Origin of the sequence: Alteromonas sp. IB21 (genome assembly GCF_016405965.1) — a bacterium.
Taxonomy (GTDB): domain Bacteria; phylum Pseudomonadota; class Gammaproteobacteria; order Enterobacterales; family Alteromonadaceae; genus Alteromonas.
In genome coordinates this window covers 1-52,109 of record NZ_JAEFCD010000034.1, presented here as the reverse complement: position 1 = coordinate 52,109, position 52,109 = coordinate 1, and the positions used below count along the sequence as shown (strand labels likewise).

Here is a 52,109-nt window from a genome sequence, read left to right as displayed (position 1 = left end):
GGACACTGCCAGGTCCCATTAAAAGAAACCCGCCTAACGGCGGGTTTTTTGCTTTCTGCAGCAAAGAAATGTACTCTGACTTCAAAAGCTAATACTTAGCGCTTCAATAATAATCAGGAAATTGTTTACCATTTCTCGCACTCGTTAGGGTTATACTTGAAGATATCCAACTAAAAGGAACTGATGATGTCTGATAGAGTAATATTTGAAGCCACCTTTAATCCTGCGGTAAAAACCTACTGGCTTTCAAGTTTACTATTGGTGTCGTCTATCACTATAGTAGGTATACCTTTCATGATTATATCCATTCCCTTGTTTCTCCTGATCAGTGGAAAAATACTGGCCGCTATGTCAGCCGTTGTGACTGAGCGAAAGCTGGTCGTAAAACGAGGCGTGTTTAATAAAGAAGAGAAGTCTATTCCTTTAGAGAAGATAACAGATGTTGCTATGGTCCAAGGGCCGTTAATGCGTGTCTTCAATTTATACCGGTTGTCATTCGAAACTGCAGGGCAATCGGCGCAAGGCGCCTTAGTTTCACTTATTGGTATCAATGACGCCGATGCATTCAGAGAGACAATCTTGTCGCAAAAAGACAAGTTACTAACAAATAATAGCGCGTTGCCTAAAGAAAAAGCCGATGGAAACCATGATTTGAAGATACTTATTGAAAGCGTTCAACGAATAGAGCAGTTACTAGAAAAAGCGCTAGAAGGAAAACAGTAACCATTCAAGATTTACGCTAAGCAGAAAAGCTAACATCTAAAGCATATTTCTTTGCTTTTTGGACCCTTAATTTTTCTTACTGTCAGTATTCATAGACGGTCTTATTCGATAAAAGCCTTAATAGAATCGACTTACTTTTAGCAATGTGTAGGTTTTTTGGTAAACTCTTGCGAATATCATTTTAGTCGAAGTAAATAGGACGAACTAATGGCCGTATTCGGTACAGTATTCATGCCAGAAATGGCGCTTGCTACCTTTGTCAACGATCAATGGACTGACACCGAATTTGTCAGTGCTAACAGCATTCAACTTCATCCGGGCGCTCACGTACTCCATTATTCAAGCACATGCTTTGAAGGCTTAAAGGCTTTTAAACATGAAGATGGCAGTATTAATATTTTTAGAATGGATAAGAATATTGAGCGTTTTGCTCAAAGTAGTCGTCTTTTAAACTTGCCTGAAATAGACAAAGCTCAGGTAGAAAAGATGATAATTGATATTGTTGCTAAATACGCATCTGAAGTGCCTGAACCTCCAGGCTCTATGTACATCCGTCCGACTCACATCGGTACAGAAGCATCAATTGGTAAAGCGGCTGCGCCATCAGCTACATCCATGCTGTATGTTCTGTTGTCACCGGTAGGTGATTACTTCGCAGGCGGCCTGAAGCCACTAAGATTGTTATTAGATGAAACCGGTATGCGCTGCGCGCCACATATGGGTATGGTGAAGAGTGGCGGCAACTACGCTAGTGCTTTGCCTCCTATTCTTAAGGCGAGAAAAGAAGTACAGGCTGACCAAATTTTGTTTTGCCCAAATGGTGATGTTCAGGAAACAGGTGCTGCTAATTTCTTACTTATTGACGGTAATGAAATCATCACTAAGGGCCTAGATTCTAGCTTCTTGCATGGTGTTACCCGTGCAACTATCCTACAGATAGCTAAAGACCATGGCATGTCGGTTAGTGAGCGCGATATCACAGTTGAAGAACTACTAGAACGCTCAGCGAAACCTAATACTGAAGCTGCCCTTTCAGGCACAGCGGCCGTCCTTACCCCAGTAGGAACTTTTATTCACAACGATAAAGAGTATCAGGTTGGTAACGGCGAAGCTGGCCCAGTGACAATGAAGCTTAGACAAGCGTTAAATGATATCCAATGGGGTAAAGCGGAAGATACCCACAACTGGTTGGTGAAAGTACCAAATTAGTCTTAACCGATATCCATAAAAAAGCCTGCTTAAGCAGGCTTTTTAGTGTTTAGTAGGTTTAAGCTTACTTCGCTTGGCCTTGTTTAGCTACTGCATCCATCATTGCTTTAATAGCGTCAGCGTCGCCAAGATACTCTTTAGAAATTGGCTTCAGGTTCTCATCTAATTCGTATACAAGTGGAACACCTGTAGGAATGTTTAGACCTAATACTTCGTCATCTGACATGCCATCTAGATACTTAACTAGTGCGCGAAGGCTGTTACCATGGGCGGCAATGATTACGCGTTTGCCGGCTTGGATGTCCGGACGAATGACGTCATGCCAGTAAGGCAATACGCGTTCGATAGTTAGTTTAAGGCTCTCACCACGTGGCAGGATATCGGAATCTACGTTATTGTAACGTGGATCGTGACCCGGGAAGTGCTCGCTGTCATCTTCTACCGCAGGAGGTGGAATATCAAAGCTACGACGCCAGATTTTAACCTGCTCTTCACCGTGCTTGGCTGCAGTTTCTGCCTTATCTAAGCCGGTAAGCGCGCCATAGTGACGCTCGTTCAAACGCCAGTGACGCTCGACGGGAAGGTAATGTTGACCCATCTCTTCTAGTGCAATGTTAAGCGTTTTAATTGCACGCAAAAGGACAGAAGTATATGCCTGATCGAATGTAAATCCAGCGTCTTTTAGAAGCTGACCTGCGGTTTTTGCTTGTGCTACACCTGTGTCGGTCAAATCAACGTCGTGCCAGCCTGTGAAACGGTTTTCCAAGTTCCACTGACTTTCTCCATGACGAATAAGTACCAATTTATACATAGTTGAGTTACCTGCGGCGTTTGAGTGAAATAGTCTGAGATACTGCCAGAAAATGGACGTTCAGACGTATATTTAAAAAACTGCTGTTATCATCCTCGATCAGCGTAGAAAAATCCAGTTCAAGCTAACACAAAATCGCAGGTAAGATGTGTACCCGAAAAGCTATTATTGAGGCTTAGATGAAACGCATAAGATCAGGATGTGCAACTTTTATCCACTCTTGCATGGATGGCTCTTCGATAAAACTAAAGTCTTTAAAATCGAAACCCGGTGCCACAGAACACCCAACAAGTGAATACTCACCCATAGTCGCAGCTGCTTGGAAATTTCCCGCTTTCACAACTTCTACATATTCGTTGTCCCCTCCACCGATGCGGCGCTCCCATATTTGTTGATTCTCTAATTGAAATAATTGAAGTGGCGCGCCCTCATAGTGGTTCCACACTTCATCGTGCAGTACTCGATGAAAGCGACTGACCTGGCCTTTCAACAGAAGAAAATAGATATGGGTTAGCGCGGGGCGTGTTTGATTATGAACATATGATGTTGTCTCATGTTCAGAACGAAACACTTGACGGTAAAACCCCCCTTCAGGGTGCGGCTCTAAATTGTATTTCTTAACTAGCGGGTGTGTCATGATAGCGTCATTATTATTGTTAATCTTTGCTCGACACCTTCAATAACAATAATTGCGAAGACGCAGCAAAGGTTTCTTATTTGGCTTGGTCTTCAAGCATAACCTCTGCGGATTTATAAGAAAATACAATTGTTGTTAATTTGTAAACTGGGTCGACCAGTTTTGAAATATTTGCAATTAGCCACTTTAATAATGACGTTATTTGCCCTTGTTTAAAATCTCAGTCATTTCAACTGCTGACGCTTTGTGAGTGACCCTATTAACTGTACGGCTGAAGCTAAATATTGGCCTTTTCCAAAAAGAAGTAGGCATACTGTTTTTAGGTGAACTTTTTTTCATGTTTCAGCCGTACAAATACATACTAAGAGCGACTAAGTGATACAGCTTTAAATTCTACTAACGTAATCACTTATCATCGTCATTTTAAATTATGAACAGGCAAAGAAGGATGAGAGCGTATGACATATAAGTCTTTTTCGCAGCTTGAGGTTAACGGTAAAAGCTTCAAGGCGGTTAATTTTGACGGTATAGGTAGTAAGTACGCGCTCGACCGGCTTCCGTTCTGTATCAAAATTCTTTTAGAAAACTTGATTCGTCACGAAGACCAAGAATTCGTTAACAGTAGCGATATTGAACAAGTTGCTAAATGGGATATTGAAAATCACGCTGACCACGAAGTTTCATTCGTGCCTGCCCGCGTTATATTGCAAGATTTCACCGGTGTTCCAGCTATTGTGGATCTCGCAGCTATGCGAGATGCGGTTAATAGGCTAGGGGGAGATGCTCAAGCGATTAATCCGCTTAATCCAGTCGAGTTAGTTATTGACCATTCTGTTATGGTAGATTTCTTCGCTGAAGAAAATGCGTTAGAAAAAAATACCGACATTGAAATAGAGCGAAACAAAGAGCGCTATCAGTTCTTGAAATGGGGGCAGTCTAGCTTTGACAATTTCAAAGTTGTTCCTCCTGGCCGCGGTATTGTTCACCAGGTTAATTTAGAGTATCTAGCACGCTGTGCTTTCACCAAAGAGCAAGATGGCGAGACTCTAGTCTACCCGGATACGTTAGTGGGTACTGATTCACACACTACTATGATCAACGGTCTCGGCGTTCTGGGCTGGGGAGTGGGTGGTATTGAAGCAGAAGCAGCAATGCTTGGTCAGCCAGTTACTATGCTGTTACCTAAGGTCGTTGGCTTTAGGCTTTCAGGTAAATTACCTGCTGGCGTCACTGCCACCGACATGGTGCTAACTATTACGCAACAGTTACGTGAACATGGCGTAGTCGGAAAATTTGTTGAATTCTATGGACCGGGTCTTAAGCATCTGACAACAGCGGATCGTGCCACTATCGCTAATATGGCGCCAGAGTACGGTGCTACATGCGGGATTTTTCCAATTGACGATGTAGCGCTGGATTACTTGCGTCTGACGGGAAGAGACGAAGATCAGATTGCACTTGTTGAAGCCTATGCGAAGTTCAGTCACTTATGGCATGACGACCACTCTAAAGACGCACAGTATCACGAAACGTTAGAACTAAATTTAGAGGAAGTCGTTCCCTCTCTAGCAGGGCCGAAACGCCCTCAAGACCGCATAGCGTTAGACAATGCCGCAGAGGCATTTAACGAATGGCATCGCTCTCAAATTGACGTAAAAGTGCTAGATGAGGAAACCGATCTAATCGCGGAGGCGGGTCTAGGCACGACCGACGATGTTGACGAAGACCATGATTCTTTTGTGGAATTTAGAGGAAGTAAGTTCAATCTTGAAGATGGCGCTATTGTTATTGCTGCGATCACGAGCTGTACGAACACCTCAAACCCGTCTGTTCTCATTGGTGCAGGTCTGCTGGCCAAAAAGGCAGCAGAGAAGGGGCTAACGCGTAAGCCTTGGGTAAAAACCTCTCTTGCTCCAGGCTCTCAAGTGGTAACGCAATATTTGGAAGATGCCGGTCTTATGGACCCGCTAGAATCACTAGGCTTTAACTTGGTGGGCTATGGTTGTACAACGTGTATCGGTAACTCAGGCCCGCTGCCAGATGCTATCTCAGATGCGATTAGAAAGGCGAAACTCACCGTCACCTCTGTGCTATCTGGTAACCGTAATTTTGAAGGCCGAATCCACCCAGACGTCGCGGCGAATTATCTCGCGTCTCCACCTCTTGTTGTTGCATATGCACTTGCGGGTAATATGAATATTGATATTACTAAAGAGCCGCTTGGCAAAGCGAGTGATGGTGCGCCCGTATACTTGAAAGATATCTGGCCAACCGAAGAAGAGATTCAGCAATACATCGCTGAAAATGTAACAGGCGATTTATTTAAAGAAAAATATGCTGATGTATTTAAAGGCAGCGGCGAGTGGAACGAGCTAGAGGTAAGCAAAACATCGGTCTACGATTGGCCTGATTCGACCTATATCAAGCATCCTCCATTTTTTGAAGTGATGGAGAAAGAGCCTGAGGTAATGACGGCGATAGAGAACGCTCGATGCTTGGTGAAAGTAGGAGATTCAATTACAACTGATCATATATCACCCGCGGGAGCCATTGCTAATGATAGTCCAGCAGGTGAGTATCTTCAGGCAGAGGGCGTTGATCCCAAGGATTTCAACTCGTACGGTTCGAGAAGAGGTAATCACGAAGTCATGATGCGAGGTACGTTCGCTAACGTACGTCTTCAAAACCAATTAGCACCAGGCACCCGAGGCAGTGCAACTACCCATTATCCAAGCGGTGATAGTATGTCTATCTTCCATGCGGCAATGCGCTATAAAGAAGAAGGTGTACCTGCTGTCGTTATCGGTGGCAAAGAATATGGTACGGGCTCTAGTCGAGATTGGGCTGCGAAAGGGCCATCGCTGATGGGAGTCAAAGCAGTTCTTGCCGAGAGTTATGAACGCATCCACCGCTCGAATTTGATTGGAATGGGTATTTTGCCATTGCAATTTAAAGAGGGTGATAGTGCAAGTTCTTTAGATCTCAAAGGTAATGAATCTTTCTCTATTGATGCCGTTGAACGTGGGCAGTCTGAGGTAGAGGTAAGAGCCGTTACTGACGATGGTAAAACTACTACATTCATGATAGATATCAGAATTGATACATCGAATGAGTTTACGTACTTTGAAAACGGTGGAATTCTGCACTACGTGATCAGGGAATATTTGAAAAAGTAGGTCACCATACAAGCTAAGAAATGCCGTTTATTCAGTCTTGAATAGGCGGCATTTTTATTTGTTGTTAGTAGTAACGTTTTTCGCAAATGATCTCTTTAATATTAGACCCAATAGCGGCTCGTTTTTCACATCTTAAATCTTGTGCGTCAGCACCATATAAAGACATGTATTCATCCACGTATGGCTCTAACGCTTCTATATAATCTTCTGGCAGCGAATTTTTGATTTGACGATAAGAGCGATTCCATTCAGCAGTTTTTTGTTCCATAGCAACACTTAACCATAACCAACCTTCTTCGTAGTTTACAGGGGTTCCCCACCCTTGAAAGTACATTTGGGCAAGGTAGAATTGGCCTTCTTTATTTCCCATTTTTGCTGACTCGGTTAGTTTATCGAGCGCTTTGTCATACCTTTTCGCTTTCAATGCATGTAAACCTAGCTCTAAGGTGGATATATACTCGGTCTTCCAGATATTATTTTTAGTTTTTACTTGCGCAACTGCTGATAAAGACAAGCTAAGACAAGTTATTGCTGTAGCTAAAATGAGTCTTCTGTTCATAGGGTTTCCTTTCCTTTTTTATATATTTGTACTACACACTTTGCTCTAAATAACCTGAGCAAAGGTACAGTTCTTTTGAGATTCCATCTTTACACCAAAAAACCGGAGGCTATTCACCGCCTATAATCTGGACCTGTGCTAAGTCGGTGTCACCTTTGATCACTTTGTAAATGGCGTCCTGAACGAGCGTACGCATTCCATCTTTAGCTGCCTGTGCCTTCATGTCTGCGACACTCGCCTCTTTATAAACCATAGAGCGAAGCTCCGGTGTCATACCCAATAATTCATGGACACCGGTTCGGCCTTTATAACCTGTATTGCCGCACTCTTGGCATCCTTTTGCTTTGTAGAGTTCAAGAGGCGTTTGGATGTTTAGCTCTGACATGAGTTCCTTGCCGTACTGGCGCTCTATAAACGCGATATCAGTCTCGGTAGCGAGGTATTTCTCTTTGCAACTACCACACAAGGTTCTAATAAGACGCTGTGCTAATATCCCCACACAAGCATCAGAGAAGTTGACTGGATCAAGGCCTAAGTCGAGTAAACGGGTAATGGTTTCGGGGGCAGAGTTAGTATGCAGTGTCGACAGCACTAAGTGACCCGTTAAAGACGCTTCAATACCCGCATGAGCGGTCTCTTTATCACGCATCTCACCAATAAGAATAATATCGGGGTCAGCACGTAAAAATGCGCGCAACGCTGCAGCAAAGTTAAAGCCAATCTTAGGGCTTACTTGAACCTGCTGAAGCCCTGGCTGGGTAATTTCCACAGGATCCTCTGCCGTCCAAATCTTCTTCTCTGGCGTATTTAAATAACCCAAAATAGCGTGAAGGGTCGTCGTTTTACCCGAACCTGTGGGCCCTACCACAAGTAATATACCGTGTGGCTTTTTAATCATTTCTTCGAGACGCGCGCGATTTGTTGGTGCTAGGTTCATCTTATCGATCGGCATGGCGCCACCCGACGCCAATATCCGCATTACCACTCCTTCACCGGCGACGGTTGGAATTGTGGCAACCCGCACTTCGACCAGCTGCCCGTTCATTCTAAAGGCGAGCTTTCCATCTTGCGGTACGCGCTTTTCCGCAATGTTTAGGTTAGACATGATTTTTATACGTGCAATAACGGCGCTATGGTGAGAGTTAGGCACTTGGTTCATGTCACGGCAGACGCCATCTACCCGCATGCGCACGCGTGTTGGAGCATTTTTTTCCGGGTCGATATGAATGTCAGATGCATTAAGTCGTTTTGCGTCATGTAATATGCGGCTAACCAAACGAACAACGGCAGGCGCGTCGTCTGATAACTCATCAATTTGCTCGTCGTTGTCATCGTTCGATGAGCTTATTTCATCTAGAATATCACTCATCTCACCAGGGCCACCGCCGCCGGTATTTTCACCTAGGTATTGCAGAATTAAGCTAGGAAGGCTCACCGCTATTTCATAACTATCAATACCCATAGCACTTTCAATTTCCATGAGCAGCGCTGCATTATTAGGTTCTGCCATGAGCACGATAGGTTTGTCGTGCGCATCAGCAATAACTGCAACATAGTTTCTTTTTAGGTAAGAAACATTTAGCCGACTTTCGTTTTCAAATCTGTGGTACTTGTCGGGCAAATAGGGAATAAATGGGACTTGATAATGAATAGATAGTGAGTTGCCAATTTCGTCCTCGGGTATGCGGTATTCTGAAACTAGGCGCTGGATAAATACCCGAATGTCCGGTGTACTCGCTTGAATATCTTTAAGCGTTGCTTCTTCCAAAAGGCTTTTATGAACAAGAAGATCGAAAGGATTATTGGTGCCGCCTAACTCAAATCTAAACTTGTCGCCAAGGATAAGTGCAAGGGCGCTACCGAGTTTAAGGTCGTTCTCAGTGAAAGCACCATTTACTTTGTTGATGATTTGGATAACACCCATCAAGACGCCCGCATTCATTATGGGAACGCAGAGAATATTTTGTGTTCTGAAGTCACTGTCTTTGTCGAATCTATCCGCGAAACGAAGACGGGGGTGAATACTTTGTAGCAACGTGGGACTATATGGGTCGTCGATAACTACGGCTTTTTGAGATAGAGCAACATAGCCAGCAATGGACATGGGACTGATAGGAACCTTGATTTCAAGTGTTTCCTTACCTGTTTTAAAGCGAGCAACTAAATCCTGGTGTTGACGTCGGCGCTGAAAAATACTCATGCGTTGGGCACCGAACAACTCGAGTATAATCGGCTCCAACAACCCGTACGCATCCAAAAGTGTGGAATGGTTATTAAGGATACGTTTTATTTGTGCAAAAGTTTGCTGGTTATTCAGTACTTCCATATTCTCACTTCTAACAAGGACGGCCCGTCCATTTCTAATTATTTATCATTTTCTTCGTAGGGTACTAAGGTATACGCATACCGAGAAAGCAACAATACTACTTATAGACAGTTACATACAGTTATATAGCCTAAAAATATGTGTATAAAAAGCAAACTACCTCTTGCATTGCTCCTTCCTTTCTGTATAATTCGCGCCCACTGCCCAATACGGGCATGAATTTTTAGCCGCGACCTCACTGCTTTTAGGGTGGTTGCCGAAGTAACGGATTTATCATAACTGATTAGGCTGTTGCTGGCGTGCTAGAAAAAAGAACAGGGTTCCGATAGGGAACCATCGGTTTACGCACATCTTTTCTTTCCGGAATAAATGGAAGAGAAAAGGTGAATTTTTTTGTTCTTTCGATTGGAGCTTAATCGATGCCAAATCAAAGAATTCGCATTCGTTTGAAAGCGTTTGATCACAAGTTGATCGATCAGTCTACGGCTGAAATCGTTGAAACTGCGAAACGCACTGGTGCTCAGGTAAGTGGTCCTATTCCTCTACCTACTCGCAAAGAACGCTATACAGTTCTGATTTCTCCGCACGTTAACAAAGACGCGCGTGATCAATATGAAATCCGTACTCACAAGCGTTTGGTAGACATCATCGAGCCAACTGATAAAACAGTTGACGCGTTGATGCGTTTGGACTTGGCTGCTGGCGTTGATGTTCAAATCAGCCTGGGCTAACAAGAGAGGGTTATAACAATGGCGATTGGTCTAGTCGGTCGTAAAGTGGGTATGACTCGCATCTTCACTGAAGATGGTACGTCTATCCCTGTGACTGTTATTGAAGCGACCCCAAACCGTGTTACTCAGCTTCGTACTGAGGAAACTGACGGTTATCGCGCTCTTCAGGTTACTGCTGGAACTAAAAAAGCTAACCGCATCAACAAAGCTGAAGCAGGTCACTTTGCTAAAGCTGGTGTTGAAGCTGGACGCACTCTAGTAGAATTCCGCTTAGAAGATAACGAAGGTGCCGATATCGAAGTAGGCAGTGAAATCACTGTTGAAATCTTTAACGACACTAAAAAGATTGATGTCACTGGTACATCAAAAGGTAAAGGTTTCCAAGGTGCTATCAAACGCTGGAACTTCAGTTCACAGCGTATGACACACGGTAACTCTTTGTCACACCGCGCACCTGGTTCAATTGGCCAAAACCAATCACCAGGTAAAGTATTCAAAGGCAAGAAAATGGCTGGTCAGCTTGGTAACAAGCAAGTGACTACGCAGTCTTTGGAAGTTGTACGTGTTGACGTAGAGAACGGCCTTATCCTTGTAAAAGGTGCCGTACCTGGCGCAACTGGCAACGATGTAATCGTAAAGCCAGCTGTTAAAGCGTAACGTCTGGGGAGTGAACTGATGGAATTAACATTGAAAGACGCGCAAAGCGCTCTTGAAGTATCCGAAGCGACCTTTGGACGTGAATTCAACGAAGCCCTGGTACACCAGGTAGTTGTAGCTTACGGAGCAGGCGCTCGTCAGGGTACAAAAGCGCAGAAAACTCGCGCTGAAGTTCGTGGTGGCGGTAAGAAGCCATGGCGTCAAAAAGGTACTGGCCGTGCACGTGCTGGTACTATCCGTAGCCCAATCTGGGTTGGCGGTGGCCGTGCTTTTGCAGCGAAGCCTCGTGACTTCGACCAAAAAGTTAACAAGAAAATGTATCGCGGTGCGATCAAGAGCATCTTGTCTGAACTAATCCGTCAAGACCGTTTGGTTGTTGTAGAGAAGTTCGGTGTTGACGCACCTAAGACTAAAGCTCTTATTTCTGCACTTAACGAATATGAACTAAACGACGTTCTAATCGTTACTCCTGAAGTTGATGAGAACTTGTTCCTAGCGGCACGCAACTTGTACAAAGTTGACGTACGTGACGTTGCAGGCATCGACCCAGTGAGCTTGATTGCATTTGAGAAAGTGCTAATGACTGCTGATGCGGTTAAACAACTTGAGGAGGCGTTAGCATGAAAGAAGAACGTCTACTGAAGGTGCTAGTTGCACCTCACGTTTCAGAAAAGTCTACAATGGCTGCTGAAGCGAACAACACAGTTGTATTTAAAGTAGCTAAAGACGCGAACAAAGCTGAAATCAAAGCAGCAGTTGAAAAACTGTTTGAAGTTGAAGTTCAAGGTGTTCGTACTGTGAACGTTAAGGGTAAAACCAAGCGTCACGGCATGTCTTTCGGTAAGCGCAGCGACTGGAAAAAGGCCTACGTGGTTCTTAAAGAAGGTCAGGACATCGACTTTGTCGGTGGTGCTGAGTAAGAAGGGGATTAGAAATGCCATTATTGAAAGCTAAGCCAACTTCTGCCGGTCGTCGTCACGTTGTTCAGGTCGTTAATCCTGACCTGCACAAAGGTGCACCTTATGCGCCTTTGCTAGAGAAAAACAGCAAGTCTGGTGGTCGTAACAACGGTGGTCGTATTACGACTCGTCACATCGGTGGTGGTCACAAGCAACACTATCGTGTAATCGACTTCAAACGCAACAAAGACGGCATTCCAGCTAAAGTTGAGCGTTTAGAGTACGATCCAAACCGTTCTGCTAACATTGCTCTAGTATTGTACGCAGACGGTGAACGTCGTTACATTCTAGCTCCTAAGGGTATGAAAGCAGGTGATGCTATCCAGTCTGGTTCGGACGCTCCGATCAAGTCTGGTAACACTCTACCTATGCGTAACATTCCTGTAGGTTCTGTTGTACACGCCATTGAAATGAAGCCTGGCAAGGGTGCACAAATTGCACGTTCTGCTGGTGCTTATGCTCAGATCCTAGCACGTGACGGAAACTACGTTACTCTACGTCTGCGCTCTGGCGAAATGCGTAAAGTTCTATCTGATTGCCGCGCCACTATTGGTGAAGTTGGCAATGCAGAGCACATGCTTCGTTCACTAGGTAAAGCTGGTGCTACACGCTGGCGTGGTGTTCGTCCTACCGTTCGTGGTGTTGCCATGAACCCGGTTGATCACCCACACGGTGGTGGTGAAGGTCGTACATCAGGCGGTCGTCACCCAGTAACTCCTTGGGGTGTTCCTACCAAAGGTAAGAAAACCCGAAGCAACAAGCGTACTGATAAGCTTATCGTACGTCGTCGAAACAAGTAATAGCGAGGATTCACCATGCCACGTTCTCTCAAGAAAGGTCCTTTTATTGACCTTCACTTGCTGAAGAAGGTAGAGGCTGCAGTGGAAAAGAACGAACGTAAACCAATCAAAACTTGGTCTCGTCGTTCTATGATCATCCCAGATATGATTGGGTTGACCATTGCGGTCCATAACGGTCGCCAACATGTACCTGTCATTATTAGTGACGAAATGGTCGGCCACAAGTTGGGCGAATTTGCGCCAACGCGTACTTACCGCGGCCATGTCGCGGACAAGAAAGCTAAACGTTAAGGGGTAGGAAGATGGAAGCATTAGCTAAACACCGTTTTGCCCGCACGTCGGCTCAAAAGGCACGCTTGGTTGCGGATCAAATTCGTGGAATGCACGTTGAGAAAGCACTTGAGCTTCTTGCGTACAGCCCGAAGAAAAGCGCAGCGCTAGTAAAGAAAGTTTTGGAATCTGCGATTGCTAACGCAGAGCACAACGAAGGCGCGGACATCGACGAGCTAGTCGTTGCCAAGATTTTCGTTGACGAAGGTCCAACTATGAAGCGTATCAAGCCACGTGCCAAAGGCCGTGCTGATCGTATCTTTAAGCGCAGCAGTCACATCACTGTGGTTGTAGCGGATAACTAGGAGTAGATAATGGGACAGAAGGTACATCCTACAGGTATACGCCTGGGTATCAGCAAACCATGGACATCTACCTGGTACGCTAATACTGCAGACTATGCAGATAACCTGTATAACGATCATCAGGTACGTCAGTATCTGACAAAGCAACTTAAAAACGCTTCACTATCTAAAATCGTGATCGAGCGTCCTGCTAAGAGCATCCGTGTGACTATTCACACTGCTCGTCCAGGCGTGGTTATCGGTAAGAAAGGTGAAGACGTAGAGAAGTTGCGTAACTACGTATCTAAGCTCGCCGGCGTGCCAGCTCAGATCAACATCGCTGAAGTACGTAAGCCAGAGCTAGATGGCCAGCTAGTAGCTGACAGCATCTCTAGCCAGCTAGAGCGTCGTGTTATGTTCCGTCGTGCTATGAAGCGCGCAGTACAAAACGCAATGCGTCTAGGCGCAAAAGGTATCAAAGTTGAAGTTAGCGGCCGTTTGGGCGGTGCAGAAATTGCACGTTCTGAGTGGTACCGCGAAGGTCGCGTTCCTCTGCACACTTTCCGTGCGGACATTGATTACGCAACCTCTGAAGCGTCAACTACTTACGGTATCATCGGCGTTAAAGTATGGATCTTCAAAGGTGAAGTTCTAGGTGGTCTACCTACAACTCAAGAGCAAGCACCAGCTGCTCAACCTAAGAAGAAAGGCCGCAACGCTAAGCGAGAGGGCTAATCATGTTACAACCAAAACGCATGAAGTTCCGTAAGATGCACAAAGGCCGCAACCGCGGCTTGGCAGCGGGTAATACTGTTGCCTTTGGTACTTACGGCCTGAAAGCAGTTGGCCGTGGTCGTATGACTGCGCGCCAAATCGAAGCAGCGCGTCGTGCTATGACTCGTCACGTTAAGCGTCAAGGTAAAATTTGGATTCGAGTTTTCCCTGACAAGCCAATTACTGAGAAGCCTCTTGAAGTGCGTCAAGGTAAAGGTAAAGGTAACGTTGAGTACTGGGTATGCCAAATTCAGCCTGGTCGTGTCCTTTACGAGATGGAAGGTGTTCCTGAAAATCTTGCACGCGAAGCGTTTGAATTGGCAGCGGCTAAACTGCCATTTAAAACAACCTTTGTAACTCGGACGGTGATGTAATGAAAGCGACTGAACTGAAAGAAAAAAGCGTAGAAGAGCTGAACGCAGAGTTGATTAACCTGCTACGCGAACAGTTCAACCTGCGCATGCAGCACACAACAGGTCAGCTTGAAAAAACTGATCAGTTGAGAAAAGTACGTCGTAACATCGCGCGTGTTAAAACCATTCTGACTCAAAAGGCTGATGCGTAATGACTGAGCAAAAAATTCGTACAGTACAAGGTCGTGTGGTTAGCAACAAGATGGATAAAACCATCACTGTTGTTGTTGAACGTTTTGTTAAGCACCCAATCTACGGGAAGTTCATCAAGCGCTCTACTAAGCTTCACGCCCACGACGAAAACAACGTGTGCAACCAAGGTGACGTAGTAACAGTACGTGAATGTCGCCCGTTATCTAAGAACAAATCTTGGATGCTAGTTGACGTTGTTGAGAAAGCTGGCGTTTAATCGCTAACTTTTTCAAAGTCTTAAAAAAGCCGCTCTCGAGCGGCTTTTTTGTATCTATAAACTGGGCTGGGCGAGATTTTTAACCGTCTTATTAATATTTTTGTCCCCTTGAATAAGAGAGGTATAAGGTTGGCGTAGGCATGATCCATATTCGTTATGCTAAATTTCCCTGAAACATGTTGGTATAGCGCATTGCCATATTGTTTATGTAATGTCGGTTACTTAGTTAAACGCACAAGACTTTCTCCAATCGCATCAAATTCCCCATAGGCCACCATTTCGGACATGGGATACCATTGTCAACGTTCGGGGTTGTACTTACCTGCCCGGTGTATGGGGCTTCTACCAACCATGTTATCTCATCAGTGGGGGGGATTGACGTGTAAATGCTATTGATACTAGACGGAAGGCCTGAAGCCATTACAATATCGCCAATTGCGCTGAGACGAATAATGAGAATACGTTGAACGTGCTGCGGCATTAGAATAGGCTTCGGTAATATAACTCTCGTTTACTTGAACTGAGTCAATAATACATTCACGACAGTTTAATTACTGACATTGATACCAACTAATGCTAAGTGTTCGCGTCAATAAACCAAATAAATTTTACCCAAAGGAAGTATTTATGCCTGCTGTCAAACGCAGTGACTACAAACCTAAATTTGTTGAAACGCTTTGTCGGTGGGGGTATTCATGTGTATTAGCACTTCTTATTCCTTTTGCTATCGTACAGCTTGTTAAGAGAGGCTCTACAAGGAACAAAGATTATAATCGTCGTCGTTTCGAGCGCTTTGGATTTGTTCGCCGTCCACCCAAAGAAAATGGCTATCTGTTTCATTGTGTTTCAGTTGGTGAGGTCGTGGCTGCGTCGTGCCTTATCAAGCGCATAATGCGCGTTGAGCCAGACGCGCAAATAACTATAACCACCACAACATCTACGGGTTCAGCACGGGTTCGTGATATTTTTAAAGATACCGTTCATCACTTTTACCTACCCTATGATTTACATCTGGCAATGGCCGGAATGTTAAAACGGGTAAAACCTAAAATGGTAATGATTACCGAGGTCGAATTGTGGCCAAATTTAGTTCACACATGTTGGAAAGCCCATATTCCTGTTGTTGTCATTAATGCCAGAATGACCGACCGTTCTGCAAAGCGCTATAAGAAAATAGGCAAACTTTTTAATCCTATGTTAGGTAAGCTGTCTCACGTATGTGCGCAGGGACAACGAGATTATGATAACTACTCCTGGCTGGGTATGGATAGCAAAAGGCTTACTCTTACGAACAACATAAAGTTTGATCAAGCGAGTTCTGAGGTGAACACCTTGAGCCGCTTCATTGGAATAAGCCGTGGTAAGAGCCCACTTTTAGTAGCTGGCAGTACACACGAGCCGGAGGAGAAAGCTATACTTGATGCGGCTTTGAAAGTATGGAAAGTATTCCCTTCATTTCGCGTTGTTATCGTGCCAAGGCATCCTGAACGATTCGATGCCGTCGCCAAAATCATAGAAAAATACAATCTATCCTTTGCAAGGACCTCAGAGGTTGCGTCGGTACCTGATGATACCAACGTTATACTTCTCGACGAGATGGGAAAACTCAACCAAGCGTACGCCATAGCAAGTTTTGCCTTCGTGGGAGGGTCAATTGCAGAACGCGGAGGTCATAATGCACTTGAGCCTGCGGCGTTTGCGTTACCTATTTTAATGGGCCCTCATACCTTTAATAACCCTGTTATATGTGAATATCTTCAAGACTGTGGCGCGCTAACGATTGTTGAGAATGCCGCTGACATTGCCGCTGCCTTAACAAATTGGATTGGAAACCCCGCCGAGAGTGTGACTGCCGGTAGCGCAGGAAAACAGGTATTACAGAATAATAGCGGGGCATTAGACGCTACGTTAACGTGTATTGGCAAGTACTTAAATTGACTCGGAATAGGGTAGCTAAAGCTCGTTAACCCATTGAAATTGAGCGAAAAATGAACCCCTAATTGGTGCGCTGTATGCACCAAAAAGTTTTATGGGCAAGGCCGAAATATACGGTTAAGTAGTGGCTTGATTTCTAACGCTTTGATTTTACTTTGTTTGTTAAAGTTGGTGCGCCGCTTGCTATAAAGCGTACGACAGCGTAACAACGGTAAAATCCAAATAAAAACGCTCCTATTAAAAGGGCACTGGGTTACGCGGTTTTCCAGGGAGAGGCCTCCTGCCGGTGGGCAGGAGGCTTTCTTACTCTACGACTCTATATTGTCTTTTTAGCACTCTCAGGCGTCGCTTCGTTACGCTCAGGCTCAATCAAACTAATTAGACGCCATCCAGCCTTTGGTTCAATACTGTTTCCATTTATAAACGTATAGCTTTTTCCTTCAGCATTTATAGCAATAAGTGGCGTTGCTCTCTCACCATATTGTTTAATATATTGCTCATAGCTAAACTCTTCTGACAAACGCGTTGTTTTAACTTGGGACTCACGGGCTATTGCAGAAGCCAAGTAACCGTAAGTGACACCCTCATCAAATAAAGTTAACTTCTTGGCGTATTGTTCACTTACTTGGTGACTAGGGCGTGTGGACTGCTCATTATTTGTTAATGCCCACACTTTATCTTTACCCATTGTGTATTCAAAGTGGTATGCAATAAGTGGATTGAGCTGTTTATAGGGCGACATGATAAGAACAGTGCCAAAGGTATTTAGGTCTAGGTGTCGAGCAGCATGGTCTGACATGGGGTTACCGAAATAGACGGGAATGTCCATCATGCGCGCTTCGCGAATGGCATCCCAGTTAGTATCAGCAATCGTCACATCCAGCTTTTGATTTAACATTTCACTCGCCAGAGCACGGTTGAACTTGCTTCCACCAAATATCAGATAGCCGGTAGGGGCTGGGGCCCTGACTTTTAATAATGAAGCAACGGTACGAGACGTTAAGCTCTGCACCACAACTGTGGCGATAATGACCATAAACACGATGGGGACGATGATACCCGCACCTTCGTAACCTATTTCTTCTAGTTTTAACGAGAACAAAGCTGAGACGGCCGCCGCTACGATACCGCGGGGGGCTATCCAACTAAGTAAGGCTAACTCGTTAAATTTAAGGCCGGTACCAATGGAAGAGGCCATGACTGATAACGGTCTAGCAACAAACATGATAGCTGCAAGAACTATCACGGAGCCCCAACCAACATCTATAACCGATTGCAGGTTTAACCGGGTAGCAAGCAGTATAAATAGCCCGGAGATAAGCAAGACACTCAAGGTTTCTTTAAACTCCAGTATGTCTTCCACATCCACGTCTTTCATATTGGCAAGTACCATACCGGCGATAGTGACAGCCAAGAGGCCGGACTCGTGGGCCACATAGTTAGATGCTGCAAAGATACCTAGAATAATCGTTAATACGGCGGTATTGAGTAGATAGTGGGGGATCCATTCTTTTCTAATCGATAGCCCTAATAAATAACCCGCAGCAAGGCCGAGCACCGACCCAATACCTACGGTTTTACCAAAGGCAATCAGTGTATGTGTAATAGCGGTTTCTTGTGACGCTACGATAAACTCGAACACCAGCACGGCAAGCAATGCGCCGATAGGGTCGATCACTATTCCTTCCCAGCGCAGAATGTTCGCAAGATTTGTTTTAGGCCGAACCGTTCGCAACATCGGAACAATAACCGTAGGGCCAGTAACAGTTACGATTGCGCCAAACAAAAAGGAGAGTTGCCACGACAGATCTAAACTGTAATGGGCAGCCGTAGCTGCAACAATCCACGTCACGACGACGCCTATGGAACAAAGGTTTCTTACCATATTGCCGTGACCGGCGATGTCGCTAAATTTAAGCGTCAATGAGCCTTCAAAGAGAATGATAGCTACAGAAAGTGAAACGACGGGAAACAGTAGGTCGCCAAATAAACTGTCTGCGTTAAGTACACCAAAAACGGGCCCCACAACAATGCCTACAATTAAAAGAGGTAGTATGGCAGGAAGCCTAATTTTATATGCCAAATACTGACAGGCAATAGACAGCAATCCTACTGCAACGAGAGAAAGTAGCGGGTCTGACAAGAGTGAATCCTTAACGTGTTAGTATTATCCCATCGTATATCAGTCTAAACATTTGTCATAAGGTAATTTTAGACTTGTTTACGAGTAGCAATATACGCATGGTTAATCAGTTTAGACCAGTATGTAGTAGTGTGCTGAGGGTTAAGATTTATTTTTAGATTGGTCTATAAAAGATGGTCGTTGCCTTTAAACAACGTAGAGGGGCTAGCTAAGATAGAATGTGAATTCACGTGAGTTAATGTTTTAGTTTGATATTATCTAGAAAGTAGAGATTATTTCGGAGCGTCTCATTGAGCAGATTATATAGGTTTGTGGTTTTATCGTTAGCACTCATGCTGAGTACAGCCTGTGCCGTAAATTATTCAACGCCTTCCGCATCGTTGAAAATTAATACCATGGTAACGTTACCTGATGAGCTTGCAGAAACTTCAGGTTTGTTCTGCGAAGAAGAAGGTATGGTTTCACTGAACGACTCGGGCAATGCCCCACTCATATTTCATGTCAATTACCAAGGCGAAATAACAAAGCGTACGCGGCTAGCGCTTACCAATAAAGATTGGGAGGCCATTACTGCAGATCCGGATTTTTATTATATCGCTGACGTTGGGAATAATAAGGGTAAAAGAGAGCAGGTCGAAATTCATAAAGTGAATCGCAGCAACGTGAATGATATTAAAACAATTACGTTAAAATATGCAGACAACAACACTGACAATAATATCCCTTACGCTCATGATTTCGACTCAGAGGCCATGGTCAAGCTTAATAACAAGCTACTTCTATTTTCCAAAAGCTGGCGCACAGGGATAACGCATATTTATCACGTTAATGAGGCAGAGCTCATTCAGAAGTTGCGTCCTTTTGCATCTATCGAGGGATTACCTGGTGTGGTGACGGGTGTAGATTTTGACGAACTTCAGCAGCGATTTGTGATAACCGGCTATAAGTCAGATCCTTTCGGCAATTTTGCTACCTTTTTGGCGCAAGTTTCAACAGAGTTTCTGCTTCTTGATATTTGGCCTTTAGATGAATACAAGCAAGTTGAGGGCGTGTGTGTCGATGGGCAAGGCCTCTACTGGTTCAGTGAGGAAGCTACAGAGGGGCGTAAGGCGTCATTGTCAAGCGCTCAGGTTGTAGCTAAATAAAGGGCTTAAACAAACTGTATCGCTATTTCTAATAGCGATGAGTAACGCGCTCGTCTGCTACAGCCTGTGTCGAGCGCGCGTCCTACTCTGCTTAATTTGATTTCATATCGCGACGCATATCAGCTATAGCTTGAAACGACTCACCTCAGCGGATAGCTCCTGCGCTAACTCATCAAGCTTATCGCTCACGTTCACTAAAATTTGCGTAGCATTGAGTGTTTCTTCACTCGACGCACTAATATCGTTAATATTTCGACTGATATCTTCAACCACGGTTGCTTGTTCTTCGGTCGCGGTTGCCACTTGCGTGTTGACATCGTTTATATGTGCAATTTCTTGAGCGATGCTTTGCAGCAGTGCATCAATTTCGGTAGTGGCAGTAACGACATCGGTTGTGCGTGCTCGGCTAGATTCCATCTGTGAAACGGCTGACTTTGAGTCCTGTTGAAATTTGTCAATCTTCACCTGAATTTCATCTGTGGCTTGAGCAGCCCGCTGAGCCAGGGTTCGAACTTCGTCAGCCACAACAGAAAAACCTCTGCCGTGATCTCCAGCGCGCGCAGCTTCAATAGCTGCATTAAGCGCCAACAAATTAGTTTGCTCTGAGATACCTCGAATAGTATCCAAGATACCGCCAATAGCCGCTGTATGTTCGTCAAGTGACTGAATAACGTGGGAAACATCTTGTATTTGCTCTGACAAACCCTGTATTGCATGTACGGCGCGTTGGGTGATTTCTCTTCCTTGCGCCGAATTAGTCGTCGCCAAGTTAGCATTTTGTGCTGCAAGGGTGGCCGATTGCGCGACCTCGTTAACCGTGCTGCCCATCTCGGTTAGCGCTGCTGCGGCCTGCAGAGTTTGATCGCGCTGACTTTTCGTTGAACGTTCAGTTTGATGGGATTGCTTGGCCACATCTTGCGCTGACGTTTTAAGTGCATGACTCGTTTTCGCTACCTGGGATATGGTGCCGTGAAGATGATCTATAAAGTTATTAAACCCTTCCACCAAGCGCGCAATTTCTTTTTGTTCTGGTGTGGGAATGCGAGAACGCAAGTCACCTTGACCTTGTCCAAGCTGCTGAAATACATCAGCAAGCGATTCTAGAGGCTTGGTTAATGTGCCTGCTAGCCAAATTCCGATAAGCGCGAACGCCCCCGCAATCGCTAACGCCCACACAATGATTTGGCGACTGCCGGCGTTCAGTGACGCATAAAGCTCATGCTCTGGCACTTGAGCAACAACATACCAGCCTGCTTTATCTACATAGGTACTTGCAAACAGCTGGGTGTCACCCTTCGAGTCGCTGGTGGCCATAGCAAAGCCTTGGCGATTGAGAAGTTTTCCAGCAGTAGTTGAATCGCTAATTGACGCAAGCTTAGCTTTACCCAGCAACGCCGTATTTGGATGTGCTATGATTGTGCCGCTGCCGTCAACCAAGAAAACAAAACCGGTTTGCGCAATTTTTACGGCATTAATGATCCCTAATAATTCATCAACGGATTTAGCAACGCCCGACATGCCTCTGCCGTTAACTTGCTGATAGTTCGCAAACAGGCGATAGCCCTGACCTGGTTCGTTATACAGGCTTAAAGAAATAGGCTCACCGCTGTCTTTATAGGCAAAAAACCATCCGTCGAATTCATCATTTTCAAGAACCCGTAAAAAGCCCTCTTGATTCCAATATTTGTACGTTGTTCTATCGACAAATGAGGCCACGGTTAAATCGTTAAATTCAACAATATTGTTCAAGTAGCCAAGAAGGCGACGTTCACCAGCGCTGTCGGCACCTGCTGTTGACCATGCAAGAATATCTGGATTTGACGCGATGCTGTGGGCGACAGTTAGCATCACGCTCGCTTCTCTATCAACACGATTGCCAACTTGTTTGAGAAGTGAGGGAAGCTGTAACTCTTCCATGCTTTCTTTGACGAGATCGCGGGCAATCCACTGGCTAATTGAACCGACGAGTACGGCAGCCGCAAGCACTGCCACCATAAGAGAAATAATGAGTTTTTGTTTTATACTGAAAGTCATGACTTTCGACCACGTAAGTTAATGCTGAAACTATGAATAAAAGATGACGTGGCATTGCAGGCACAACGACGTCTAATACCGGTCGTTACTACGACGCAGTACGGCGATATAAATTTAGCGCTAGTATTATTATTCTTTTGGCCAAACACGTTATCGGCCTCTTACCGGCAAAGTTTATACTTTTTGGTAGTAATGGGCGCGGTAAGATTGTGAATGACAACTGACCAGAAGGTCAATGAAAAGATGTGTGCTTTAGCACGTAAAGCAAATAAAAAGGCCTTCGGTTTAATAAATTAAACGGAAGGCCGGTTTTGTTACTGTGTGTTGAATAATTTCAACTACAACCTAAAAGCAATAGTGTTTATTCTTTGGCTTCTTTTGGGATCGGGAAACCACGGTCACGCATTAACGCGTCTACCTTCGCATCGCGCCCACGGAATTTTCGGTACGCTTCTGCTGGGTCCATCGCGTTGCGTACAGCGAATAAATATTTCACTAAGCGGTCGCCTACTTCTTTATCGTAGAAGCCGCCAGGTGCTTCCATAAAGGCTTCTGCCGCATCAGCAGTCAAAACCTCTGCCCACATATAGCCATAGTAGGCTGCTGCATAACCTTCGCCTGAGAAAACGTGTCCGAAGTGTGGAGAGCGGTGACGCATAACGATTTCTTCTGGCATGTCTAGCTTTTTAAGCTCTTCACTTTCAAAGGTATCAGGGTCAATCTTGCTAGGGTCGGTAGTGTGATACTTCAGATCCATGATTGCAGAGGCCATGTATTCTGTCGTCTTGAACCCTTCATTAAAGGTTGAAGCCTTTTTAATTTTCTCAACCAATTCGGCAGGGATCGGCTCGCCAGTTTCGTGGTGTACCAGGTAGTTATTAATAACTTCATCGGTGGTTAACCAGCGCTCTAGCAACTGCGACTGAAACTCAGTATAGTCGCGCACGCCCGAGTGAGAAGATGGGTATTCTACGTCAGACGCTAAGAAGTGTAGCGCGTGACCAAACTCATGGAAGTAGGTTTCAGCATCGTCCCACGAAATAAGCGTAGCTTCGCCATCTGCCCCTTTGACGAAGTTCGAGTTGTTAGAAGACAATACGGTTTTCTTGCCATCGAACGTGGTGTAAGAGCGGTAGGTCGTTGCCCAAGCGCCTGAACGCTTACCTTGGCGTGAGAATGGGTCAAGGTACCAAAGACCAATGTGTTCACCGCTGTCTTTATCTGTTACTTCCCAAACCTTCACGTCTTCATGGAAAACCGGCACTTTGCCTTCTTCAACCGGAGTGAAGTTAAAGTTAAACAGGCGTCCCGCAACGTAGAACATCGCTTCGCGAAGTTTATCAAGCTGCAAATATTGCTTTACTTCATTTGAGTCGAGGTCATATTTTGCCTGACGTACTTTTTCTGCATAGAAGCGGTAATCCCAAGGCTCAATAGTGATATTGGCACCTTCTTTATCCGCAATGGCCTGCATATCAGCCACTTCTTCTTCAACGCGAGCAATGGCCGCAGGCCATACTTTCATCATGAGATCCATGGCATTTTCTGGGTTCTTCGCCATGCGATCTTCTAAACGCCACTGAGCGTAATTTTCGTAACCTAATAGTTCAACGCGCTCATCACGGAGGGTTAGGATACGCTTGATAATGTCGTTATTATCAAACTCGTCTGCATTGTCACCGCGATTATAGTAGGTACGCCAAACTTTCTCGCGAAGCTCTCTATTTGTGGAGTAGGTTAAGAATGGATCCATCGACGAGCGGGTGTTAGTAATGGCGTATTTGCCTTCTTCACCGCGAGACTCAGCGGCAGCCTTTGCTGCTTTCACAAAAGACGCAGGCAAGCCATCCAACTGGTCTTCAGTAATGTAAGTCACATAGTTTTCTTCGTCGGCAAGAACGTTGTTTGAAAACTTAGTGTGCAGCGTAGCAAGTTCTTCGTTTATTTCTGCGTAGCGTTTCTTTGCTTCGCTATCAAGGGTTGCGCCATTTCGAGCAAAGCTATTGTACGTCATCCACGTAATACGCTGTTCTTCTGGCGTAAGTGACTTCAGTTCATCAGACTCGTATACCGCTTTTACTCTTTCAAAGAGTTTTTCATTTTGCGTGATTTGAGTGAAGAATGCCGACATCTTAGGTGACATTTCTGCCTGAATCTCGCGGAATTCAGGGCTAGATTTGTTAGAGCTCCAAATACCGTAGTAAGTAAACACGCGGCGAAGCTCAGCGCCTGCGCGCTCCTTCTCTACAATAACGTTATCAAATGTTGGTGGTGCTTCGTTGTTCGCGATAGCTTCGATTTCTTTAAGATTCAATTCCATGGCTTTTTCTAGCGCAGGTTTCAAATCTTCTAGATTCATTTTATTGAAAGCTGGCACGCCGCCATACGGGCCTTTAAATTCTTGAAGTAGCACATTATCAAACTGTGCTTGCTGAGATGCTGTTGTAGGTTGTGCATCTGCGCTGGTGGTCTCAGGTGCTTTTTGTTCTGAACATGCACCCAGTGCAACCACAACCGCCATAGCGGTAAGTGATGATTTAAATTTACCCATGAGTTTTCCTGTCTGTTTTTATCTATACGTTTTTGACGCTTATCATCTTAAGATAATGTAAAAATAAGTTAAATGCTCTTTAACGTAATTCCTTGCAGTACAGCGGTTTGAAGAGAAATCGCGCTGATATGCAATTCATCGAAATGGGTCAAATTTTGATTGGTTTTATGCTGTATGGAATTTACACTGCGCGCGTTTTCAAATGCTGACTTCAGCAACCCTTCAACCTTTTATATTTTAACGTGCTCACTATGTTCGAAATTCTACTTCACGCGTTTCCTGTCGCTTTTGCTTTGGCCTCTTTTTGGTCGAATACTGAACGTAAATTATTGCTACTGAATTTAGGGCTATGTATTGCTATTGGCTCACTTTTGGTTTTCGAGCAAGCGTGGGGAGGAGCCGTTGTTATTACGGTGGCAGGGCTGAGTACTAGTTATAGGCTAATTAACCAAAAGCTACTTTCTCCTGTGGCAACCTATATCACATTAATCAGCATGATGGTTATTGTACTGACGGTGAATAACCTAACCGGTAAAACCTCGTTAGTTGAAGCTATGCCTGTGTTAACTTTTATGGCTTACCGATTTGGTGAGCTTCACTGCAAAGAAGCGGGTCTTCGTGTGTGTATGATTGTTGGCTCTATCAACTTCACCGCGTACGGCATAATTACGCAAACCTGGGGGCTAGCTATTACTGAGGCGCTATTTGCAGCCTCTAATATGTGGTACTACCTACGACTTAGAAAAGCGATACGCGTAAGTGCTGTGTAGTAGCGCTAGTGCTTTTTAGTATGCGTACGTAAACGATTTTCACGCGTTACGAAAAGAAAGGTTAAGTACATTTTTGTAGGTAGCGACATGGCAAGTCCAATGGCCATGCAGAACGCACCAAGATAAATGCCCTTAACCCCCATTGTTTCGGGAAGGCCAGAATAGCTGATGATGTAGTGTCCCAGTATAAAAAGTAAAACACCACTGACCATTATCCACTTCAAAACTTTTATCATGACAGTCATCGTTTAACTACCCATACTCCTAGCTTATAAAAACGCATTGCGTTGGGTATTGATTGAGGTCATGAATTAGTACATTGTTATGCAAATACCACGGTTTTGTTTCGGTGAATGATGACGCGGTCTTCTAGATGGTAGCGCACGCCGTGAGCCAATGCGGTAACTTCACAATCTTTACCCTTGCGTACCATGTCAGCGGCGCTGTCGCTGTGACTAATACGCTTAACGCTTTGTTCAATGATAGGGCCTTCGTCTAAGTCTTTAGTAACGTAATGACAGGTCGCGCCAATTAACTTTACGCCGCGATCATAGGCTTGTTGATAAGGCTTAGCGCCGGCAAAGCTCGGCAAGAAACTGTGGTGAATATTTATGGCTTTACCTTGCAACTCTTGGCACAGCGTATCAGGCAAAATCTGCATGAAGCGGGCAAGCACGGTCAAATCAATCTTGTACTCTTGCAGTAAGGTTGTGATTTGCGCAAATGCCGCTTCTTTGCCGAGCGCTTTAAAGTCTACCCAGTGAAAAGGCACCTTGTACCAGTCTGCAAATTGCTTCATTTGCGGGTGGTTACCAATAATTACGGGAATATCACAGTGTAGTTCGCCTGTATGCCAGCGGTGCAGCAGGTCAACTAAACAGTGAGACTCAAGGCTGGCCAGTAGAGCCACGCGTTGCTTTTTGTTTGAATCACTCAGTTTCCAATTCATTTGATATTCATTGGCAAGGGGAGTGAACTCTTCCACAAAGCTTTTATGGTCTAATTTTAGCGAGTCGGTACTAATTTCATGACGCATGAAAAAGCGACCTGTCTGTAAATCGGTGTGATGGTTCGCTTCGACAATGGTGGCATTGTGGTCTGCTAAAAATTGCGAAACGCTGGCAACCAACCCAATTTGGTCGGGGCAGTCTATAACTAATCTAAATGTTTGTTGCATGAAGGCAGAATGAATTAAAAAACAGGTCCTCTTTTTACCCGTGCCGCAGCGCGTTGTAAAGGTGATAGGCTTTTTTAACCCAGCTTAAATTGGCATAAGTCATAATTACTAACTGTGGAGCAAACGTTTTTGTTCATTCATCAGTTATCCCTCTGCGTAATTTCTCTCTAACAGACATGTTATGTTTTAAAGACCACGACTGGCGAATTGGATAAGTCACTCCCTGTGGCGTAGATACTGATTCGAATAAGTGAAAGGCAGACACATGCATATCTACATGTGGGCTATATAGTGGAAGGGGCAACGTTGATGTGGCTTTTCTAGCGATGGTAACGTGAGGTTTATATTCTTTACCTTCTACCTCGATGGCCGCTTTTCGCGCCGCTTTACGAGATAGTTTAGCGAGTTCCATTAGTGCTTTGGGTTTATCGCTGGGAGCCGCGAATAGAATTTTAGGGCCGTTCCATAACCCGGTTGTATCAAGGGTTAGAGAAAAAGGCTCGCTCACGAGGTGGTCGAGTTCATAAATAAGCGATTCATGCTGTCGATGGCCTATTTCGCCTAGAAAGCTCAGCGTCATGTGAAAGTTAGCTGCTGGCACCGCGTAGGGTAGGGAAGAACCTTGATGAACTTGTTGATGCTTTGAAGATTTTCGGGATATTGGAGCGGCAGCTCTTGTCCATTGTCTTGGCATAACTTCAGGTAAGGCTTGCTGACGCCAGCTATCAAGGGCCAGCTTTTCTGTAGTGCTAAGATCTAATCCAATAAAACATCGCATAGCTTTACCCCCTAATATGCATTTTTACACCAGTGTCTCGTATGAAACCGTTTCATGGCAATAGCCAATATTTTTTATTGATTCCTCTTACGTGTAAACAATATAAACGTATTAGGGCGTACTTATCACGCCTCAATTATTGAGTTCTAACACACATGATAGGGCTTATCGGGTACACTATCGACATTAGCTTACGATATCTTTTTGCCTCTTATGTTACAGCCGTTTTCTCATTTACCCGCTTATGAACTTGCAACACCGCTACAAAATGCGATTGATGATAATAACGTCATTATCGGGGCACCACCTGGCGCAGGTAAATCGACTGTGCTTCCTTTGTCGTTAATGCATTCTCCGCTCGAAGGAAAAATCTTGCTTATGCAGCCCCGCCGGGTTGTTGTGAGAAGCCTTGCCGATTATTTGGCCAGACAACTTAAGGAACCTGTGGGGGAAACGGTGGGTTATCGTATCAAAGGCGAGTCGAAAACATCGCCTTCAACCAAACTAGAGATTATCACTGAAGGGGTGCTGAGCAGAATGATTCAGCAAGACCCTGAGTTAGATGGCGTAGCTGCAATTGTATTTGATGAATTTCACGAACGCAGTATTCACAGTGACTTTGGTTTAGCATTAGCTCTTGAGGTGCAGGCAGGACTGCGCGACGACCTTCGGCTAATCATCATGTCGGCAACGTTAGATGTAGAACCGCTTAACAAACTGCTTTCCGAATACAGCGCATTGCCCGTGGTAAATCTCAATACAGAAGGACGGATGTTTCCTGTAGATATTCGCTATACGCAAGATGTCTCTGCTTATGAACTCGTTTCCAAAGTTGGCAGTGTGATTAAGCAGGCTGTTAGTGAGCACCAAGGTGATATTTTGGTATTTCTGCCAGGGCGAGGGAGCATTAACGCTGTAGCGCGGGACATAAAACCTTTAGCTGACAGTGCCGATATCGCCCTTCATATGCTTTACGGCGCGCTGAGCAAATCTGCGCAACAAGGGGCGATCTCTCCAGACGCAGCAGGTCGGCGTAAAATCATTTTATCTACCAATATTGCTGAGACAAGTTTAACCATAGATGGAGTGACGGTGGTCATTGATAGCCTTTGGGAAAACAGTGCGCAGTATCACCCATCTAGCGATATCACAGCGCTCACGCAGCAGCGCATTTCTCAGGCTTCTGCGGTGCAAAGAGCAGGGCGGGCAGGGCGCGTAGCGGCTGGAACTTGCTATCGCTTGTGTACTAGAAGCAGTTTTGAGCGATTAGCAAAACATAGTGCCGCTCAAATAGAAAAAGAAGATTTGAGCAGCTTTTTACTCGACACCTATGCGTGGGGAAGTACGCCCGACACGCTTGCATTATTAACCAGGCCTTCCCTTGCACAGCGGCGCACGGCTCATAGTAAACTCAGCCGCCTAAATGCAATTACAAGTACGACGGATGGGTCAAAGGACGGCGGATCTTACGCTCCCCTCATGGCCGGAAATATCAATGTTACCGCTTATGGCCGTTCGCTCGCGACATTGCCGTGTCAGCCTCACTTAGCACACCTGCTATTAACAGTTAAAACAGGTTTCGATGGGCTTTCAATTGAAGAGAATAACGCATTAAAACAGGCTGCCATTTTTGTCGTTGCATTGAGTGAAAGCAATATAAGCACAAGCGGTTCGGCACGTGTGATAGACACATTACTTCATGCGAGCGGTAATACACGTAGCCAACTGCTGCATCAGGCCTCTCGCTATTTACAATACGTAAACAGTGAAGATACAGATATTCAAGTGCGTAGTGCTGACGTAAATCTACTGGATGAGCGTGCGCTTGGTTTATGTATTGCTATCGCTTTTCCTATGCAGGTGGGATACCTGCGAACGTCGTTGCCGTCGAATAACGGTAGCGCAAAAAAAGCCTCAGGTAGCGGCAGTGCATCTACAGCGGGTAAGCGTGCTTCGGATTTGCTTGAATATAAACTGGCAAGTGGCAAAGGCGCTGAGCTTACTGCGTCAAACGGTTCTAATTTTGTCAAAGGAGAAGGTGAAAGTACGCCCTGGCTGGCAGTACTTGATGGTCAACTAATAAAAAGTACGGTAACGGTTCGCCTAGCGCAGCCGGTACCAGAAAGCTGGCTGCGTGTAGCGTTTTCCAATGCATTCAGTGAGAAGCGCAGTGTGACGCTCAATAGTGACACAGGCCAGATGGAAGCGCGGCGAATGACAGGTTTTTTTGCGATAACGTTGAGTAGTCTACCCGTGTCAGGGCAAGAAAAAGCACGGGATCGTGACTTTTGGGATGATGCTTTCACCGACGGGTGGTTTACCTATCTTGAAGCCTTGCCGCTTTCGGCGTGGCCTCTCTCCCAGTCCGACTGGCAGTGGTGGCGACGGGTAGAATTAGCCGCTAAGCTCAATTTGCCTCAGGAAAAGGCATTTAATGAGCCCGTACCATGGCCATCTTCCTTAAGTGAGTTGGTGTATAAGGCGAGAGACAGCTTAAAACCGTCATTGAAAAACTGTAAAAATATTAAGTCGCTGCAGCAGTTACCGTGGAAAACCGCTTTGAATAATGGTTTGTCGTGGCCTCAACAGGATGCGTTGGCAACGCTTTTGCCTACACATTTAACCGTCGCTTCTGGAAGAAAGGTTCCTCTGGACTATCGCGACAACGGCGATGTGGTGTTGTCTGTAAGGTTACAGGAAATGTATCCGCAGCGTGCGCCAATAACACTTGCAGCGGGTAGAATAACCGTGGTGTGTGAATTACTGTCACCGGCAGGAAGGCCTTTGCAAACCACAAGCGATCTAGGCATGTTTTGGCAAGGCAGCTTCAAAGAAATTCAAAAAGAAATGAAAGGCCGTTATCCAAAACACAACTGGGATTTACCGGATTAGAAACAAGGTTATAACCTGAGCTTACTGTCTATTAGATATAAATAGGGCTGCATATTGATAAATTGCGATGTGAGTGGTCAGAAATCCAGAATTACGTTAAGTTTGTATTTATAGTGTTAACATTTTCCGAGGAAACGTGAAGCCATGAAATCAAACAGATTCTGTACTGTCGCTCTTTTTTTTATGACATCCCTTAGCGCCCAAGCGCATGATTTCTGGCTAGCGCCTACTAATTACCATACGGAAACTCCCAGCTCGATTGCCCTGCAGTTTAAAGTAGGTCACAAGGAAGATACCTCTCATTGGAATCTTACCTGGAATAAAATTGTGGCTCTACGAACTTATTCGTCAGACGGTGTTACAGATATGGGGGCAAGTGTGGTGCCTAGAACGGAACTGCTTCCTGGTATGGCAAAAACCGCTGAGCTAGCTCCCGGTAGTCACGTAATAGGGTTTGAAAGCTATCATGCTACAAGCGTATTAGACGCGAAGAAGTTTAACCAATACGCAAAAGACGAAGGTTTAGGCGAAATATTGGCGTATCGCGAGTCGAGAGGTCAAAACGATATTGCGGGCGAGGAGCTCTACTCTAGAAAAGCGAAAACCATTGTTCAGGTGGGTGACACCATTACGGATAATGTATTAAAACCTATTGGCCATACATTAGAAATAGTCCCGCTGAATCACCCTTATAAGCTGGACGATAATACACTGTCTGTTCAGGTATTATTTAAAGGGAAACCACTTAGCAACGCACTGATTGATGCATTATCACTTGCAGATCACAAGGCCCAGTCGCAAGCCTTGACGACTGATAAAGACGGCAAGGCGACGTTTAAACTCGATACCAAAGGGCCGGTAATGTTAAATACTGTTTGGGGCGTACCGTTAACCAATAGCTCTGCCGCAGACTTTGAAACTTACTTTTCAAGTCTGACGTTCGAGTATCTCCCTTAACCGATACGCTTATATGCACCGTTTTTGTCAGTAAATGCCGCCAGTGTTATGCACTTCAATGGCGGCATATCTTCATTAGGATTGCGATGTTGTGCCGTTTTCAATCGAGATATCTAACGCCGCCATCACTTCAAGCCCTGGAAATCCATCAGCAATCATCTTGTTGCTAATTTGATAGTTGCGAATACCTTCACGTGTGGCGGGGCCTATAATGCCATCGGGGTTACCCACATCAAAACCTAAGTCATTGAGCTTGCTTTGCAGGGCAATAATATCTTTGCGGTTGTATGCCGGAAGGTCAGGCAATGTAGCTTTGATACCAGTAGCACCAGATATACGGTCGGCAAGCACGCCAACGGCTATGGCATAAAACTCAGAATTGTTCCAGCGCATGATCACACGAAAATTCTGGTAGGCAATAAATGCTGGGCCATTATGCCCCGCGGGAACAATTACGTATGCCGTGGTATCGCCTTCACCGAGTTCGCTGCCATCAGCTTTTTTCACGCCTTGGGCGCTCCACTCACTAAGGGGCTTCCTATTTTTATATCCCGACTCCTGATAATCAAAGTTCTCTGGCAGCTGCACTTCGCGGCCCCAGCGAAAACTTCTCTCCCAACCCAAGCTTGCTAAGAAATTAGCTGCCGACGACAGCGCATCTTCTTCGCTTGCCCACAGGTTTATTTGGCCGTCACCATCGCCATCAATGGCATAATGCGTATACGCAGAAGGCATAAACTGAGTGTGGCCCATAGCACCCGCCCAAGAGCCAATCATATCTTCTTTTTGTAGTTTCTCTCTTTCCATAAGTTTGACGGCAACGAGAAACTCTTGCGTAAAGTATTTACTTCTGCGTTTGTCGCAAGCAAGTGTAGCCAGTGAATCAAGTACTGGCATCTTTCCTTTATACGACCCGAAATTGGTTTCTAGGCCCCAAAAGGCAAGAAGGTAGTGGGGTGGCACACCATATTTATCGCTTAGTTCATGAAGTAGCTTTTCATGTTTAGCGTACATTTCTTTACCTTTTTCAGTGCGCCAGTCCGTCACTCGCTTACTGAAATAACCTGGGAAGGTTTGAACAAATTCGGGCTGACTTCTGTCTAGCTCAATGACTCTGTCTTGATGAATAAGACGGGGAAACACATCGTCAATAATTTGCTGACTGACGCCTTCTTGTTTAGCCTTGTCGGCAAGCGCAGCGGTACAACTAGCAAATTGTTCATTTGCAGAAGCGTTACTCACTAAGGCGCCTGAGAAAAGAAGTGCTAATGATGTACGCAACAAGCCATCTCTAAGTGAGAATGTTGATAGAAAAGAAGACTGAAATGAAGCTAAGCGCATAGTACGGTTCCTGTGTTACTTGCCTGCATGCTATCGCATTGTGACCGCGAAACGCGAGTAAAATTCATTTCCGGTACACGGCTTTTATGATGGGCACTCTTTTTAAATGAGTAGGGTTTGCAGTGTGCCTAAATGGAAACAGTTGTTGAGAAGCGGCCTCAGTGGTAATGTTTACGCTATCAAAAACGACGTTTTCAAAGGCGCGCGTTAATCAATATCGCAATGAGTGCGATGTCATTTCAATGATCTTCATGGCGTTTTCACGTGGCAAAAAGACAGACTAAAGACAGTACATCTTCAAACAGCAAAGCATCGAAAACATCCACAAAGGATAAAAGCTCAGCCAAACGTTCGTGGGTTTTCACCCTGTTCTGGCGTGTGTGTCTGATTGGGCTAGTGGTGCTTGGCGCTTATGCTTTTTATCTTGATGCGCAAATTAAACATGCCTTCTCAGGAAATAAGTGGGAAGTGCCTGCACAGATATTTGCTCGACCTTTAGAGATAAGCAAAGGTGAAGAAATCACCCCGCAAGAAGTTATTGATGAGTTAAATTTGCTTGGCTACCGCAAAGTGACTTTTGCCGATAGCAGTGGTGAATACAGTTATCAGAATAAGGTGCTCAATGTGCAGCGCCGTGGCTTTCAATTTCCTGAGGGCGCTGAGCCATTACGCCATCTAGTTATTACATGGGAAGGCCCGCGCATAGGTGAAATATACGACAAGACTCAAGGTCGCCCTTATGGCGCGGTAAAACTAGAACCTTGGCTCGTTACGCGCATGACAAGCGGCTCGCAAGAAGACCGCATGTTGGTTAAGTTAGATTCTATACCTGAAATGCTGCCCAAAGCCTTGACCTTGGTTGAAGACCGTAATTTCTACAACCATCACGGTGTTGCGCCGCTTTCTATTTTGCGGGCTCTTATGGCGAACATTGCCGCGGGCAGAACGGTTCAAGGTGGCAGCACACTCACGCAACAGCTGGTTAAAAATATGTTTTTAACCCGCGAGCGTTCCATTGTTCGCAAAGCCAAAGAAGCCATTATGGCGGTTATTATTGACGCGCGTTACAGCAAGTCAGAAATTATTGAAGCGTATTTGAATGAAGTGTTTCTGGGGCAAAATGGCGATATGGCAGTCCATGGCTTTGGGCTTGCCAGTTACTTTTACTTTGACAGACCTGCAAATGAATTAAGTACGGTAGAAATTGCAACGCTAGTAGCCATTATCAAGGGGCCGTCTTATTACAACCCGCGCAAATATCCAGAGCGTACCAAGGAGCGCCGCGATCTCGTATTGCGTATGTTGTTTGACGAGAACGAAATTAATCGAGATGAATACGAACGCTACGTCAGTATGCCGTTAGGATTAGCCAGTGGCGCAAGCTTAGCGAGCGGTAAACACCCTGCATTTATGGAGCAGGTTCGCCGCGAGTTAAACGAAATCTTGGCAGAACCAAGCCTAAGAGATTCCGGCGTTAAAGTGTTTACAACACTTGATATTGTGGCACAGCGACGAGCTGAAAAAGCACTGTCGACCACCTTAGATGGCTTACAAAAAGATAGGAAAGTACCATTGCAAGGCGCCATGGTTGTTACAAACAGTGCAAGTGGTGAAGTACGCGCCATTGTCGGTGGAAAAGATTTTGAGTTTAAAGGCTTTAACCGCGCGCTTGATGCAAAACGTCCTATTGGCTCGTTGATAAAGCCAGCAGTGTATTTGACTGCACTAGAAGATCCAACGCAGTTCAATCTGGCAACGCCACTTAAAGATGAGCCCATTACCCTTGAAAGTAAAAATGGGACAACGTGGTCGCCTCAAAACTACGACAAGGAGTTCAGAGGGCAAGTACCTTTACTTCAAGGGCTGGTCGAATCTCTCAACGTTCCTACGGTCAATCTAGGCATGCAGGTAGGGCTTGATGCTTTGGCTGATACGATTGAGCGTTTGGGTATAACCACGCCAGTTGATAAGGTGCCATCGATAACTCTTGGCGCGTTTGAGCTAACGCCATTTAACACCAATCAAATGTACCAAACGCTGTCAAATGATGGCCGCTATATTCCTCTTCATACCGTGACTTCGGTGGTGACCAATGACAACGCATTGCTGTGGAAAAAAGCAGAGTTCTATGCACAGCGCGCAGATGAGGCGGCAACCTATTTGCTCAATTATGCACTTTATAAAGTGACTACGGAAGGAACGGCAAAACGCATAGGCTGGAACTTCGGAAACGTAAATATGGCGGGTAAAACTGGCACCACTGACGACTATCGAGATAGCTGGTTCAGCGGGTTTGATAGAAATAACGTGGTCACAGTTTGGGTAGGTAATGATGATAATAAGCCAGTAAACTTAACGGGTGCAGGAGGCGCACTTCCGGTCTTCGTAAACTATATGAAATCTCAATCACCAAAGTCACTATCTAGACGTTTTCCTAAAGGGCTTGGCATAGCGCATTTTGATGCTAAAACCGGTGCAGTAGTTGTTGCTGGATGTGCAGGAAGTTTGAGTGTGCCTGCTATTTTAGATGTTCTCCCTCCGCCTCAACAAGACTGTTCAGGCCGGCCGGTCGATAAAGATGGCAACACGAAAGAAAAAAGCTGGTGGGAAAAAATATTTGGATAAAAAAACTCCAGTAAGAAGATAGAAAACACAATTACTTCAGACATAAACTCTGTGCTTTCTATCTCCCTCTGGAGCCAAGGCCCAGGGAAGGCAAATCAGATAAATGAGTTAACCAAGCACCTATTTATTTTTTATTGCGGTTTCAGTGACTTTTTTGAAGAAACGTGCGCGCAGTTGAAAAGACTAGCGCACTCACTAAAAACGCGATAACAGGGCCGAGTACTACCATAAAAAGTGTAGCGGCAGTTAACATGTGCAATCTCCTTATGCGTCGTTATCGTCTGAGTTCACCGGCTCTATCGGCGTTATCGTAATTTCTGCTACCAAGGTTTCGGCGTGCTCTACCTCTGGCTCGAATGTATGGCTAGCGGTAAGCACGTCGTACGTTACACTAAGCGCTAATTCCTGCTTTACCTCTGTCATGGCGTTTTGAACCATAAAGTCAGTATGCAAAGCAATGTTGTTTTGAGAGTCATCAGCAAATGCTTGTGTACTTAGCACGCCAGCAACGAAAGAAAGTGCAGTGAAAGTTTTGCGACCGATAAACATAGTAATCTCCTAAAAAGTTATGTTAGACACTGCACTGGGACATACTGCGTGGCAGCTATCATATTGCTAAAGGTTTCGATAATAAGTCGTTATCAATTAACAATTAGTTTATAGCGAGGGATGTGCCAGTTTTGTAAAATACGTTAAGCATCTGAAATTAAAGACATTTTGTTTATTCGGAAAGGGCGCGCGTGAACTTGCGAACTATTGAAATGCTAAAAAATAGTGGAATTGAAATTTAAGTGGTCAAAATGACTAATGGCGCTGGGGAAAGTTCGCGTAATTGAAAATTCAACTACGCGAATAGCTTGATAAACGTGTTTATGTAACTCTGAGTGAGCATGCATACATGCAGAATATCTAGCGCTTCTTGTTTTTCAGTTGAGAGGCTAATGTAACAGAGATCGCAACAATCACACCGGCAGCAATACCTACCACACCATCGGCTAGTATAGACATCACTAACGTCGCATCAGGAATAAGGCCGGTAAACCAGTCAGTGATAACGTGCAAGAAATCTATGCTATGGGTCAGTATGCCACCACCCACTAAAAACATAGCTACAGTACCCACTATCGCCAGTGTTTTCATTAAGGCGGGGGCGGCTACTAACAATGCCCTTCCAATAAACCGCTGCAGAGTATTCATAGACCCTGTTAACGATTTTCGAAGCATGTAGAGCCCTGCATCATCCATTTTTACAAGCGCGGCTACAAGCCCATATACGCCAAGCGTTATTGCTAGACTTAACGCGACTAATACACCTATTTGGGTGGTTAGACTCGCGTCGGTCACTGTGCCCAATGCAATAACAATAATTTCAGCAGACAGAATAAAGTCAGTGCGAATAGCGCCTTTAATTTTATCTTTCTCAAAAGCAACCATATCCACGTCTTGATGACTTACCGCTTCAAGTCTCGCTTCTCGATTTTTTTCTTCGTCTTCATGGGGGAGATATTTATGTAATAGCTTTTCTGCACCTTCGTAGCACAGGTAAAGCCCACCTAACACAAGTAGCACTGTAATAAGCGAGGGAACGAAAGCACTTATTGCGAGCGCAGCAGGTACCAAAATGGCCTTGTTTAAAAGCGAGCCTTTTGCTACTGCCCATACCACAGGCAGCTCGCGGTCTGCTTTAACGCCTTGAACCTGGTCGGCATTTACAGCGAGATCGTCGCCAAGTACGCCCGCGGTTTTTTGCGCAGCGACTTTTGACATGGTTGCTATGTCGTCCATTAACGTGGCAATGTCGTCTAATAGAGCAAGTAAGTTGGCAGCGGCCACAGTAATATTCCTTTTAATTTATTAGTCGTTATAACGTCTGCGCAGTCTACACTCATAACGCTATGAGATAGCAAATGCGATGTGCAAAGAATACGTGTCGCATCTGACTTTTGGCAACCCATCATTCCACGATACGTAAAAATAAGACGGCTTTTTGCACACGATACAATAGAACATGATGAAAGTATGATCACGGTTACGGCAGCTTCTTCACTCTCGATTCGTTCTTACGCAACCAATCCAAAGCGCCCCGGTCATGCCTATTATCAGTGAATGCCTCCCATAATGGGCATATTGAGATATCGAAAGATTGGTTTAGCGAGTAACGTTACGCAATCGAATTTATCTCAACGCGTCATAACTAACGACTAATTTTGCGTTTCCTCTACAGGGAGCTTATTCACTCTAGCGTCAATAAAACGGTTGTGATTGCCCATTTTGGTGCATTCTAAGGTACCACCTGTTAAGCCGCTTAATATTGCCAGCGTTTTGTTTGCGGTGCCGCTGCAATCAACGCGCTTGGACGGGCGTTTATTTTCAATCGCTTCGCGCTGTAGCGTACTCGGTCCCTTTAATTCAGGGCTATTTTTACTTTGCTGAAAGGCCGCGGCGGCGCGCTCAGCATCTTCTGAAATTTGATTGTTATGATAGTCTCGAAAATATTGTGCTGCGCCATCTTTCACCGACAAGTTGAGCGAGCCTGCTCGCCTGTTTGCATCTGTTGAAAGTGTGGGTGATGCTGACACTTTAGGTTGTTCAAGTATGTCTAAAGCGGGCTCAGACTCAGCCATCTTTTTTTCCTGAGATAGCCTTTCAGGTTGTGCTTCTATTTTCAACTCAGGTTCTTTGCTAATCACTGAAGTATCAGGCTTATACGGTGTTTCAGGTAATATAGTCGGCGTCTCTGCGTTTTCTGAAATAGCAAGGGCATTTTTCATCTCTGTCGCGTCAGGAGACATGGCTTTGTTCACTCTCTGAGGTTCAGGGGGATAGTACAGCCTCGCGTTAATTTCAGGCGTTGGCATAGCGACTTTTTGTCGGGCTTTTTGGTTATCAATATTTAACTGAGAAAGCATAACAACTAACCCCACGCCAAGAATATGCATCAAGGCTGATATTACGAGGGGACGCCACGCGGTTTTCCTAGCCGCATGGTGCTCGTTAAGCCTATCTGGCGCAAAAAAAGTTGGGGTGTGAGTCGTCATAGTAAACAAAAGACCATGCACTGAAACGAATAGTTCCATTCTAATTTCATCGCACTTATTCGTCGCCTCACCTCAACCTAACCTCCCTTCGCTTCATTCGGGGGCATTCTTATCGCGATGCACCAATATTGTGCGTTATTTTTGTTCTAAAGTGATGCTTTTTATCTTATGTGTCTGAATTTCATATGAAAATATTTGTGGCATGGCTCTTGGTATGTCTTTGTACAGTTGGAAACACAACCATAATTCACAGCTTAATAAAAACGAACTGGGAGCAACACATGAAACTAGTCACAGCGATCATCAAGCCATTCAAGCTAGATGATGTTCGTGAAGCCATTTCAGAAATCGGTATCGACGGCTTAACCGTGACCGAAGTGAAAGGCTTTGGACGTCAAAAAGGACACACTGAGCTTTACCGCGGAGCGGAATATCAGGTGGATTTTCTACCTAAAGTCAAACTGGAAATTGCGGTTCAGGATGATCAAGTAGAACGCCTGGTAGAAGCCATCGTTGGCGCTGCCAAAACAGGCAAAATTGGAGACGGCAAGGTGTTTGTTTACGACCTTGAACACGCCGTTCGTATTCGAACTGGTGAGTTGGATAGCGACGCGCTGTAAGCCACAACGATATATTTGCGGAGAAAACCATAATGGAAATCACTTTTGAACTTGGGTATGCGCTAGATACCTTTTATTTTCTAATCTGCGGTGCGTTAGTTATGTGGATGGCTGCAGGTTTTGCGATGCTTGAAGCCGGTCTTGTTCGAGCGAAAAACACGACAGAAATTCTCACTAAAAACGTGGCGCTTTTTGCGATTGCATGCACCATGTACATGGTTTGCGGCTACGGCATTATGTATGGCGGTGGCGATTGGGGTCCTTTCCTAAGCGGCATCATGTCTGATGGTGCAACGGGGGTTGCTGAAGAGCCTGCTACTTACGCGCCTTCTGCTGACTTCTTCTTCCAAGTAGTATTCGTTGCTACTGCGATGTCTATCGTATCTGGTGCGGTTGCTGAGCGTATGAAGCTTTGGGCATTTCTTGCATTTTCTGTCGTTATGACAGGTTTCATCTATCCGATGGAAGGTGCTTGGACATGGGGCGGCGAAGCGGTATTTGGTATGTATACCCTTGGCGACCTTGGTTTCTCTGACTTTGCAGGCTCTGGTATTGTTCATATGGCCGGCGCAGCAGCAGCTCTTGCTGGTGTACTTGTACTCGGTGCGCGTAAAGGTAAATACACAGCAGACGGAAAAGTAAATGCTATCCCTGGTGCGAATTTACCGCTTGCTACCTTGGGCACATTCATCCTATGGATGGGTTGGTTTGGCTTCAACGGTGGTTCTGTTCTAGCAACGGCAACGGTTGAAAGTGCAAACTCGGTGGCTATCGTATTTATGAACACTAACGCTGCCGCCGCTGGTGGTGCTATTGCTGCACTTATTGTTGCACGCATTCTGTTTGGTAAAGCCGACCTTACGATGGTACTCAATGGTGCACTCGCTGGTCTAGTTGCAATTACTGCAGAGCCATCTACACCGACGCCACTTCAAGCTACGCTATTTGGCGGCCTAGGTGGTATTTTAGTAGTACTTAGCATTGTTGCACTAGATAAAGTAAAAATTGACGACCCAGTGGGCGCTATCTCAGTTCACGGTGTTGTTGGTCTTCTAGGTCTAATCCTTGTTCCTTTCACAAACGATGGTTCAAGCATTTCTGGTCAGCTAATTGGCGCAGCGACTATCTTTGGATGGGTCTTCGTAGTAAGCCTAGTTGTATGGCTAGCGATTAAAGCGGTTATGGGTGTACGTGTGAGCGAAGAAGAAGAGTTCGACGGCGTAGACATGAGCGAATGTGGTTTGGAAGCATACCCAGACTTCACTAGCAGCCGTTCGTAAGAAAGTCTCGATTAGGCAAAATAAAACAATAATAATAATGCCTTGTTACCTCGTTTAAGCCCCGCACTGCGGGGCTTTTTTCGTTAATATTGCTCGTGTTCAAAAATAAAACCGTGAAAGAAAAGGGCCTAGGCGTGATGTGACAATAAAGCTACACTAGAGAGAGTGTTACGCCTGAACACTTATGCCATGTAACGTTTGAGATGAAAGGAACATTATGATAGCCAATGCGCGACTTCTCCCATTGATGCTTATTCTATTTAGTGTCAATTGCCTAAGTTATGACAGAATTACAGGGCATACATTTGCAAGTCGCTCAGAAGTGATTGCTAAAAATGGCATGGTAGCCACGAGTCAGCCATTAGCTACCCAAGTTGCGCTAGATATTTTAAAGCAAGGAGGCACTGCGGTGGACGCAGCCATTGCTGCTAATGCAATGCTGGGTCTTGTGGAGCCCACAGGTAGCGGTATTGGCGGTGATCTTTTTGCCATAGTATGGGACGCAAAAGAAGAAAAGCTGGTGGGCTTAAACGCCTCGGGCCGTTCACCTAGACAGCTTACTAAAGCAGTTTTTGCAGAGCGTGGCTTACATCAAATTCCAAAGTTTGGTCCGTTGCCCGTATCTGTACCTGGCGCGATAGATGGCTGGTTTGCTCTACACGAAAAATTTGGCAAGCTGCCCATGTCAGCGTTGCTTACGCCGTCTATCAAATACGCCCGTGAAGGGTTTCCTGTTTCAGAAGTTATCGCCTATTACTGGCAAATGAATTACGAGCGAATTGGTCATTACGACGGTTTTGCCGAAACATTTCTGATTAACGGGAAGGTACCGCAAACAGGCGATATCTTTAGGAACCCCGGTCTGGCGGTGACGTATGAAAAAATCGCAACCGGAGGACGTGATGCTTTTTACAAAGGCGATATCGCGCGTACTATCGATGCCTACATGAAGTCTCAAGGCGGCTTTTTGTCATATCAGGATTTATCGTCACATACCTCTGAGTGGGTTGAACCGGTTTCCGCTAATTATCGCGGTTACGATGTATGGGAGCTGCCGCCCAACGGTCAAGGTATAGCAGCACTGCAAATCCTCAATGTTTTAGAACACTACGATATCGAAGGAATGGGCTTTAATTCAGCCGACTATATTCATACCTTTGTTGAAGCGAAAAAGCTTGCCTTTGAAGATCGCGCTAAATTCTACGCTGACCCAGACTTCAATGAGATTCCCGTCGATTGGCTTATATCGAAAGAATATGCAGCTAAACGCCAAAAGCTTATTAATAGCGAACGCGCAGCAAACCGTGTGGATGCAGGCATTTACGAAGGCGATACCATCTACCTCACTGTTGCTGATAAAGATGGCAACATGGTGTCGTTAATTCAAAGCAACTATCGCGGAATGGGTTCGGGCATGACGCCCCCGGGGCTAGGGTTTATTCTGCAAAACAGGGGCGAGATGTTCACCCTCGAAGAAGGGCACTTTAATGAGTACCGCCCTGGCAAGCGACCTTTTCACACCATCATTCCTGCCTTTGTTACGAGAAATGGTAAACCAGTGATGAGCTTTGGTGTGATGGGGGGCGGCACGCAGCCTCAGATGCATGCGCAAATCATTGTGAATATTTTAGATTTTGGAATGAATCTGCAAGAGGCAGGTGACGCCCCAAGAATACTTCACAGCGGCTCAAGCAGTCCAACAGGTGCATTGATGACAGACGGCGGCTATGTAAGCTTAGAGTCAGGTTTCAGCGAAACCGTTCAGCGTGAGCTAATGGAGCGGGGCCATAAGCTTCAGCGGGTTGTTGGGGCATTCGGTGGTTATCAAGCTATCGCATGGGATGAGCAAAAAGGGGTATATTTTGGTGCCTCTGAAAGTCGAAAAGATGGACAAGCGGCAGGCTATTAAGCACACTAGCGTAAATTATGAGCGGTGTAATTAACCAGGCTCATTAAAAGCAGCTTCGCTTGAAAAGGTTTTTAAGCTTGAAGTAGTTGCTACAATTTATAGAAAGATTCGCAACGCAAATCATGGCGTATGAACGCCGTTAGCGAAACGTCATAACAAGGCGTTAATAACAACAAGAGCGGCAATGACACAACCACAAAAAGGCATCTGCGCTGAGCCAAACTTACACGCACAGTATTTATTACTGAATGTGATTGACGACGATAGTGAAGCAGTACGCGCTAAACTATCGCGAGTACTGGATATTTTTGAGCATTTCGAAAACGAACATTACGAAGCGATGGTGACCGGTGTTATTGCAATCGGCACGAGCTATTGGCCCGAGGTGTACCCTGGCTTAATACCCGTAGAACTCGCCCCTTTTCCTGATATGCAGTGTGAAGATAGAAGTGCGCCTACTATGCCGTGCGATCTCTTCATTCAAATTCGCGCCGACCGTCTTGATATTTGTCATGCCGTGGGAATTGAAGTTATGGATCTCCTGCGAATCCACGTAGAACTTGTTGAGCAGATTAGAGGGTTTAGATATTTAGATGGTCGTGATCTTAATGGCTTTCTCTACGGCGCCGACAACCCTCGTGGCATGAAACGTCGTCAAGTGGGCATAGTGGGAGAGGATGACCCTGATTTTAGCGGCGGTAGTTATGTTCACATCCAACGTTACCGGCATGACCTGCGACGCTGGAACAGCCTGTCTGATCGACAGCGAGAGCAGGTCATGGGCACGACCCAAGAGCATAACTTGATAAGCAGTGAACAATCCCCTTCCTCTCACAATGTTAGAGCAAGCAGTGTAGCGCCAGATGGTGACGTGCCAAGGCTGATTAAGCAGGGCATGCCCTACGGTGACATGGTCTGTCAGGGGTTATTTTTTGTAAGCTGTAGCGCTAGTTCGCGACCTTTCAAGCAGATGCTTCACAGCCAAATTTATGGCAATGGTGAAGGTGATTATGATCGCTGGTTAGATTTCACAAGTGCAGAGACTGGCGCCGCTTTTTTCGCGCCCTCCATCAACTTTATTCGTCAGCAAGCTAAGCTATCTGGGAGCGAATTCCGTTAGTTAGGCGCAATAAATCAGCGAGTGATTAATAAATTAACGCGCCATCCCAATCGTCCTCGAGGTCTCGATTTCGATAGATTCGACATACATCCAAATGATGATGAGCAAGGGGATCATCTGGACTCATCGCAATAGCCGCCTCAAAGAAAGAAATGGCATCGTCCCACTGTTGATTTATACGGCAGGCTACACCGGCTGCAATTTTAGACTGTGATGCAAGTCTGCGTTCTTGCTCTTCCTGTGGAAGGTGACTAAGCACTTCATAAATCTCAATAGGTGTCTTTCGCCCTTTGACTCTAACCCAGTCAAGCAATCGAGTTTTGTAAGGGTATCCTGAGCCAATGGTTTTAAGTACCTGCGCGCTGACAATGATGTCCGCTTTATATTTAGGGCACAGTGCCTCAAGTCTCGACGCTATATTTACACTATCGCCGATAACGGTAGTATCCATCCGATCTTCTGAACCTACTGTTCCCATAATTACGGGGCCAAAATGAATACCAATGCCCATATTGATTGCTTCGTAATTACTGTTTTTTCTGTGGCCGTTGTAGATAACGAGGGCTTTGCGCAAGTCAAGGGCAGCATTCACTGCATCCATCGCTTTTTGCTGGGAAGTGCCGTCGGGGTGATCAAAGAGCGACATAATAGCGTCGCCCATAAACTTATCGATAAAACCGTTATTTTGATGAATAGGGTCATTCATCCTGGTGAAATAAGAGTTAAGAAAATTCATCAACTCTTGTGGTGTAATTCGCTCAGAAAAGCCTGCGAAACCGCGTATATCGCAAAACATGATGGCCACATTGTTTTCAGCGGCATAGCCAAGACCTAGTGAGTCTACATCCGAGTTTGCCATGTGCTCAACAAACTGTCTGGGTACAAACTTTTGGAAGGTTTGGGTTAACCGTAGAGCTTCGTCAGCGGCAGCTTGAAAGCGGGCGTCGTCTTGTGTTTTTAACGTAGAGCGGTGAACGTCAACACGACGTGAGAGGGCCTTTCTAAACCGGTATTTTAGGCGACGACTGCGCCTAACGTAAAGAATCGTAATAACAGCGCTATAAATAAAAAGCGCACCCAATGCGCTTGTTTGCCAATCCATTGTTAATAACACCTTTCAACGTCTTTATTTTAAAGGCTACTTATTTAGCCAAAGAGGATTTCCAGATAAGTTTGAAAAAGTATAAAGGAGATGGCGGCACTTACACATTACTTTTTATTACATTTACAAATGGGTAAGTGCCGGACTTTAATTAACAATTAAGTGGCATTAGCTTATAAAGTTGAGAACACTTTATCCGCCGCGGCTAGTGTCTTTTCAATAACTTCAGCATTGTGTGATTTGGAAACAAAGCCAGCTTCGTAAGAAGCGGGGGCTAAATAAACACCCTGTTCTAGCATACCGTGATAGAATTTATTGAACTGCTCGGTATTACAGTTAATTGCCTGTTTATAATTGGTAACTTTCTCAACGTCAGTAAAGAATATCCCAAACATGCTCCCCGCTATATTAGTGGTTAGGCTAATATTGTGTTTGTTGGCTAGGGCTTGGAATCCGTCAACTAACGCTTGCGTATTTTCAAAAATTGAATCGTAAAGACCAGGCTCCTTAATTTGCGTCAGTGCAGCAAGGCCTGCAGCCATGGCGACAGGGTTACCCGATAATGTACCCGCTTGGTAGATGGGCCCGGTTGGCGCGATGTGAGTAATGATGTCACGGCGACCACCAAAACAGCCAACAGGCATACCGCCACCAATCACTTTTCCAAGACACGTTAGGTCAGGTTTAACGTTATAACGCTCTTGTGCACCACCGCGAGATACGCGAAAGCCCGTCATTACTTCGTCGAAAATTAATACACTGCCGTACTGATCGCAGACGGCACGAAGTCCTTCTAAAAAGCCTTCTACAGGAGGTATGCAGTTCATATTACCAGCAACCGGCTCTACAATGATGCACGCAATATCATTACCGTGAGCTTCGAAAACCTCTTTTACGCTCTCAATGTTATTGTATTCGACAGTTAGTGTATGTTCCGCCACATTAGCCGGAACACCAGGCGAACTGGGTACGCCAAGCGTTAGTGCACCAGACCCTGCTTTTACAAGTAGGGAGTCTGCATGGCCGTGGTAACAACCCTCGAATTTAACGATCTTATCTCTGCCGGTGTAGCCACGAGCAAGGCGTATTGCCGACATAGTGGCTTCTGTTCCAGAGTTCACCATGCGTACCATTTCCATTGAAGGTACGATTTCGCTTACCAACTCAGCCATAATGACTTCGGCTTCTGTTGGTGCGCCGAAAGAAAGGCCGTTGTACGAAGCCTCAATTACCGCTTCGCGGATCTTCGCGTTATTGTGACCCAGAACCATAGGGCCCCAAGACTGGATATAGTCGATGTATTGCTTTCCATCCGCATCCCACATATAAGCGCCGTCCGCTTTAGTGATAAAGCGTGGCGTTCCGCCTACTGCTTTAAAAGCGCGAACTGGTGAATTTACGCCACCTGGAATGGTTTTTTGGGCGCGGGTAAAAAGGGCTTCAGATTTTTGCATGTAATTACTTACTCTTATTGCTGAACCAAACCACATCACGCTCATATTTGGTCAATAGATTTTCTACTCCAAGGGTTAGCGCGAATAACGCCATTCTTACCAACACACCGTTGTCGGTTTGTCTGAAAATAGCGAGGTTCGGATTAAGGTTTAGATCGTTATCTAATTCGTTGGCTTCCATACGAGAATCTCTTGGAAGTGGATGCATGATAACGGTCTTCGACTGAAAATGTTTGGTGTAAATTGACTGATTAAGTCTGAATTTACCGCGATATTTATTGGCCTCCTCTTGTGAAGGAAAGCGCTCTTCTTGAATGCGAGTTTGATAGCAAATATCCGCATCCATATTGCCTTCGAGAGTTTCAGTAACGGTGAGCTGATGGCCCGCGTTTTCTATCGCATCAATAATGGGTTGCGGCATGGCTAATTCTTTGGGTGAGATTAGCGTGAATCGAATGTTTTTAAACAAGCAAAGAAGGCGTGACAGGGAATGCACGGTTCGTCCGTAGCGCAAATCACCAATCATCGCGATGTGCAGCCCATCAATACCCTGACCATTGTACTCAAGTTCGCTTTTGATAGTGAACAGGTCAAGCAATGCTTGTGTGGGGTGCTCGTTTGCACCGTCGCCACCGTTGATCACCGGAACTCGGCTTCCCTCGGCAAACTCAGCAACAGAGCCCGCCGCGGGGTGACGCATCGCAATTATGTCTGAATAGCCACTTAATACGCGTGCGGTGTCGTATAAGGACTCGCCTTTAGCAAGCGCTGAGCTCGACATTCCCGTGGTTTCTCTTACCTCGCCACCGAGAAGGTTAAAGGCAGTACCAAAGCTGACCCGTGTACGGGTACTTGGCTCAAAAAACAAATTGCCGAGGATAGCGCCGTCAAGCACTGTGGTTCGCTTCTGGCGCTTGGCATAGGGTTTCATGGAGTTGGCGACGGAGAATACTTTCTCGATAGCTTCGCGCTCGAATTGATTAACCGAAAGAATGTGGTTACCGGTAAAGTCAGACATACGCTTCTCAATCATCAACGAAAACGGCGCTAGTGTATAATACCGCTTCATTTAAGTCATTAGGACAAGATGAACTTTGCACTACGTTTTTGTAAGGTTACTGAGAGGGATTGAACTTTTTTCTATTAAGCGCGCTTGGGTTGATTCTCTTGTATTGCAAAGCAGCCTATTCATTGAAGGCGCGCAACACGATTTAACCTAGCGTGCGAGATTATAAGGGCTGGGATATCTCTATGCGTTTGTCCGGTAAAAGCTGGCTTTACGCGCGAATGTAATGGGTGAAGAGTATAAGTATTTTTTCTGCGGCACGCCTTACGTGCGTATGAATTTCTTTATCTGAAAGCGGTGACTGTATGCCACAAAGCATCATAGTATGAAATTCACCTTTTAACAGTGCACAATAATCTACCGCAAGTTGCTGTGCTATGTTTCGGTCTACGTTGCCTTCGCCGAACTTTTCAATGACATTGCTTAACGTTTCAAGTGACGCTTCAGGGCCAGCTTGGTAAAACAGTGTTGCGACATGAGGGCTATGTACTGCCTCTGCAATGATGACCCGGAAAATCGCGATGGCATCTGGATCTTGTAATAAGCGCATGAACTGACTACCAACTTTAATTAAACAGTCAGTAAGAGAAAGAGCGTGTGCCGTTGAACTAACAAGTTGTTGAGCATCCAGTTGATATGAACGACATTTCGACGTGATTGCTGCCGTAAATAGCGCGTCTTTGCTATCAAAGTGCGAATAGACGGTTTGTTTAGACACGCCTGATGCTTTTGCAACCGTGTCCATTGACGTATTAGCAAACCCTTCTTGTAAGAAAAGGTGAGACGCCGCGTGCAAGATCATGTGATATTTCTCTTCGCTTTTTGGGCGGCCTTGCTTTTTTATAGTAGCCAAATGAACTCTCGCTTAAAAATAGATATATCAAACTGGACGGTCTAGTATTTATATACTAGCATAGCACAATAAGTATGCAAATATAGCCTAGGGTGCGCTCTAGAAGGGTTAAGGGACTTGTTATGACAGCTTCAGCGTCGGCCTCAACAAAAGGTGGCAAACTCACGCTTATTATTTCCATTGTTGGTTTTACGGCAGCGTTAGTTATCCTGTTAATGACCGCAGGCCTCGGCAACGCGACACAAAGCCCTGAGGCACGACTCCCCGTTGCTGTGTCTACAGGGACTATTAGCATACAGTCGGGCTTTGAAACGCCGGTGAATGTATTCGGATTAATTGAATCGCCGAAGGCCACCACACTTTCTTTTGATGTGGCAGGACAGGTCACCGACCTTCTTGTTGAAGAAGGGGACATGGTTCGCAAAGGCGATAAGCTTGCCTATCAAGATGTTAAAAGGCTGAGCGCAAGACAGCAAGAACTTCAGGCTTCACTTGAACGGGCTAATGCTGATCTGGCGCTTGCGAAAGTAAATAACGAACGCACTATTTCTCTGGTTGAGAAAAAACTTGAGTCTGCACAACGTCTGGATGAAGCAAAAGCAAGCTTAAATGTGGCGAAAGCTCAGGTGAGCGAAATTAAGGCTGCACTTAATTCCCTAGGCGTGGAAATTGAAAAAACCACACTAATTGCGCCGTTTGAAGGCGTTGTAAATCGCCGCTTTTTCGATGAAGGGAGTGTGGTGAGTGCAGGCAGCCCAGTTTTTGGCATTACGAGTATAGATAACTACCAAGCTCGGTTTGCTGTGCCCGCTGACGTGGTCGAGCAGTTCGATATAAACGAACCTGTTCTCGTGAAAGTTGGAGACATAAACGTAGCAGGCACAATCACACAGCGTCTTCCTGTTCGTAATGTGCAAACCCGTACCATTGATATTCTTGTCACGTTGAACAGTAATGAGCGTGTCCGTCCGGGCGACATGGCGATTTTATCTGGCTTTCGTTCTCATACTGAGACAGGAGCTTGGCTCCCTGTTAACGCGTTAAGTAACGGCCTACGCGGCTTGTGGCGTGTATTTGTGCTAACCAATCAGCAGAACGCCCAGCTAGAAGCGCGAGTTGTTGAAGTGGTGTATACCGATGGAAACAAAGCATTCGTTCGTGGTGCACTTAAAGACGGCGAAATGTACGTAAGTGAAGGGACGCATAAGCTCGCCCCTGGCCAAATGGTATCGGTGCCCAGTCAACATCAAGCCGGAGCGCGCTAGTGAAGACGTCCAATTTTGATACTGATAAGCCGTATCCTTGGTACACACTCTTTTATCGACGGGGGCATCTGCTGGTATTAAGCCTCCTTATTTTGATCACCGCTGGACTTTCAGCCTTAGCTTCACTGCCCCGAATAGAAGATCCCCGAATAGATACTCGCAACGCGCTCATTATTACCCAGTACCCAGGCGCATCTGCAGAACGGGTTGAAGCCTTAGTAAGCGATGTACTCGAAGACAGGTTAAGAGAAATCTTTGAAATAAAAGAAGTTAAGTCTACATCGCGTGCGGGTATTTCTATTATTTTAATTGAGACACAAGATTGGATTAATAACACCAGTAATGAGCAGCTTTTCAGTGAGATACGCGATGCTATTGGCGCGGCAGCAGAGCTGTTTCCAGAAGGTGCAATGGCGCCAATTTTTGACGAGAAACGGGGCGCTACTGCGTTTACTTTGTTGCTTTCTGTTCGCGCCGACCATTTTGAAAATACACCCATAACGCTTACCGCGCGCTTGGCCCAGGAATTAACCGATAGACTGCGAAACGTAAACGGTACTGAATTAGTGCGGGTATACGGCGCGCCGCAGGAAGAGATAAGCGTTAATATTGACCCCGTCAAACTGGCGGCAACAGGTCTTAATCTGCAACAAGTGAGTCATCTGATTAGTCGGGCGGACCCCAAATTACCTGCAGGTATGCTGAATTCAAAGCAAAGCAACCTGCGTTTTACGGTCGGCGAAGGCCTTGACGGCGTCAACATGATTGCTTCCATCCCGTTAATTAACATAGAGGGGCGCTATTTGCGGGTTGAAGACGTAGCAACGGTAGAAAGGAGTTTTACAACCCCTCGAACTGAAGTGGCCTATCTAAATGGCGAAGAATCTATTTTTGTTGCCGCTCGCATGCAACCATCCCTGCGTTCCGACGTTTGGACAAAAAACGCCCTTGAGGTGGTGGAGCAATTCAATCAAGATTTTAGCGGTACGTTGACGGCAACGATTGCGTTTGAACAGAATGCGTACACCGCTACGCGCCTTGCCGATTTATCTATGAATCTCTTGATGGGCTGCGCCGTGGTTATGCTGGTTATTTTACTGTTTATGGGGTTTCGCGCGGCGTGGATTGTTGGCTTGGCCTTACCCTTATGTGCTGCATTTGCGCTCTTTTCGTTGAATTTTTATAACGAGCAAATCCATCAAATGTCTATCTTTGGCATGATCATCGCCATTGGCCTGCTCATCGATAATGCAATCGTAATTACCGATGAAATTCGAATTAATCTGCAGGACCCTGACCTAACGCGCGTAGGCGCTATGGCCAAGAGTGTTTCTCATCTATTTGCCCCGCTGCTGGCATCAACGCTGACGACCATCTTAGGCTTTATGCCCATCTTTCTGTTAAACGGAAACATCGGTGACTTTGTTGGACCTATTGCGATAAGCGTGGTGATGGCGCTTATTGGTTCGCTATTTATTTCGCTGACTATTATCGCTGCATTAGCGGCGCGCTTTTTACCTAAAAATGATGGTGTTTCACAAGAAAATGTGGCATCACCATCATGGTGGAAAGTTGGAATTCAAGCGCCAGAACTTAGTCTTGCATTTAAAAAGCAATTAGGACGATGGATTAAACAGCCTCTTCTTGTGTTGCCTGTTATCGCTTTACTTTGCTTATCAGGCTTTGTCTTATCAACAACACTTGCTAACGTGTTTTTCCCAAGTGCAGACAGGGACCAGTTCGAAGTCTATTTATGGACAAAGGAAGGGAGCAGTTTCGACAACACCACCCAATATGTGCGCAAAATTGATAGTTCCATACGCAGTGAAGAAGGTGTTGAGCAAGTGAGTTGGCTTGTAGGAGGCTCTGCCCCTTCGGTGTATTACAATCAAATGATGACCCGAGACAACATGCCTTACTTTGCCAATGCCGTAGTATCCACCGCCACGGTAGAAGATGCGGCTTCCCTTGTAGGCAAGCTCCAGCGGAAGCTCGATGTCAGCTATCCAGAGGTACAGATAGTAGTGCGAGCGTTCGGACAGGGCCCGCCAATTGCGGCCCCTGTTGAAGTGGAAATTTTCGGTCCAGACTTAAATACCTTGAACGAACTTGGCGATAAAGTACGTATGTTGATGTCAGAAGTCGACGGCATATCACAGACAATCACCAGCATCTCTATGGGTGAGCCAGAGTTAAAAATTAATGCAGACAGTGACAGCCTATCCTATTTAGGTTTGACCCTTTCAGAGTTAGCCAACCAAATGCAAATTAACTTTTCTGGTATAACGGGGGGCTCGGTACTAGAGAGCACTGAGGAGATTCCGGTTCGCGTCAGGTTAGATGAAGCCTTTAGACAAAATGTGACAGGTGTGGACGCCATGCCTATTCCTGTAGTAGGTGATAATGCTATTTCCTGGTCGCCGCTTGCAGCAGTGACCAACCTAACGCTTGAGCCTGCAACGAGCAGCATTACGCGAGTTGACGGGGAACGACTTAATCGGATCCAGGCTTTCCTACTGCCAGGCGTGCCACCTATAGATGCAAGTAATCATTTGAGAGATTTGCTGGAATCCCGATTGATTTTACCCGAAGGTTATCGCATTCACTTAGCGGGTGATGCTGATGAACAGCGCCAGGCGCTTGGTCAACTGGCTACCTATGCGCCTGTACTTTTAGTCTTGATGGTGACAACGCTGATTCTAACGTTTACCAGCTTACGTATGGCTGGCGTTATTGGACTTGTCGCTATTCTTTCGGTAGGGCTAGGCATGTTTAGCTTATGGATTTCAGAATTACCAGTAGGCTTTAACCCTTTGCTAGGCTGTGCTGGGCTTATCGGTGTGGCAATTAATGGCTCTATTGTTGTGATTGCCGCGATTAACGCAAATCCCAAAGCAAAACAAGGCGACACCAAGGCCATTGTCGAAGAAACCATGAGCTGCAGCCGTCATATTCTATCAACAACCTTCACTACTGTCGGGGGCTTAATACCCCTTTTACTCTTTAGTGAAGGCAGTTTTTGGCCTCCGCTGGCCGTGGTTTTAGCAGGAGGTGTGGGATTCTCTGTCATTCTGTCTTTGGTTTTTACGCCCACCTTAGTGGCAGCGTTCCAACGATATCGATATAGAAATCAAGCCGTGACATAATTTTAAGGGTAAACTATCCCCTTTTAACAAACGTATCAATTGACCTAAATAGCGTATTGACGTGCTCCAATAGATTCACACAGCCAGTTAAGGGATAATTATCTCAACTG

At 45.4% G+C, this 52,109-nt stretch carries 45 protein-coding genes; 26 read left to right on the top strand and 19 right to left on the bottom strand.

Annotated features, from left to right (window positions below; all coding sequences use genetic code 11):
- The first annotated feature begins 186 nt into the window (after positions 1-186).
- Both JC525_RS18080 and JC525_RS18075 read left to right on the top strand, forming a co-directional pair.
- Positions 187-723, top strand: coding sequence for a PH domain-containing protein (locus JC525_RS18080; protein ID WP_198817238.1), 537 nt, complete (start codon positions 187-189; stop codon positions 721-723).
- A 207-nt stretch (positions 724-930) separates the two neighbouring features.
- Positions 931-1,932, top strand: coding sequence for a branched-chain amino acid aminotransferase (locus JC525_RS18075; protein WP_198817236.1), 1,002 nt, complete (start codon positions 931-933; stop codon positions 1,930-1,932).
- A 64-nt stretch (positions 1,933-1,996) separates the two neighbouring features.
- Here the strand turns inward: JC525_RS18075 and gpmA are convergent, their stop codons facing one another.
- Positions 1,997-2,743 carry a 2,3-diphosphoglycerate-dependent phosphoglycerate mutase gene (gpmA, locus tag JC525_RS18070; protein WP_105930590.1) on the bottom strand — a complete coding sequence of 249 codons (747 nt, stop codon included), beginning with the start codon at positions 2,741-2,743 and terminating at the stop codon, positions 1,997-1,999.
- A gap of 175 nt (positions 2,744-2,918) precedes the next feature.
- Entirely contained in the window at positions 2,919-3,380 is a 462-nt protein-coding gene (locus JC525_RS18065; protein WP_198817234.1) for a cupin domain-containing protein, read from the bottom strand.
- A 458-nt stretch (positions 3,381-3,838) separates the two neighbouring features.
- On the opposite strand from JC525_RS18065, the gene acnA reads away from it, so the two are divergent.
- A complete protein-coding gene (gene acnA / locus JC525_RS18060; protein ID WP_198817232.1) occupies positions 3,839-6,556 on the top strand; it encodes an aconitate hydratase AcnA in 2,718 nt (905 codons plus the stop codon).
- A 64-nt stretch (positions 6,557-6,620) separates the two neighbouring features.
- Here acnA and JC525_RS18055 read toward each other — a convergent pair whose 3' ends face one another.
- Both JC525_RS18055 and JC525_RS18050 read right to left on the bottom strand, forming a co-directional pair.
- Positions 6,621-7,115: a sel1 repeat family protein gene (locus JC525_RS18055; RefSeq protein ID WP_198817225.1), complete on the bottom strand. Its 495-nt coding sequence runs from the start codon at positions 7,113-7,115 to the stop codon at positions 6,621-6,623.
- A gap of 109 nt (positions 7,116-7,224) precedes the next feature.
- Positions 7,225-9,441, bottom strand: a complete 2,217-nt coding sequence (locus JC525_RS18050; protein ID WP_198817223.1) for a GspE/PulE family protein — start codon at positions 9,439-9,441, stop codon at positions 7,225-7,227.
- A 419-nt stretch (positions 9,442-9,860) separates the two neighbouring features.
- Here JC525_RS18050 and rpsJ point away from each other — a divergent pair, with 419 nt between their 5' ends.
- From rpsJ to rpsQ, 11 genes are read left to right on the top strand one after another with little or no spacing between them, the layout of a single operon-like run.
- Entirely contained in the window at positions 9,861-10,172 is a 312-nt protein-coding gene (gene rpsJ / locus JC525_RS18045; protein WP_010179497.1) for a 30S ribosomal protein S10, read from the top strand.
- 18 nt (positions 10,173-10,190) lie between these two features.
- Positions 10,191-10,829, top strand: a complete 639-nt coding sequence (rplC, locus tag JC525_RS18040) for a 50S ribosomal protein L3 (RefSeq protein ID WP_025256850.1) — start codon at positions 10,191-10,193, stop codon at positions 10,827-10,829.
- Between the two features lie 18 nt (positions 10,830-10,847).
- Positions 10,848-11,453: a 50S ribosomal protein L4 gene (gene rplD, locus JC525_RS18035; RefSeq protein WP_012516958.1), complete on the top strand. Its 606-nt coding sequence runs from the start codon at positions 10,848-10,850 to the stop codon at positions 11,451-11,453.
- Positions 11,450-11,749, top strand: a complete 300-nt coding sequence (gene rplW / locus JC525_RS18030; RefSeq protein ID WP_198817221.1) for a 50S ribosomal protein L23 — start codon at positions 11,450-11,452, stop codon at positions 11,747-11,749. Before rplD ends, rplW begins: the two co-directional genes overlap by 4 nt.
- A gap of 14 nt (positions 11,750-11,763) precedes the next feature.
- Positions 11,764-12,588 (top strand): 50S ribosomal protein L2, encoded by an 825-nt coding sequence (rplB, locus tag JC525_RS18025; protein ID WP_159119639.1) that lies wholly within the window; start codon positions 11,764-11,766, stop codon positions 12,586-12,588.
- 15 nt (positions 12,589-12,603) lie between these two features.
- Positions 12,604-12,879 (top strand): 30S ribosomal protein S19, encoded by a 276-nt coding sequence (gene rpsS / locus JC525_RS18020; protein ID WP_012516961.1) that lies wholly within the window; start codon positions 12,604-12,606, stop codon positions 12,877-12,879.
- Positions 12,880-12,890: 11 nt separating this feature from the next.
- Positions 12,891-13,223: a 50S ribosomal protein L22 gene (gene rplV, locus JC525_RS18015; protein ID WP_105930584.1), complete on the top strand. Its 333-nt coding sequence runs from the start codon at positions 12,891-12,893 to the stop codon at positions 13,221-13,223.
- 9 nt (positions 13,224-13,232) lie between these two features.
- Positions 13,233-13,937 carry a 30S ribosomal protein S3 gene (gene rpsC / locus JC525_RS18010; RefSeq protein ID WP_014947978.1) on the top strand — a complete coding sequence of 235 codons (705 nt, stop codon included), beginning with the start codon at positions 13,233-13,235 and terminating at the stop codon, positions 13,935-13,937.
- Positions 13,938-13,939: 2 nt separating this feature from the next.
- Positions 13,940-14,350 carry a 50S ribosomal protein L16 gene (rplP, locus tag JC525_RS18005; RefSeq protein WP_014947979.1) on the top strand — a complete coding sequence of 137 codons (411 nt, stop codon included), beginning with the start codon at positions 13,940-13,942 and terminating at the stop codon, positions 14,348-14,350.
- Positions 14,350-14,541 carry a 50S ribosomal protein L29 gene (gene rpmC, locus JC525_RS18000; RefSeq protein WP_014947980.1) on the top strand — a complete coding sequence of 64 codons (192 nt, stop codon included), beginning with the start codon at positions 14,350-14,352 and terminating at the stop codon, positions 14,539-14,541. Before rplP ends, rpmC begins: the two co-directional genes overlap by 1 nt.
- Positions 14,541-14,798: a 30S ribosomal protein S17 gene (rpsQ, locus tag JC525_RS17995; RefSeq protein ID WP_012516966.1), complete on the top strand. Its 258-nt coding sequence runs from the start codon at positions 14,541-14,543 to the stop codon at positions 14,796-14,798. Before rpmC ends, rpsQ begins: the two co-directional genes overlap by 1 nt.
- Before the next feature lie 226 nt (positions 14,799-15,024).
- On the opposite strand, the gene JC525_RS17990 is transcribed toward rpsQ, so the two are convergent.
- On the bottom strand, positions 15,025-15,279 hold the full coding sequence (locus tag JC525_RS17990; protein ID WP_198817220.1) for a glycosyltransferase family 9 protein: 255 nt from the start codon (positions 15,277-15,279) through the stop codon (positions 15,025-15,027).
- A 146-nt stretch (positions 15,280-15,425) separates the two neighbouring features.
- Between JC525_RS17990 and JC525_RS17985 the strand changes: the two genes are divergently transcribed.
- On the top strand, positions 15,426-16,736 hold the full coding sequence (locus tag JC525_RS17985) for a 3-deoxy-D-manno-octulosonic acid transferase (protein ID WP_198817218.1): 1,311 nt from the start codon (positions 15,426-15,428) through the stop codon (positions 16,734-16,736).
- A gap of 313 nt (positions 16,737-17,049) precedes the next feature.
- Here the strand turns inward: JC525_RS17985 and JC525_RS17980 are convergent, their stop codons facing one another.
- Complete coding sequence (locus JC525_RS17980; RefSeq protein ID WP_198817216.1) at positions 17,050-18,876, bottom strand: cation:proton antiporter; 1,827 nt, start codon at positions 18,874-18,876, stop codon at positions 17,050-17,052.
- Between the two features lie 290 nt (positions 18,877-19,166).
- Here JC525_RS17980 and JC525_RS17975 point away from each other — a divergent pair, with 290 nt between their 5' ends.
- Positions 19,167-20,021: a hypothetical protein gene (locus tag JC525_RS17975; protein WP_198817214.1), complete on the top strand. Its 855-nt coding sequence runs from the start codon at positions 19,167-19,169 to the stop codon at positions 20,019-20,021.
- Positions 20,022-20,144: 123 nt separating this feature from the next.
- Here JC525_RS17975 and JC525_RS17970 read toward each other — a convergent pair whose 3' ends face one another.
- Positions 20,145-22,055: a methyl-accepting chemotaxis protein gene (locus tag JC525_RS17970; RefSeq protein WP_198817212.1), complete on the bottom strand. Its 1,911-nt coding sequence runs from the start codon at positions 22,053-22,055 to the stop codon at positions 20,145-20,147.
- Between the two features lie 361 nt (positions 22,056-22,416).
- Complete coding sequence (locus JC525_RS17965; protein WP_198817206.1) at positions 22,417-24,606, bottom strand: M3 family metallopeptidase; 2,190 nt, start codon at positions 24,604-24,606, stop codon at positions 22,417-22,419.
- A gap of 251 nt (positions 24,607-24,857) precedes the next feature.
- Here JC525_RS17965 and JC525_RS17960 point away from each other — a divergent pair, with 251 nt between their 5' ends.
- Entirely contained in the window at positions 24,858-25,376 is a 519-nt protein-coding gene (locus JC525_RS17960) for a YgjV family protein (protein WP_198817205.1), read from the top strand.
- Positions 25,377-25,381: 5 nt separating this feature from the next.
- Here JC525_RS17960 and JC525_RS17955 read toward each other — a convergent pair whose 3' ends face one another.
- The 3 genes from JC525_RS17955 to thpR form a co-directional block, all read right to left on the bottom strand.
- On the bottom strand, positions 25,382-25,612 hold the full coding sequence (locus tag JC525_RS17955) for a hypothetical protein (RefSeq protein WP_233095288.1): 231 nt from the start codon (positions 25,610-25,612) through the stop codon (positions 25,382-25,384).
- Positions 25,613-25,698: 86 nt separating this feature from the next.
- Entirely contained in the window at positions 25,699-26,553 is an 855-nt protein-coding gene (gene purU / locus JC525_RS17950; protein ID WP_105930573.1) for a formyltetrahydrofolate deformylase, read from the bottom strand.
- 133 nt (positions 26,554-26,686) lie between these two features.
- Positions 26,687-27,331 carry an RNA 2',3'-cyclic phosphodiesterase gene (gene thpR, locus JC525_RS17945; RefSeq protein WP_198817194.1) on the bottom strand — a complete coding sequence of 215 codons (645 nt, stop codon included), beginning with the start codon at positions 27,329-27,331 and terminating at the stop codon, positions 26,687-26,689.
- A gap of 213 nt (positions 27,332-27,544) precedes the next feature.
- Between thpR and JC525_RS17940 the strand changes: the two genes are divergently transcribed.
- Together JC525_RS17940 and JC525_RS17935 are read left to right on the top strand one after the other, a co-directional pair.
- A complete protein-coding gene (locus JC525_RS17940; RefSeq protein WP_198817248.1) occupies positions 27,545-30,223 on the top strand; it encodes an ATP-dependent RNA helicase in 2,679 nt (892 codons plus the stop codon).
- A 144-nt stretch (positions 30,224-30,367) separates the two neighbouring features.
- Complete coding sequence (locus tag JC525_RS17935) at positions 30,368-31,180, top strand: DUF4198 domain-containing protein (RefSeq protein WP_198817192.1); 813 nt, start codon at positions 30,368-30,370, stop codon at positions 31,178-31,180.
- A 75-nt stretch (positions 31,181-31,255) separates the two neighbouring features.
- Here the strand turns inward: JC525_RS17935 and JC525_RS17930 are convergent, their stop codons facing one another.
- Positions 31,256-32,521, bottom strand: coding sequence for a lytic murein transglycosylase (locus tag JC525_RS17930; RefSeq protein ID WP_198817190.1), 1,266 nt, complete (start codon positions 32,519-32,521; stop codon positions 31,256-31,258).
- A 264-nt stretch (positions 32,522-32,785) separates the two neighbouring features.
- Here JC525_RS17930 and mrcB point away from each other — a divergent pair, with 264 nt between their 5' ends.
- Complete coding sequence (gene mrcB, locus JC525_RS17925) at positions 32,786-35,146, top strand: penicillin-binding protein 1B (RefSeq protein ID WP_198817188.1); 2,361 nt, start codon at positions 32,786-32,788, stop codon at positions 35,144-35,146.
- A gap of 264 nt (positions 35,147-35,410) precedes the next feature.
- Here the strand turns inward: mrcB and JC525_RS17920 are convergent, their stop codons facing one another.
- The 3 genes from JC525_RS17920 to JC525_RS17910 form a co-directional block, all read right to left on the bottom strand.
- Complete coding sequence (locus JC525_RS17920; protein ID WP_198817187.1) at positions 35,411-35,695, bottom strand: hypothetical protein; 285 nt, start codon at positions 35,693-35,695, stop codon at positions 35,411-35,413.
- Positions 35,696-36,055: 360 nt separating this feature from the next.
- Entirely contained in the window at positions 36,056-36,979 is a 924-nt protein-coding gene (locus JC525_RS17915) for a DUF808 domain-containing protein (protein WP_198817185.1), read from the bottom strand.
- Positions 36,980-37,347: 368 nt separating this feature from the next.
- Positions 37,348-38,223, bottom strand: a complete 876-nt coding sequence (locus JC525_RS17910) for a hypothetical protein (RefSeq protein WP_198817183.1) — start codon at positions 38,221-38,223, stop codon at positions 37,348-37,350.
- A gap of 242 nt (positions 38,224-38,465) precedes the next feature.
- Here JC525_RS17910 and glnK point away from each other — a divergent pair, with 242 nt between their 5' ends.
- From glnK to JC525_RS17890, 4 genes are all read left to right on the top strand, one after another.
- Positions 38,466-38,804: a P-II family nitrogen regulator gene (gene glnK, locus JC525_RS17905; protein ID WP_105930564.1), complete on the top strand. Its 339-nt coding sequence runs from the start codon at positions 38,466-38,468 to the stop codon at positions 38,802-38,804.
- 32 nt (positions 38,805-38,836) lie between these two features.
- On the top strand, positions 38,837-40,084 hold the full coding sequence (locus tag JC525_RS17900) for an ammonium transporter (RefSeq protein WP_198817181.1): 1,248 nt from the start codon (positions 38,837-38,839) through the stop codon (positions 40,082-40,084).
- Positions 40,085-40,301: 217 nt separating this feature from the next.
- Positions 40,302-41,993: a gamma-glutamyltransferase gene (gene ggt, locus JC525_RS17895; protein WP_198817179.1), complete on the top strand. Its 1,692-nt coding sequence runs from the start codon at positions 40,302-40,304 to the stop codon at positions 41,991-41,993.
- Between the two features lie 184 nt (positions 41,994-42,177).
- Positions 42,178-43,113 carry a Dyp-type peroxidase gene (locus JC525_RS17890; RefSeq protein WP_198817178.1) on the top strand — a complete coding sequence of 312 codons (936 nt, stop codon included), beginning with the start codon at positions 42,178-42,180 and terminating at the stop codon, positions 43,111-43,113.
- A 25-nt stretch (positions 43,114-43,138) separates the two neighbouring features.
- Here the strand turns inward: JC525_RS17890 and JC525_RS17885 are convergent, their stop codons facing one another.
- The 4 genes from JC525_RS17885 to JC525_RS17870 form a co-directional block, all read right to left on the bottom strand.
- Positions 43,139-44,215, bottom strand: coding sequence for an adenylate/guanylate cyclase domain-containing protein (locus JC525_RS17885; RefSeq protein WP_198817177.1), 1,077 nt, complete (start codon positions 44,213-44,215; stop codon positions 43,139-43,141).
- Between the two features lie 173 nt (positions 44,216-44,388).
- Entirely contained in the window at positions 44,389-45,669 is a 1,281-nt protein-coding gene (hemL, locus tag JC525_RS17880) for a glutamate-1-semialdehyde 2,1-aminomutase (RefSeq protein WP_198817176.1), read from the bottom strand.
- 4 nt (positions 45,670-45,673) lie between these two features.
- Complete coding sequence (locus tag JC525_RS17875; RefSeq protein WP_198817240.1) at positions 45,674-46,687, bottom strand: aspartate carbamoyltransferase; 1,014 nt, start codon at positions 46,685-46,687, stop codon at positions 45,674-45,676.
- Positions 46,688-46,946: 259 nt separating this feature from the next.
- The gene (locus tag JC525_RS17870; protein ID WP_198817175.1) at positions 46,947-47,588 is read right to left on the bottom strand and encodes a TetR/AcrR family transcriptional regulator; all 642 of its coding nucleotides are present in this window, start codon (positions 47,586-47,588) and stop codon (positions 46,947-46,949) included.
- Positions 47,589-47,710: 122 nt separating this feature from the next.
- On the opposite strand from JC525_RS17870, the gene JC525_RS17865 reads away from it, so the two are divergent.
- Both JC525_RS17865 and JC525_RS17860 read left to right on the top strand, forming a co-directional pair.
- Positions 47,711-48,853 carry an efflux RND transporter periplasmic adaptor subunit gene (locus JC525_RS17865; RefSeq protein WP_198817174.1) on the top strand — a complete coding sequence of 381 codons (1,143 nt, stop codon included), beginning with the start codon at positions 47,711-47,713 and terminating at the stop codon, positions 48,851-48,853.
- Positions 48,853-51,999 carry an efflux RND transporter permease subunit gene (locus tag JC525_RS17860; protein WP_198817173.1) on the top strand — a complete coding sequence of 1,049 codons (3,147 nt, stop codon included), beginning with the start codon at positions 48,853-48,855 and terminating at the stop codon, positions 51,997-51,999. Before JC525_RS17865 ends, JC525_RS17860 begins: the two co-directional genes overlap by 1 nt.
- The last annotated feature ends 110 nt before the right edge of the window (positions 52,000-52,109 follow it).

Coding starts and splice junctions, on each gene's coding strand:
- JC525_RS18080 (WP_198817238.1), top strand. CDS start 187: ATGTCTGATAGAGTAATATTTGAAGCCACCTTTAATCCTGCGGTAAAA.
- JC525_RS18075 (WP_198817236.1), top strand. CDS start 931: ATGGCCGTATTCGGTACAGTATTCATGCCAGAAATGGCGCTTGCTACC.
- gpmA (WP_105930590.1), bottom strand. CDS start 2,743: ATGTATAAATTGGTACTTATTCGTCATGGAGAAAGTCAGTGGAACTTG.
- JC525_RS18065 (WP_198817234.1), bottom strand. CDS start 3,380: ATGACACACCCGCTAGTTAAGAAATACAATTTAGAGCCGCACCCTGAA.
- acnA (WP_198817232.1), top strand. CDS start 3,839: ATGACATATAAGTCTTTTTCGCAGCTTGAGGTTAACGGTAAAAGCTTC.
- JC525_RS18055 (WP_198817225.1), bottom strand. CDS start 7,115: ATGAACAGAAGACTCATTTTAGCTACAGCAATAACTTGTCTTAGCTTG.
- JC525_RS18050 (WP_198817223.1), bottom strand. CDS start 9,441: ATGGAAGTACTGAATAACCAGCAAACTTTTGCACAAATAAAACGTATC.
- rpsJ (WP_010179497.1), top strand. CDS start 9,861: ATGCCAAATCAAAGAATTCGCATTCGTTTGAAAGCGTTTGATCACAAG.
- rplC (WP_025256850.1), top strand. CDS start 10,191: ATGGCGATTGGTCTAGTCGGTCGTAAAGTGGGTATGACTCGCATCTTC.
- rplD (WP_012516958.1), top strand. CDS start 10,848: ATGGAATTAACATTGAAAGACGCGCAAAGCGCTCTTGAAGTATCCGAA.
- rplW (WP_198817221.1), top strand. CDS start 11,450: ATGAAAGAAGAACGTCTACTGAAGGTGCTAGTTGCACCTCACGTTTCA.
- rplB (WP_159119639.1), top strand. CDS start 11,764: ATGCCATTATTGAAAGCTAAGCCAACTTCTGCCGGTCGTCGTCACGTT.
- rpsS (WP_012516961.1), top strand. CDS start 12,604: ATGCCACGTTCTCTCAAGAAAGGTCCTTTTATTGACCTTCACTTGCTG.
- rplV (WP_105930584.1), top strand. CDS start 12,891: ATGGAAGCATTAGCTAAACACCGTTTTGCCCGCACGTCGGCTCAAAAG.
- rpsC (WP_014947978.1), top strand. CDS start 13,233: ATGGGACAGAAGGTACATCCTACAGGTATACGCCTGGGTATCAGCAAA.
- rplP (WP_014947979.1), top strand. CDS start 13,940: ATGTTACAACCAAAACGCATGAAGTTCCGTAAGATGCACAAAGGCCGC.
- rpmC (WP_014947980.1), top strand. CDS start 14,350: ATGAAAGCGACTGAACTGAAAGAAAAAAGCGTAGAAGAGCTGAACGCA.
- rpsQ (WP_012516966.1), top strand. CDS start 14,541: ATGACTGAGCAAAAAATTCGTACAGTACAAGGTCGTGTGGTTAGCAAC.
- JC525_RS17990 (WP_198817220.1), bottom strand. CDS start 15,279: ATGCCGCAGCACGTTCAACGTATTCTCATTATTCGTCTCAGCGCAATT.
- JC525_RS17985 (WP_198817218.1), top strand. CDS start 15,426: ATGCCTGCTGTCAAACGCAGTGACTACAAACCTAAATTTGTTGAAACG.
- JC525_RS17970 (WP_198817212.1), bottom strand. CDS start 22,055: ATGACTTTCAGTATAAAACAAAAACTCATTATTTCTCTTATGGTGGCA.
- JC525_RS17965 (WP_198817206.1), bottom strand. CDS start 24,606: ATGGGTAAATTTAAATCATCACTTACCGCTATGGCGGTTGTGGTTGCA.
- JC525_RS17960 (WP_198817205.1), top strand. CDS start 24,858: ATGTTCGAAATTCTACTTCACGCGTTTCCTGTCGCTTTTGCTTTGGCC.
- JC525_RS17955 (WP_233095288.1), bottom strand. CDS start 25,612: ATGATAAAAGTTTTGAAGTGGATAATGGTCAGTGGTGTTTTACTTTTT.
- purU (WP_105930573.1), bottom strand. CDS start 26,553: ATGCAACAAACATTTAGATTAGTTATAGACTGCCCCGACCAAATTGGG.
- thpR (WP_198817194.1), bottom strand. CDS start 27,331: ATGCGATGTTTTATTGGATTAGATCTTAGCACTACAGAAAAGCTGGCC.
- JC525_RS17940 (WP_198817248.1), top strand. CDS start 27,545: ATGTTACAGCCGTTTTCTCATTTACCCGCTTATGAACTTGCAACACCG.
- JC525_RS17935 (WP_198817192.1), top strand. CDS start 30,368: ATGAAATCAAACAGATTCTGTACTGTCGCTCTTTTTTTTATGACATCC.
- JC525_RS17930 (WP_198817190.1), bottom strand. CDS start 32,521: ATGCGCTTAGCTTCATTTCAGTCTTCTTTTCTATCAACATTCTCACTT.
- JC525_RS17920 (WP_198817187.1), bottom strand. CDS start 35,695: ATGTTTATCGGTCGCAAAACTTTCACTGCACTTTCTTTCGTTGCTGGC.
- JC525_RS17910 (WP_198817183.1), bottom strand. CDS start 38,223: ATGGAACTATTCGTTTCAGTGCATGGTCTTTTGTTTACTATGACGACT.
- glnK (WP_105930564.1), top strand. CDS start 38,466: ATGAAACTAGTCACAGCGATCATCAAGCCATTCAAGCTAGATGATGTT.
- JC525_RS17900 (WP_198817181.1), top strand. CDS start 38,837: ATGGAAATCACTTTTGAACTTGGGTATGCGCTAGATACCTTTTATTTT.
- ggt (WP_198817179.1), top strand. CDS start 40,302: ATGATAGCCAATGCGCGACTTCTCCCATTGATGCTTATTCTATTTAGT.
- JC525_RS17890 (WP_198817178.1), top strand. CDS start 42,178: ATGACACAACCACAAAAAGGCATCTGCGCTGAGCCAAACTTACACGCA.
- JC525_RS17885 (WP_198817177.1), bottom strand. CDS start 44,215: ATGGATTGGCAAACAAGCGCATTGGGTGCGCTTTTTATTTATAGCGCT.
- hemL (WP_198817176.1), bottom strand. CDS start 45,669: ATGCAAAAATCTGAAGCCCTTTTTACCCGCGCCCAAAAAACCATTCCA.
- JC525_RS17875 (WP_198817240.1), bottom strand. CDS start 46,687: ATGTCTGACTTTACCGGTAACCACATTCTTTCGGTTAATCAATTCGAG.
- JC525_RS17865 (WP_198817174.1), top strand. CDS start 47,711: ATGACAGCTTCAGCGTCGGCCTCAACAAAAGGTGGCAAACTCACGCTT.